A 56,497-nucleotide genomic window follows, 5' to 3' on the forward strand; every position below is an offset into this window, starting at 1 on the left:
CAAACGGGCGCTGGACGGCCACCCCCAACCGCTCGCCGCTCAACCCGATCCCGCCGCCGGGCCCGGGGATGATGCGGTGGTCAGCGAGGACTAGGCGTCCGACGCCGGGGGCGTCAGGTCAGGAGAGGCGTTCGCGACCGCCTCCAGCTCTTGTTCCAGGCGGTCGAAGCTCGCCTGACCTGGCGTGTGGCCGGCCACGAAGGCGTCGTCGATGATCGCGGCGGCCCGGCTGAGCGTCGGAAAGCCGAAGGTCCCTGCCGCACCGGCGATACTGTGGGCCAGGCGGCGCAGCTCGTCGGTGTTCTCGCTGTTCAGTAGGGCCCGAAGCCGCACCAGATCCTCCGCCGACCGGGCCCGAAAGCGCTCCCGCAGAGGAGCGAGGGGGTCGGTCACGGCTTTGCCCCGGCGAGGATGTCGCGGACCTGACCGGCCAGGGTCATGGGGTCGAACGGCTTGATGATCACCCCCACGGCCCCCAGACCGATGAAGCGCGCCTGTTCCTGGGCCTGGGCGCGGGCGGTCATGAAGATGACCGGGGTCGCCGCGTGGTCCTCCATTGCCCGGATTTGTTCCAGTGTCCCGGGACCGTCGAGGCCGGGCATCATGACGTCCAGCAGGATGGCGTCGGGCCGAAGTCCGGCCTTGAGGGTATCCAGCGCCGCCTGCCCCGAGGGACAGGAGGTCAGTTCGATCTCCGGGTCGATACCGAGCGCCAGCGCGGTGACCTCCCGGATGTCCGGCTCGTCATCGATATGCAGAATTCTCATCACTCAGCCCCACTGGTTTCGAGAGTTTTTCTGGCGTTGGTCAGGCGTCGCACGGTCCGCGCCAACCCGGCGAGAGAGGTGCGGGACTTGGTCAGGACGGCCTCGACCCGGTTGGCCAGGGCGGCGTCCATCTCCTGGGCGGAATAGACGATCACCGGGACCGTCAGGCCCGCGCCGTCGCCCAGATCGCTGAGCAGCTCCAGCCCCGACCCGTCGGGCAGGCCGAGGTCGAGGATGATGAGGTCCGGTCTGGTTTTCGCCAGCACGGCGCGGGCGGCGGCGAGGCTCTCGGCGGGCAGGATCTCGGCGGCGTCCGACAGGGCGGCAGCGGTCACTTCCAGGATGTCGCGGTCGTCGTCGACGTGCAGGACGACCGGGCGGGCGTCGCCGTTGCGCCGGTTGATGGCGGCGACGGCGGCGCGCAGGCGGGACTGGTCGACCGGCTTCTCCAGCCAGTCCAGCACCTCCAGCGAGCGGCCGCGCGCCTTGCCGTGGGCGGCGTCGCCGGAGACCACCACCACCGGCATGTCGGCGGCCCCGGGGGTGGCGCGGATTTCGCGGATCAGGCTGATGCCGTCGGCGTCCGGCAGCTGCAGGTCGATCAGGCAGGCGTCGTAATGAGCGGACCGGATGGCGACGAGGGCGTCGCGGGTCGAGCCGGCGATATCGGCGGCGAACCCGTCGCGTTCCAGCATCTCGCGCAGGATGTCGGCGGCGTCGGGATCGTCCTCGACGATCAGCAGGCGCGGACCGTCGTCCTCGGCGCTGGTCACCGGGATATCGGCCAGCGGCAGGTCCAGGTGGAAGGTCGCGCCTTCGCCCTCGGCGGATTCGAACCACAGCCGGCCGCCGTGGCGCTCGGCGATCTCGCGGGCGATGGCCAGGCCCAATCCGGTGCCCCCCTTGGCGCGGGTGTCGGAGCCGTCGGCCTGGGCGAATTTGGAGAAGATGCGCGCGCGGAAGCTCTCGGGGATACCGGGGCCCTGGTCGACGACGCTGAGGCGGGCGAGGCGAGTTTCACGATCAACGGTGACGGTCACCACCCCGCCTGCGGGCGAGAATTTCGAGGCGTTGGACAGAAGGTTGGTCACCACCTGGATCAGCCGGTCGGCGTCACCGCGCACGGGAGCCGCCTCGGCGTCGCCCAGGGCCACCACGACGCCGAGCTCACGCGCATAGCCCTGAACGCCCTCGATGGAGCGTTCGGCGATCTCGCGCAGGTCCAGCGGCGCCAGTTCGAGCCGCAGCTTGCCGGATTCGATCTTCTCGATGTCGAGAATGTCGTTGATCAGCCGGACCAGCCGCTGGCTGTTCGACTGGGCGATCTGGATCAGCCGCGCCGCCTTCTCGGGCAGGGGCCCCGCCGCGCCGCCGGACAGCAGGCCGAGCGAGCCGGCGATGGAGGTGAGGGGGGTGCGCAGTTCGTGGCTGACGGTCGAGACGAACTCGTCCTTCAGCTGTTCGATGCGGCGGCGTTCGGAGATGTCGCGCACCACGGCGACCACATGGGTTCCGGTCGGCAGTTGCATGGCGCCCAGGGCCACATCGACGGGGAAGGTTTCGCCCGAGCGGCGCGATCCCTCCATCTGGCGGATCAGCCCGCGCGTCAGGGCGCCTTGCGACGTGCCGAGCCGCTTGAGGAACTCGCCGTCGCCATCGGGGGCGATGTCGATCAGGAGGGAGACGTCACGTCGGGCCAGTTCGGCGGCGGAATAGCCGAACATCCGCTCGCCGGCGGCATTGACCGTCTCGATACTGCCCGAGGGGTTCAGGGTGATGATGGTGTCGATGGCGCTGTCGAAAATGACCTTCTGGCGCGCTGTGGTGGCCTGAAGGTCGGCCAGAATCAGCCGGCGGGCTGTCATGTAGCGGCGGGTCATCCAGGCGGTCGCCGAAATCACCGCCAGCAGCAGCAGGAACAGGCCCGCTACCAGCCATTCGGTGCGGATGCTGCGTTCGTCCGCGCGACGAGAGCGCGTGTCCAGGGCCGCGGCCTCGCGGTCGACCATCCGGCCGATGACGATGCGGACATTGTCCATCACCGCCTTGCCCTCATTGGTTCCGGTGCTGACCAGGGCGGCGGCCGTGACGCCCGAGCGGCGGCGATCGATGGCGCGCGCCAGAATGGTCATCTTCCGGTCGGCGAGGGCCTGCAGCCGGACGAAGTCCCCGGACTGATCCGCCTGGGAGCCCAGCAACTCGCCGAGCCGCGCCTCCTGATCCGCCAGCGAGGCGGTGGCGGTGGCATAGGGGTCCAGATAGGTCTCGTCGCCGGTCAGCACATAGCCGCGCACCGCGGTCTCGGCGTCCTGCAGCGACGAGAAGACGCGCTGGATCTGCAGGCGCGTCTCATAGGATTTGTTGACCTCCGCGCGCAGGGCGCGGCTGCTTTCGAATTCCCGAACCAGTTCAACGGCGACCAGCACGAGCAGGGCCGGGATCAGCACGGCTGCAATCAGGGCGAGCAGATTGTTGCGGTGCAACCAGGGTTGACGGGCAGGGGTCAAGGCGCCGTATCCTCGAAGCAATCAGTGTCCCCCGGCCGGAGTATCGAATTGAAAATCTGCGTCATCGAGGACGATCCGCTCATGCTGAGCCACCTGGAGGGGATGCTCACAACCGCGGGTCATGACGTCGTCACGGCCCTTGATGTCGATACAGGACTGACCCGGGCGGAAACGCAAGGGGCGGAAGCTGCCGTAGTAGACATACTGATGCCCGAACGGGACGGCCTGAATTTCATCATGGAAATTCGCAGAAAGCTTCCGGATATCCGGATCGTGGCCATCAGCGGCGGCGGGCGTCTGGGGGCCGGCTCGCTCCTCAAGATGGCGTCGGGCCTCGGCGCGGACGCAACCCTGGTGAAGCCTTTCTCGGCCAGCGATCTGGAGATCGCCCTGAACGGCTGACCGGAACGGGTTCGGCCTTGCATCCGCCGCGCCCCGGGTGTTGATCGGGGAGGCCTTGACCGACGCCGCCGCACCCGAACCGACACCGACGCCGCCTCCTGAACGGCCGCGCACCGGCTCGCTCGCGCCGCTGGCCCATCCGGTGTTCCGGGCAGTGTGGATCACCAGTCTGGCGTCGAATTTCGGCGGGCTGATCCAGTCGGTCGGCGCGTCCTGGATGATGACCTCCATGGGGTCGGCCCAGATGGTCGCCCTGGTCCAGGCCTCGACGACCCTGCCGATCATGCTGCTGTCGCTGCTGGCCGGCGCCATGGCCGACACCTCGGACCGGCGCCTCGTCATGCTCTGGGCGCAAGGTTTCATGCTGGTGGTCTCTATCGGGCTGGCGGCGGCGACCTGGCTGGGCTGGATCAATCCCTGGCTGCTGCTGCTCTTCACCTTCCTGATCGGCGTCGGCACGGCCTTCAACGGCCCGGCCTGGCAGGCCTCGGTCGGCGACATGGTGCCGCGCAGCGACCTGCCGGCGGCGGTGACGTTGAACTCGGTCGGCTTCAACATCGCCCGCAGTGTCGGACCGGCCATCGGCGGGATCATCGTGGCGGCGGCCGGGGCGGCGACCGCCTTCGCCGTCAACGCCGTCTCCTACGTCGGCCTCATCATCGTCATCGCCCGCTGGAGGCCCGAGCGCCCGCCCCAGACCCTGGCCCGCGAGGGACTGTGGCACGCCATGGGGGCGGGGGTGCGCTATGCGGCCATGTCGCCGCGCGTCTATGCGGTGCTGATCCGGGCGGCGGTCTTCGGCGTCGGGGCCATTTCGGTCCAGGCCCTGCTGCCGCTGGTGGCGCGCCATCTGGTCGGGGGCGGCCCCCTGACCTACGGCCTGCTGCTGGGCGCCTTCGGCATCGGCGCCGTGGTCGGAGCCTTCGGCGCCGGTCGGCTGCGCGCCCGCTTTTCCAACGAGGTGCTGAGCCGGATCACCTGCGCGGCCTTTGGTCTGTCGGCGGTCGTCGTGGGACTGAGCCCGTGGATGGCCCTGACCCTGCCAGCGCTGGCCCTGTCCGGGGCGGCCTGGGTCCTGACCCTGTCGGCCTTCAACGTCACGGTGCAGATGTCGGTGCCGCGCTGGGTCGTGGCGCGGGCGCTGGCCCTCTATCAGATGGCGGCCTTCGGCGGCATGGCTCTGGGCGCCTGGGTCTGGGGCGTGGTCGCCGACGGGCACGGCGTCGGCGTCGCCCTGATCGCCTCGGCGGTGGTGCAGGTCGTTTGCGTCCTCATCGGCCTGCGCCTGCCCCTGCCGACGGCGGGCGACCTCAACCTCGATCCGCTCAGCCGCTGGACCGAGCCGCGCATCGCCGTCGAGATCGAACCGCGCAGCGGGCCGGTGGTCATTTCCATCGAATACCGCATCGACGAGGACCGCATCCCCGAGTTCCTCGACGTCATGAACGAGCGCCGCCGGATCCGTCGCCGGGACGGGGCGCGGCACTGGACCCTGTTGCGCGACCTGGCCGATCCGTCCGTGTGGGTCGAGCGCTATCATACCCCGACCTGGGTCGATTACGTCCGCTACAACCAGCGCCTGACGCAGGCGGATGCAGCGATCTCCGAACGGATCGCCGAACTGCACACCGGGCTCGAACGGCCCGTGGTTCATCGCCTGATCGAGCGCTCGACCGGCCATTCGGTCGAGCACGGAGACGCGCCGCCGATCACCGAGGCCCTGACGGACGCGACCCGTTCGGCCTGACCGACGCAACTTCCCTAAGGGAAGCTTTTCTCCATACCGTTCATACCAAGGCGCTTCTGTGGCGCATTAACAGGCCTTGCTGTGCTGCAAAGTGCGCTGAAGTCACGAGTTTGAGCATGCTCTTGCTCCATACCGGTCTTTCGATATAGCCTCCACTCAGGGTCGTAACCCGACCCTGCAAAACGCACCGTCCAACAACGGATGGGCAGGGAGGGAAATCATGAAGCTGCAATACCGGATGAACGGCCGCGCCTCGGCGCTTGCCCTGATCGCTTCCGTCGGCATGTTCGGCCTGGCCGGCGCCGCAAACGCCCAGCAGGCGGAGCCCGAGGTCAACCGGGTCGAGGACGTCATCGTCACGGCCGCCAAACGCGAACAGAACCTGCAGGACGTGCCGATCGTGGTCACGGCCCTGAGCCAGGAGGCTCTGGAAGGGGCGGGGGTTCACGACATCAAGGATCTGCAGATCCTGACGCCGGGCCTGATCGTCACCTCCACCTCGAACGAGGCCATCACCACCGCCCGCGTGCGCGGCGTCGGCACGGTCGGCGACAACCCCGGGCTGGAAAGCTCGGTCCTGGTGACCATCGACGGCGTCTATCGCCCGCGCAACGGCGTCGGCTTCGGCGACCTCGGCAATCTGCAGCGCATCGAGGTGCTGAAAGGGCCGCAGGGGACCCTGTTCGGCAAGAACGCCTCGGCGGGCGTCATCAACATCATCACCGAGGCCCCCAGCTTCACCTTCGGCGCCGAGGCCGAACTGACTGGCGGCAACTACGGCCAACTGGGCGGCTCAGCCTATGTCACCGGTCCGATCATCGCCGACACCCTGGCCGGCAGCCTCTATTTCGCCGATCGCCAGCGCGACGGGTTCCTGGACGTGGTCACCACGCCTGGACCGCGCACCAACGATCAGGACGTCGACCAGAACTTCTACACCGTTCGTGGCCAGCTGCTGTGGCAGCCGTCCGACAAGCTCTCGGGCCGGTTCATCGCGGACTACACCAACCGCGACGAAAACTGCTGCTCGGCGACCCAGCTCTATGTCGGCTCCTCGGCCGTTTCGCGCGCCGTCCTGATCAATCAGGTGCGTCCGGGCTCGGTCGACACCACCGCCCATCCGTTCGACCGGATCGCCAGCGCCAACCGCGACACCACCCAGAAGATCGAGGACCAGGGCGTCTCGGCCGAGTTCAACTACGACCTGACGCCGGACATCACCCTGACGTCGATCACGGCGGGCCGCAGCTGGCGCACCGAGAACGGCCAGGATTCGGACTTCACCGGCGCAGACATCGCCTGGCGTCCCACCGACGGCACCAACTTCACCGAGATCAAACAGTTCTCGCAGGAGTTCCGGGCGGCGGGCACGGACGGGCCGGTCGACTGGCTGGTCGGCGCCTTCTACGCCAAGGAAGACCTGACGGCGGGATCGCAGCTGCTCTACGGCACGGACTATTACGCCTATGTCGCCGGCAAGCTGCTGGGCGGCGCCCCGGCCCTTCTGGGACTGACGCCGGCGACGATCTTCCAGGCCGGCAACGGCAGCCGCGACAGCTATGACCAGACGACCGAGAGCTGGGCCCTGTTCACCGACAACACCGTCCACATGACGGACAAGCTGTCCCTGAATCTCGGGGTGCGCTGGACGCTGGACGAGAAGGATCTGACCTCGGTCTATACGACCACGGGTTCGTCCTGCGATCAGGCCGAGGCCGCCTATCTGACCCTCGTCGGTCTGGCGGGGGCGGCGACGGCCGGCTCCATCGTCGGCACGCTTTGCCTGAACAACGAAAACAATGACTTCGACGCTCTGGGCGCCAACCACCAGACGCGCAGCGAGGACGCGGTTACCGGCACCCTGAAGCTGAAGTACGACCTCACCGACAACGCCATGATCTACGGCTCCTATTCGCGGGGCTTCAAGGCGGGCGGGTTCAACCTCGACCGCGAACAGGCCATCGTCATCACCGCGACAGGCCCGAACTTCACGGCCGATCCGGATACGGAGTTCCGGGGCGAGTATGTCGACTCGTTTGAACTCGGGACCAAGCTGCGCCTGTTCGACGGCTCCCTGCTGCTCAACGCGGCGGCCTTCCACCAGACGTTCGAGGACTTCCAGCTGAACACCTTCGTCGGCACGGCCTTCATCGTGGAGACCCTGCCGGAAGTGATCTCGAAGGGGGTCGACGCCGACTTCAACTGGGCGACGCCCCTCGACGGCCTGACCTTCCAGGGCGGCGTGACCTATGCCGAGACCACCATCTCGGAGTTCACGGCGTCGGATCTGCTGGTCGCCAGCCGCTTCAACAGCCTGCGTCGCCTGCCCGGCGCCCAGCTGTCCTTCGCGCCAAAGGTCTCGGTCTCGCTGGCCGGGAACTATGAGACGCCGATCGGCGCGGGCCTGATCTTCAAGACCAATGTGACGGCCAAATACCTGAGCGAATACAACACCGGCTCGGATCTGCACCCGTCCAAGCTTCAGGACGCCTATACCCTGGTCAACGCCCGAATCGGCATCGGTTCGGAGAGCGGCCGCTGGACGCTCGAAGCCTGGGCCCAGAACCTGACCGATCAGGATTACCTGCAGGTCGGCTTCAACGGCCCGTTCCAGGTCGACGAAAACAACGATGCGATCAGCGTCTACGACGCCTTCCTCGGGGCGCCGCGGACCTATGGTCTGACCCTACGGCTCACCTACTGATCCCGAGCCCACTGAAGCCGCCCCGGTCGCAAGGCCGGGGCGGTTTTTTTATGGATGGAGATTGTCAGGCTGCGAGCGAGATGAACCGCTTCAGGTGCGCCTGCGGGCTGCCCAGTTCGATCATCAGGGCCGTGGCGCGGCGGAAGTAGTGGCTCAGCGCCAGCTCGTCGGTCATGCCGATGCCGCCGTGGGTCTGGACCGCGTTCTGGGACACGAACTTCAGGGCCTTGGCCACGCCGACCTTGGCGGCGGAGACGGCGCGGGCGCGCTCGGCGGCAGGGGCGTCCAGCTTCAGCGTCGCCATCAGGGTCAGGGACACCGCCTGTTCGACGGCGATGAACATGTCGACCAGCCGGTGCTGCAGCACCTGGAACTCGCCGATGGCGCGGCCGAACTGCTTGCGCTGGCGGGCATAGTCCAGGGTCTGGCCATGCAGCTCGCGCAGGACGCCGACCGCCTCGGAGCACAGGGCGGCGACCGCCTCGTCCGTCACCGGCGCGATCAGGGCGTCATAGGCCTCGTTCACCGACCCCAGCAGGGCGTCGGCGGGCAGGACCAGACCTTCCAGATCGATCTCGGCGGCGTGGCGCTCGTCCACGGTCGGATAGCCGCGCACCGACAGGCCGGAGCCCGCGTTCGCGACGTCGATCAGGAACAGGCTCAGCCCCGCCGGGTCGCGCGGATCGGTCCCGGCGGTGCGGGCGCTGACGATCAGATGGCTGGCCCATGGCGCGGCCGAGACCACGGCCTTGGACCCCGTCAGCTTCCAGCCCTCGCCGGCGGGGGTGGCGGTGGTCGCGACCGACAGCAGTTCGTGGCGACCTTTCGCCTCGCCGTGGGCGAAGGCGACGATCGCGGCGCCCGCGACGATCTCCTCCAGAAGGGCGTCGGCGCGCGCGCCGCCGGCGCGCTTGAGCAGGGAAACCGACGTCAGGGCCGTCTCGAGGAACGGTTCGACCACCAGGGCCCGGCCAATGGCCTCCATCAGCACCATGGCCTCGACCGGCCCGCCGTCCAGACCGCCCGCGGCCTCGGGCGCCATGACGCCGACGACACCCAGCTCCTCGGCCAGGGCCTGCCAGACCTCGGGGCTCCAGCCCGCTTCGGAGGCGACGATCTTCTTGCGCGCTTCGAAGTCGTAGCGGGCCTTGAGGAAGCCGGAGACGGAATCGTTGAGCAGCGACTGCTCTTCGCTCAGGTCGAAATTCATCTCAGAGCCCCAGAACCATCTTGGCGATGATGTTGCGCTGGATCTCGTTCGAGCCGCCGAAGATCGAGACCTTGCGCATGTTGAAATAGGTCGGCGCGGCGCGACCGGCGTAGTCGGGGCCGACCGGCCCCACATTTCCCAGACCCCGCGCGTCGGGCAGGGCGTAGGAGCCGAGGGCCTGCACGGTCATCTCGGTCAGCCGCTGCTGGATCTCCGTGCCCTTGATCTTGAGCAGGGAGGACTCCGGTCCCGGCCCCTTGCCGGCGCTTTCGCGGGCCAGGGTGCGCAGCTCGCTGTATTCCAGCGCCAGCAGGTCGATCTCCAGATCCGCCAGCTCGGCCTCGAACACCGGGTCGTCCAAAACGCCTTCGGCCGCCGCCACCTTGCGCAGCTTCTCCAGACCGCGCTTGGCCCGGGCCACGCCCGCGATGCCGGTGCGTTCGTGGGCCAGCAGGAATTTGGCGCAGGTCCAGCCCTCATTCTCCTTGAAGATCCGGTTCTCGACAGGAACGCGCACGTCCTCCAGCCACACCTCATTGACCTCGTGCGAGCCGTCCAGGGTGATGATCGGCCGCACGGTGATGCCCGGGCTCTTCATGTCGATCAGCAGGAAACTGATGCCCGCCTGCTGCTTGGCGTCGGGATCTGTGCGGACGAGGAAGAAGCCCCAGTCGGCGAACTGTGCGAGCGTCGTCCAGGTCTTCTGGCCGTTGACCACGTAATGATCGCCATCCCGGACGGCGCGGGTCTTAAGGCTGGCGAGGTCGGAGCCGGCGCCCGGCTCGGAATAGCCCTGGCACCACCAGATGTCGCCCGCCAAGGTCGGCGGCAGCCAGCGCGCCTTCTGCTCGGGCGTGCCGAAGGTATAGATCACCGGCCCGACCATATTGATGCCGAACGGCAGGATCGGCACGGTGTCGGCGGCCGCCATTTCTTCCGACATCAGGAAGCGCTGGGTCTGGCTCAGGCCGGGACCGCCATATTCGACTGGCCAGGCCGGGGCGCTCCAGCCGCGTTTGGCGAGAATGCGATGCCAGGACAGGAAGTCCTGATCGTCCAGCTCGACGCCGGCGTCCTGTTTGGCGCGCAGCTCGGCCGGATATTCGGCGGCGATGAAGGCGCGGACCTCGTCGCGGAAGGCGAGGTCTTCGGGGGAGTAGTCGAGGTTCACGCGGAAGGCTCCGTCAGGACGAGGGCTTTGACGTCCGCCTTCACGATCTTGCCCGCCGCGTTGCGGGGCAGGGCGTGGGGCAGGATGAAGACGGTCACGGGGACCTTGAAGGCGGCGAGGCGTTCGGCGGCCAGGGCGCGCAGAGCTTCGGGCTCGACCGACTGGCCGGGGGCCAGCGACACCACCGCCACCGGCTCCTCGCCCAGCACCGGGTGCGGGCGGGCGATCAGGGCGGCCTCGGCGACAGCCGGGTGTTCGAACAGGATGTCCTCGACCTCCTGACAGTAGATGTTCTCGCCGCCGCGAATGATGATGTCCTTCTTGCGGTCGACGATGAAGCAGAAGCCTTCCTCGTCCAGCCGGGCCAGATCTCCGGTGTGGACCCAGCCGTCGACGAAGGTCTCGGCCGTGGCGTCGGGCCGGTTCCAGTAGCCCTTCACAACATTGGGGCCATAGGCCAGCAGCTCGCCGACCTCACCGACAGGCAGATCATTGCCGTCAGCGTCGATGACGCGCAGGTCGCTGACCGGCAGGGCGGGGCCACAGCTGTCGGGACGGTTCAGATAGTCCTCGCCGATATGGTGGGTGTGGGTCGCCGAGGTCTCGGTCATGCCCCAGCCCGAGCCGGGCAGGCCGGTGGTCTCGCGCGCGATCTCGCCGACCAGAGCGGTGGGGGCCGCCGCCCCGCCGTAGGTGACCGTCTCCAGCGAGGACAGGTCGTATTTGTCGCGGTCGGGATGCTGCAGCAGCTGGATGGCCACGGCGGGCACGCCGCCGATGGAGTTGATCTTCTCGCGCTCGATCAGCATCAGCCCCTCGGCCGCATCGAAGCGGCGCTGGCAGACCAGCTTCTGGCCGTTGATCAGGGCGGGCAGCAGCAGGGCGTTGCAGCCGGTGGTGTGGAAGAAGGGGATGGAGACCAGGCCCGACTTCTGCGGTCCCGTGGGGTCAGGCTGCGGCGGCGCCTCGCCCCGGCGCACGAAGGCGCGGCTGTAGGAGAAGAGGCCGGCGACCAGTCCGGTGCCGGCGTTGCGATGGGTGGCCAGGGCGCCCTTGGGCTTCCCCGTCGTGCCGGAGGTGTAGAAGATGGCCGACAGGTCCTCGGGGGCGAGGGCGACGGCGGGCATGTCGCCCGGCGGCAGGGCTGCCCAGTCGTTGGGTTCGCCGATGATCGTTTCCAGCCGCGTGATGCGGGCGTCCGAACTGCCGGGATCGCCCCGGCTGACCAGCACCTGCTCCAGATCGGGCAAGGCGTCGCGGTGGTCGGCGATCCGGGCCAGTCGCTCGATGTCGAAGATGGCGACCTTGGAGCCAGAATCCTGCAGGCCGAAAGCCAGTTCGGCGCCGCTCCACCAGGCGTTCAGCGGCACCACGATCGCCCCGATCAGGGAGGCGGCGAAGAAGGCGACCGGCCATTCCGGCAGGTTGCGCATGGCGATGGCGACCCGGTCGCCCTTCTGCACGCCACGCGCCTGAAGGTCGGCGGCGAGAGCCAGGCTGGCGCGGGCGAAGGCCTCGAACGTGACCCGCTCGTCCTCATAGACGATGAAGGTGCGCTCGCCGTGCATGCGCCCGGCCATGAAGGTGTGCATCAGGGTCGGCGGGCCGTTCTTCCAGATCTTCGTCGGGCGCCCGTCGATTTCGATCGTCCCGATCTCGAACGGCGACCCCGGCTGGGTCAGCGCGGCGTGGGCCTGGGCCAGCGACATGGCGGGCCATACAGGGGCCTCGGCTTTGGCGACCGCATCGGTCATGGCGTTCCTCATTCCGGTCGCCTGTTGCGACTCTGACTGGGTGCGTTCACAAGTGGATGTTTCCGTAACGGAAATCTCAAGCCAAACGCGCAAACCCGGTATAGGCTGGACCCTGCGCCATACTCAATCTTCTAATCAAGACCTGAATGACCCGAGCCGCCCCCCGCCAGACTGAACGCTATGAGGCGAAGCGCGACGCCATCCTCAATGCGGCGGCGCGGCTGTTCAATCGCAAGGGGCTGAAGGGCGCGACCCTGGCCGATGTGGCCGAGGCCGTCGGTCTGATCACCACCAGCGTGACCTACTACTACCGGCGCAAGGAGGACCTGGCGGCGGCCTGTCTGCTGCGCACTATCGACCTGCTGAACGGCCTCGTGGAGACGGCGAGCGTCGCCCCGACGCCGGAAGCGCGGGTCACGACCTTCCTCGACGCCTATTTCGAGGTGCTGGCCGAGATCGCCACGCACCGACGGCCCGAGCCGATCAATTTCTACGATATCCGCGCCCTGACCGGGCCGCAGGTGACGACGGTCAAGGAGGCCTTTAACGACCTGTTCCGCGCCATCCGCGCGCTGCTGCGGCCCGAGGCCGGATCGCCGTTCGACCGGCTGGAGGAGAACGCCCGGACCCATCTGTTCTTCTCCCAGATCCTGTGGGCCCGGACCTGGCTGCGACGCTATGACCCGGACGACTATCCGCGTGTGGCGAAGCGGATGGCGGCCCTGATCCTGGACGGGATGGCGGAGAACGGCGTCGTCTGGCGCGGCGCCGACGGGCCCGCCGTCGATCCCGATCCGCCCGTGGACGGCGAGATTTCGCAGGCCAGCTACCTCAAGGCGGTGACCCAGCTGGTCAACGACCAGGGCTATCACGGCGCCTCGGTCGACCGGATCGCGGCCAGGCTCAACGTGACCAAGGGCTCCTTCTACCACCACAACGACACCAAGGACGATCTGGTCGCCAGCTGCTTTGAGCGCAGCTTCGCCATCGTGCGCGGAGCCCAGAGGGAGGCCGTAGGCGAGACCGGCTGGGACCGGATCACCTCGGTCACCGACGCCCTGGCCCGGTTCCAGCTCAGCCCGAACGGGCCTCTGCTTCAGTATATGGCGCTCGCAGCCGCCCCCGGCGGCATCCGCGGCGACCTGCTGGCCGCCATGGATCGGCTGTCCAAGCATTTCGCGGGCGAGGTCTCGGACGGCATCGCCGACGGCTCGATCCGGCGCATCGACCCGGCCGTAGCCGCCCAGCTCATCACCGGCGCCGTCAACGCCGCCGCCGACCTGCCGCGCTGGATCAAGGGCAAGCAATATCCGGCGGCGATCGATCCGGACTGGGCTTCGCGCACCTTCGTCCGGCCCCTGTTCACGGGACTGTTGCGCGCCTGATCGTCCAGCCATGCTAGCGTGGGGCATGGATTCACGGATCGACCACGACCTGATCCTCGTCGGCGGCGGGCTGGCGGCCGGGCTGATCGCCTGGCGACTGGCGCTCGACCGGCCCGATCTGCGCGTGGCGGTGGTCGAGCGCGACGGCCGGATCGGCGGGCGCCACACCTGGTCCTTCTTCGACGGTGACGTCTCCGAGGCAGACCGCGACTGGCTGACGCCCGCGACCACCTATCGCTGGGATGCGGGCTATGACGTCTTCTTCCACGGCCTGAGCCGCAGCCTGCAGACACCGTACAACAGCCTGACCTCCGAACGACTGAATGAGGCTGTCGCGCCTCTGCTGGGTGATCGCCTCATCACCGGCGAAGCGGTCGAGGTCGGGCCGGATCATGTGACCCTCTCCGATGGCCAGGTCCTGACCGCGACCGGGATCATCGACGCACGCGGACCGTCCGCGACGCCGCATCTCGATCTCGGCTGGCAGGTCTTCCTCGGCCAAACGCTGAAACTGACCCAGCCGCACGGCCTGACCCGTCCGACCATCATGGACGCGACGGTGGGGCAGGGGGACGCCTATCGCTTCGTCTACCTTCTGCCGTTCGACGCCACGACGGTGCTGATCGAGGACACCTACTATGCCGACGCTCCGACCCTCGACCGCGACCTGATCCGGGCCCGGATCGACGCCTATGTCCGGTCGCGGGGCTGGGAGGTTGAGGCGGTCGTCGCGGAGGAGGAGGGCGTCCTGCCCATCGTTCTGGACGGCGACATCGACGGCTTCTGGGCCGAGGGCGAACCGGTCGCCCGCGTTGGACTGGCCGCCGCCCTGTTCCATCCGACCACTGGCTACTCCCTGCCGGACGCGGTCGCCACCGCGCGGATGATCGCGGACATGCCAGACCTGTCCTCTGCCGCCCTTCGCGCCGCGACCGAGGGGCGGTCGAAGACGCTGTGGGCCGAGCGGGCCTTTTACCGCCTGCTGGACCGGATGCTGTTCCGCGCGGCGGAGCCCGGCGAGCGCTGGAAGGTGCTGCGCCGCTTCTACGGCCTTAACGAAGGCATCGTGCGACGCTTCTACGCGGGGCGCAGCACGGCGCTGGACAAGGTGCGGCTTCTCGCGGGAAAACCGCCTGTGCCCGTCGTCAAAGCCCTCCATCAGTTGCGTGAGACCCGAAGCGGAGTCGCTGCATGAGGGACGTTGTTGCCAAACGCGCGGTGGTCATCGGGGCCGGTTTCGGCGGCTTGGCCCTGGCTATCCGGCTGCAGCGCGCGGGCATCCACACCACCCTTCTGGAGAAGCGCGACAAGCCCGGCGGCCGGGCCTACGTCTGGCATGAGGATGGCTTCACCTTCGACGCCGGCCCGACGGTCATCACCGATCCCGCCTGTCTGGAAGACCTGTTCGAGGGGACCGGCAGCCGCCTGTCCGACTATGTCGAACTCCTGCCGGTGAACCCCTTCTATCGGCTGTGCTGGGAGGACGGGGCGACCTTCGACTACGTCAACGACCAGGACGGGCTGGACCGCCAGATCAAGGCCTTCAACCCGGACGACGTCGAGGGCTACCGCCGCTTCCACGACTATTCCGAAGAGCTCTATCAGGAAGGCTATGTGAAGCTGGGCGCCGTCCCCTTCCAGTCCTTCTGGTCGATGATCAAGGCGGCGCCCGAGTTGGCCCGGCTGGAGAGCTGGAACAGCGTCCACGCCATGGTCGCCCGCTTCATCAAGGACCCGCACCTGCAGCAGGCCTTCAGCTTTCATACGCTGCTGGTCGGCGGCGATCCCTTCAAGACGAGTTCGGTCTACGCCCTGATCCATGCGCTGGAGCGGCGTGGCGGTGTCTGGTTCGCGAAAGGCGGCACGGGCGCCCTGATCGCCGGGCTGGCGCGCTTCTTCACCGACCTCGGCGGCGACCTGCGCCTCAACGCTCCGGTCGAGCGGATCGAGATGGAGAACGGCCGCGCCCGCGCCGTCACTCTGGAAGGCGGAGAGGTTGTGCCTGCCGACATGGTCGCTTCCAACGCCGACGTGGTCCACACCTATGACAAGCTTCTGGGCCACGTCCCGCGCGGCCGGACCAAGGCGAAGTCGCTGAAGTCCAAGCGCTTCTCCATGTCGCTGTTCGTGCTGCACTTCGGGCTGAAGACGCCCCAGCCGCAGTTGGCCCACCACACCATCTGCTTCGGCCCCCGCTACCGCGAGCTGATCACCGAGATCTTCAAGGGACCGGACCTGCCCGAGGACTTCTCCCTCTATCTGCACTCGCCCGTCGCCACCGACCCGTCGATGGCGCCCGAGGGGATGTCGGGCCACTATGTCCTGTCGCCCGTGCCGCATCTCGGCGCGGCCGACATCGACTGGGAGGTTCAGGGGCCGCTCTATCGCGAGAAGATCCTCGACTATCTGGAAGAGCGCTACATCCCGAACCTCAGGCGCGATCTGGTCACGACCCGCATCTTCACGCCCGGCGACTTCAAGGAGGAGCTGAACGCCCATCTGGGCAGCGCCTTCTCGCTGGAGCCGATCCTGACCCAGAGCGCCTGGTTCCGGACCCACAATCGCGACGACAAGGTGCCCAACCTCTATGTCGTCGGCGCCGGGACCCATCCGGGCGCAGGCATCCCGGGCGTCGTCGGCTCGGCCAAGGCGACAGCAGGCCTCATGCTGGAACAGGCGGGCCTCTCACGCGCTGGAGCAGGCGCATGACCGACGCCGTCCTCGCCGCCTCGAAAGACTCGATCGTCAAGGGATCGAAGAGCTTCCGCTCGGCCTCGCGCCTGTTCGATCCGGCGGTGCGCGAGGACGCCTGGCTGCTCTACGCCTGGTGCCGCCGCTGCGATGACGAGATCGACGGCCAGGACCACGGCTTCGGCCATGAGGAGCTGTCCGAGAAGGAGCAGCGCCGCCGCCTCAAGAGCCTCTATCGCCAGACCCGCGCGGCCCTGGCCGGCCAGCCGATGGACGACCAGACCTTCGCCGCCTTCCAGCGCGTGGCTCTGCGCCACCATCTGCCGGAGCGCTGGCCGCTGGACCTGCTCGACGGCTTCGCCATGGATGTGGAGCATCGGGAGTACCGGACGCTGGACGACGTCATGGCCTACTGCTGGCACGTCGCGGGCGTGGTCGGGGTGATGATGGCCCGGGTCATGGGGGTGTTCGACGCCCAGGTCCTGCGCCGCGCCCAGGATCTGGGTCTGGCCTTCCAGCTGACCAATATCTCGCGCGACGTGGTCGAGGATGCGGAGAACGGCCGCGTCTATCTGCCCGCCGACTGGCTGGTCGAGGCCGGGTTGGAGCCGACGCCCGAGGCCGTGGCCGATCCGAAGAACCGCGCGGCCGTCCACGCCGTCACCGCCCGGCTGCTGGCCGTCGCCGAACCCTATTACGACAGCGCCCGCGTGGGTCTGCGCGGCCTGCCGTTCCGGTCGTCGATGGCCATTGCGGCGGCGCGTGGCGTCTATCGTGAGATCGGCCGCAAGGTGATCCGCTCGGGCCCTGGCGTGTGGAAGAACCGCGTCTCGGTCGGCAAGCCGATGAAGCTCTGGCTGTTCGGGCGCAGCGTCCTGATCGCCGTCTGGACCCGGGCGCTGGACCGCGGCAAGGCCCCTCCGCCGCGCCCCGAGATGTGGACGCGGGTCTAGGCGTTACGCCGCTCGGCCCGCAGCCGCTTCAGTTCGGCGGCCAACGCCCTGGGATCGGGCGCTATCAGGAAGCCGAAAGACACCGCGCCGCCCTTCGACATCACGGCATGATGCAGGCGGTGCGCCTGAATGAGCCGGCGCAGATAGCCGCCCTTCGGCACCCAGCGGAACGGCCAGCGCTGGTGCACCAGCCCGTCGTGAAAGATCGCATAGGCGAGCCCGTAGAGGGTCACGCCGCTGGCCAGCGCATAGAGCAACCACGACTTTGTCAGCCACGCCGCGAGGAACAGGCCGAACCCGACCGCCGACCCGACTACCGCATAGAGGTCGTTCATCTCGAACAGGCCGGTGCGGGGCTGGTGATGGCTCTGGTGCCAGCCCCAGCCCCAGCCGTGCATGATCCAGCGGTGCGAGGCCCAGGCCACGCCCTCCATCGCCAGGAAGACGGCGACCACGATCAGGGTGAACCAGAGGGGGATCATCGGGTGATCCTACGCGTCGGCGCGCGGGTCTCCAACCATCCGTTCCCCTGATGAGCCGGGACCGCTAGGATGGTCCGATGAGCGATGACAGCCCAATCCTAGGCCGCAAGGACCAGCATCTCGACGTGGTTCTGTCCGGCGCCGGCCGTCACGCCAATGATGCGGGCTTCGATCGGGTGCGCTTCGTCCATGAGGCCCTGCCGGATCTGGATCACGCCAAGATCGATCTCGGCGCCGACTTCCTCGGCCGGCGGCTGAAGGCGCCCCTGCTGATCAGCGCCATGACCGGCGGTCCGGCCCGGGCCGAAGCGATCAACGCCCGTCTGGCCGAGGCCGCCCAGCATCTGGGCATCGCGCTCGCCGTCGGCTCCCAGCGCGCGGCGCTGGAGGGGGAGGGGGGAACCGGTGGTCTGGACGCTTCCCTTCGCGACCGGGCGCCTGACACGCCGATCCTGGCCAATATCGGCGCGGCCCAGCTGACGCGCGGCTTCGGCGTGGACGAGGCGCGGCGGGCCATGGCCATGATCGGCGCCGACGCCCTGATCGTGCATCTGAACCCGCTGCAGGAAGCCTGTCAGCCCGAGGGTGACCGCGACTGGTGGGGCGTGGGCGCGGCGCTCGAGGCCCTGATCCGCAAGCTCGATGCGCCCGTCGTGGTCAAGGAGACCGGCGCCGGCCTGTCCGCCGCCACCGCGCGCCGCCTGATCGACATGGGCGCGGCGGCCATCGACATCGCGGGCGCCGGCGGCGCAAACTGGGCCCTGATTGAGGGCGAGCGCGCCACCGACATGGCGGACAAGATTCACGCCTCGGCCTTCGCCGACTGGGGCATCCCCACCGCCCGCGCCATCGCCGAGGCCCGCGCCGCCTGTCCGGGCGCGGTAATCATCGGCTCGGGCGGCATTCGCGACGGCGTCGACGCCGCCAAGGCCATCCGCCTGGGCGCCGATGTCGTGGGTCAGGCCGCCAATGTGCTGGCCGCCGCGACGATTTCCACGGACGCCGTGGTCGCTCACTTCCAGACGGTCATCCGCCAGCTCCGCACCGCCTGTTTCGCGACGGGCTCGGCCAATCTGGCGGCGCTGAAGCGGGCGCCGCTGCAGGGCTAGGCCGACGGCAACAACGCGCCCGCGAACCGGCGATACCGTCCCGCCCGCACCCCATCCGTCGCCCGCTCGATGTCCGGCGCGAAATAGTGGTCGGAGCTGTATTCGGCGGCGGCTTCGCGGACGATGGCGAAGACCTGTTCCAGCGCCGCCGAGCTTTTTAGCGGGCGGTGGAACTCGATGCCCTGGGCGGCGGCCAGAAGCTCGATCCCGACCACGGTCGCGGCGTTCTCGGCCATCTCCAGCAGGCGCCGCGCGCCGTGGGTGGCCATGGAGACGTGGTCTTCCTGATTGGCGCTGGTCGGGACGGTGTCGACGCTGCACGGATGGCTCATCATCCGGTTCTCGGCGACGAGTGCGGCGGCCGTCACCTGGGCGATCATGAAGCCCGAGTTCAGCCCGCTCTCGCGCACCAGGAAGGCCGGCAGTTCGCTCATCTTCGGATCGACGAGGATGGAGGTCCGGCGCTCGGAGATGTTTCCGATCTCGCACAGGGCCATGGCGATCTGGTCGGCGGCGAAGGCCACCGGCTCGGCGTGGAAATTGCCGCCGGAGATGACGTCGCCGTCCTCAATGAAGACCAGCGGATTGTCGGTGACCGCATTGGCCTCGCGCGCCAGCATGGCGGCGGAGGCCGTCAGGACATCGAGGATCGCGCCCATCACCTGCGGCTGGCAGCGCAGGGAATAGGGGTCCTGCACCTTGCCGTCGTCTTCCAGATGACTTTCGCGGATGGCGCTGCCGGCCATCAGGGCGCGCAGGCGTTCGGCGACGGCGATCTGGCCGGGCTGGCCGCGCAAGGCATGGATGCGGGCATCAAACGGAGCGTCGGATCCCTTCAGCGCATCGACCGACAGGGCGCCGGCGGCGATCCCGGCGGCATAGACCGCCTCGGCGGCGAACAGGCCGGCCAGCGCCAGCGCCGTGGAGCACTGGGTGCCGTTCAGCAGGGCCAGACCCTCCTTGGGGCCCAGCGTCAGGGCCGTGCGGCCCGCCACGGCCAGCGCCGCCTCGGCGTCCAGCGTCCGGCCCTCATGCCGCGCCTCGCCGACGCCGATGAGGACGCAGGACATATGGGCCAGAGGCGCCAGGTCGCCCGAGGCGCCCACCGAGCCCTTGGACGGGACGCAGGGCAGGACGTCGGCGTTCACCAGCGCGATCAGGGTCTCCAGCGTCTCGCGCCGGATGCCCGAGGCGCCGCGCGACAGGGACGCGATCTTGAGCACCATCATCAGACGGGTCACCGCATCGGGCAGAAGGGCGCCGACGCCACAGGCGTGGCTCAGCACCAGATTGCGTTGCAGGGTCTCCAGATCGCCGGGCGCGATGGAGGTGTTGGCGAGCAGGCCGAAGCCCGTATTGACGCCATAGACGGTGCGGCCCTCGGCGACGATGGCGGCGACGGTCGCGGCGCTCTTCTCGACACAGGCCCAGGCCTCGGCGGTGAGTTCGACGGTGACCGGCGCGTCGAGGACGGCGCGGAGCTGGGGCAGGGTGAGGGGGGCGGCGCCGAGAACGAGGGTGGTCATGATCAGGCCTTCAGGCTCGGCAGGTTCAGTTCGTGTTCTTTCGCCGAGGCGCGGGCGATCTCATAGCCGGCGTCGGCGTGGCGCATGACGCCGGTCGCCGGGTCGTTCCACAACACTCGCTCCAGACGCTTCGCCGCCTCGGTCGTGCCGTCGGCGACGATGACCACGCCGGAGTGCTGGGAATAACCCATGCCCACCCCGCCGCCATGGTGGATCGAGACCCAGCTGGCCCCCGAGGCCGTGTTCAGCAGGGCGTTCAGCAGCGGCCAGTCGGACACGGCGTCCGAACCATCAATCATTGATTCCGTCTCGCGATTGGGGCTGGCGACCGAGCCGGAGTCGAGGTGATCCCGCCCGATCACGACCGGCGCCGACAGCTCGCCCGACGCCACCATCTCATTGAACATCAGACCGGCGCGATGGCGATCACCTAAACCAATCCAGCAGATACGGGCCGGAAGTCCTTGAAAAGCGATACGTTCCTGCGCCATGCCCAGCCAGCGATGCAGACCAGCGTTGTCCGGGAATAGCCGCTTCATGGCCTCGTCGGTCTTGCGGATATCCTCTGGATCGCCGCTCAGCGCCGCCCAGCGGAACGGGCCGACGCCGCGGCAGAACAGCGGGCGGATATAGGCAGGCACGAAGCCGGGGAAGTCGAAGGCGTTGGCCAGTCCTTCGTCGAAGGCGACCTGACGGATGTTGTTGCCGTAGTCCACCACAGGGATGCCCGCCGCCTGAAAATCGAGCATGGCCTGAACGTGGGTGACGATGGAGGTCTTGGCCGCCGCCTCGACCGCCGCCGGGTCGGACTGGCGTCTGTCTTCCCACTCCGCGACCGTCCAGCCGCTGGGCAGATAGCCGTTGACCAGGTCGTGGGCGCTGGTCTGGTCGGTGACCAGATCGGGCCGCACGCCGCGCTTCACCAATTCGGGCAGGACGTCGGCGGCATTGGCCAGAAGGCCGACCGAGACAGGCTTGCCCGTGCGGCCTGCCTCCTCGATCAGGGCCAGGGCCTCGTCCAGGGTTTCGGCCATGACGTCGAGGTAGCGGGTCTCCAGACGCTTCTCGATCCGGCTGCGCTGGCATTCGACGGCCAGGCATGAGGCGCCGGCCATGGTCGCGGCCAGGGTCTGGGCGCCGCCCATGCCGCCGAGGCCGGCGGTCAGGATCCACTTGCCCGACCAGTCGCCCTCGTAGTGCTGGCGGCCGGCCTCCATGAAGGTCTCATAGGTGCCCTGAACGATGCCCTGGGTGCCGATGTAGATCCAGGACCCTGCGGTCATCTGGCCGTACATCATCAGCCCCTTGCGATCGAGTTCGTTGAAATGCTCCCAGGTCGCCCATTTGGGCACCAGGTTGGAGTTGGCGATCAGGACGCGCGGCGCGTCCTCATGGGTGCGGAAGACGCCGACCGGCTTGCCCGACTGGACCAGCAGGGTCTGGTCGGCCTCCAGCGTCTGAAGCTCGGCGACGATGCGGTCGAAACTGGCCCAGTCGCGCGCCGCCTTGCCGATGCCGCCATAGACGACCAGGTCGTCGGGCCGTTCGGCCACCTCGGGATCGAGGTTGTTCATCATCATCCGCATCGCCGCCTCGGCGACCCAGGTCTTGGCCGTCTTCTCGGAACCGCGCGGGCTGCGCACGACGCGGGCGTTGGGAGTCTTCTCGGTCATGGCGTCCGTCAGGCTTTGGCGAAATCGATGCAGGCGGTCAGGACGGCGCGCAGCGTCGCGCGCATCCGTTCCGCCCGGGCGGGTTCATAGGGGGAGGGCCAGTTGGTCTCGTCGACGGGACCAGTGGGATCGACCATGTAGCCGCGGTCGGCCAGCTCCATCTGGATGGCGTGGACGCCGGACGCCGGCTGCCCGTAGTGGCGCGTGGTCCAGCCGCCCTTGAAGCGGCCGTTGACGACATGGCTCTGGCCCGAGACGGCGCAGGCGGCCTCGACGGCCTGGGTCAGGGCGCCGTCGCAGGTCGCGCCGCCGTTGTCGCCGATGTTGAACTGCGGCAGCTCGCCGTCGAACAGGCGCGGCACGACCGAGCGGATCGAATGGGCGTCATAGAGGACGACGGGGCCGTTGGCCCTCAGCCGGTCGATCTGGCCCTGCAGGGCGGCGTGATAGGGATCGAAGAAGGCGGCGCGGCGGGCGTCGATCTCGGCCTGATCCGGTTCCTGACCCGCCAGATACAGCGGCTCGCCGTCGAAGGTCTCGGTCGGGCACAGGCCCGTAGTGGTCATGCCGGGATAGAGGGAGGCGCCGGACGGGTCACGGTTCACGTCAATGACGCTCCGTGAGATCCCGGTCCGCACGAAGCTCGCATCGAGCTCCACCGCGAAGTCATACAGCCGGTCCACCCACCAGTCGGCGTCCTTGCGCGCGAGCCAGGGCGAGGTCATCCGCGCCTCGATCTCCGCCGGGATCGCCGTGCCGGTATGGGGAAAGCCGATAATCAGGGGCGAGGCGCCCTCGCGGATCGTGAGCCAGTCCTGCATGTCTTCGGCCTCCCTCGCGATTCCGTTTGGGTGTGGTATGTCTATACATAATGTTCGAGTCTGATCGGGATTGTCCAGTGCCGTCCATGCCGTCTGAAGGTCGCAGCCTGTGGTTCGAACAGGCCCTGCTGGGGGACACCTGGGCGTCCGACGTCCGGATCACCGTCGCGGACGGCCTGATCGCCTCCATTGAAGCCGGCGTCGCCCGGGCCGCCTCTGATCAGGGCGGCGGGGTCGCCATCCCCGGCGTCGCCAATGTTCACAGCCACGCCTTCCAGCGCGCCATGGCCGGCCTGACCGAGGGGCGGGGTCCGGAAGGGGGCGAGTACGACGACTTCTGGAGCTGGCGACAGCTGATGTACCGCTTCCTCGACCGGGGCGGGCCGGAGGAGATCGAGGCGATCACCGCCCTGGCCTTCGCCGAGATGCTGGAGGGCGGCTTCACCCGCGTCGCCGAGTTCCACTATCTGCACAACGATCCGATGGGCCGGCCCTATGCCGATCCGGCCGAGCTGACGGGGCGGATCGTGGCGGCGGCGCAGGCGACGGGCGTCGGCCTCACCCTGCTGCCGGTCTTCTACGCCCACGCCGGCTTCGGCGGTCAGCCGCCGTCGCAGGGCCAGCGCCGCTTCATCACCGATTTGGACGGTTTCGCCGATCTGGTCGCGCGGGGACGCACCCTGACGGCCGACCTGCCGGACGCCGTCGTCGGCGTCGCCCCCCACAGCCTGCGCGCCGTCTCGCCCGAGGAATTGGCCGCCATGCCCGCTCTCGCGGGTGACGGGCCGATCCACATCCACGTCGCCGAACAGACGCAGGAGGTCGACGACTGCCTCGCCTGGTCGGGCGCCCGGCCGGTCGAATGGCTGCTGGCCAATGCGCCGGTCGACCCGCGCTGGTGCCTGATCCACGCGACCCACGTCACCCCCGCCGAATGGGGCGAGGTCGCGCGGCGCGGCGCCGTCGTCGGCCTGTGCCCGGTCACCGAGGCCAACCTCGGCGACGGCGTCTTCCCCGCCTCGGCCTATGTCCAGCAAGGCGGGCGGTTCGGCATCGGCACCGACTCCAACGTCCGCATCGGCCTGGCCGGCGAGCTGCGCATGCTGGAGTACAGCCAGCGTCTGTCCCTGCGGAAGCGAGCCGTCATGGCCGACGGGACCCGCACCACCGGCCGCGCCCTGTTCGACCGCGCCCTGTCCGGGGGTCAGCAGGCGACGGGGGCCAAGGGCGGTCTCGTGGTCGGACAGCCCGCCGACATCGTCGGCCTCGACACGAGTGGCATCGCCTTCGAGGGCCGCTCGGGCGACGCTATCATCGACAGCTGGATTTTCGCTGCCGACCGGAACGCGATCCGCTCCGTCTGGCGGCGTGGCGAACAGGTCGTGGCCGACGGCCGCCACGTGGCGCGCGACGCGATCGAATCCCGCTACCGCAAGGCGCTCACCACTGTTCTGGGACGCGACGCATGAGCGAGCCCGCCACCCTTCACCGCCGCATCTACGCCGAGCTGGAAGGCCGCATCCTGTCCGGCGACTGGGCGCCCGGCGCGCGCATCCCCTTCGAGCACGAGCTGACGACCCAGTACGGCTGTTCGCGCATGACGGTGAACAAGGCCATCTCCGAGCTCGCGGGCCGGGGTCTGGTCACGCGCCGTCGCCGCGCCGGGACCTTCGTCGCCCAGCCCCGCGCCCATGCCGCCATTCTGGCCATCCCCGACCTCGGCGCCGAGATCGCGGAGCGCGGCCAGGCCTACGCCTTCCGCCTGCTGGAGCGCCTCGAGCGCGAGCCCCGCAACCGCGAGGAGCGGGAGCTGGCCGCCGGCGGCGTCCTGCTGGAGCTGGCCGGCCTGCATTTGGCCGACGACACGCCTTTCGCGCTCGAGCGCCGCCTCATCGCCCTGGCCGTCGTGCCCGAGGCGGCGGTCGCCGACTTCTCTCTCATGCCGCCGGGCGCCTGGCTGCTGGATAGTGCGCCCTGGACCGAGGCCGAGCACCGCATCTCCGCCGTCGGGGCCGCGGGCGGCGACGCCCGGCTGCTGGGCCTCAAGCCCGGGACCGCCTGCCTGTGCGTGGATCGCCGTACCTGGCGGGACGGGCAGGGGGTGACCCAGGTCCGCCAGACCTTCCCCGGCGACCGTTACGACCTGGTCGCCCGCTTCTCGCCCGCGCGCGGAGACCGCCCGTGAAGGCCGACCTTCTGATCACCGACTGCCACGTCGCCACCATGGCCGACGGCGGCGCGGCCTACGGTGCTATCGAGGACGCCGCGATCCTGATCCGCGACGGCGCGATTGTCTGGATCGCTCCGCGCGCGGACCTGCCCGAGCATGAAGCGAGCGAAACCCACGTCCTCGACGGGCGCTGGGTCACGCCCGGCCTGATCGACTGCCACACCCACCTCGTCTTCGGCGGCGACCGCTCGGGTGAGTTCGAACAGCGTCTGGAGGGCGCGACCTATGAGGAGATCGCCCGCGCCGGCGGCGGCATCGTCTCCTCGGTCAAGGCCACCCGCGCGGCTTCGGAGGAAGGCCTCTACGCCTCGGCCCTCAGCCGCCTCGAAGGCCTCAAGGCGACGGGGGTCACCACCGTCGAGATCAAGTCCGGCTATGGCCTCGACCGCGACAGCGAGCTGAAGATGCTGCGCGTCGCCCGCCGTATCGGCCGTGAGGCCGGGGTCCGCGTCCGCACCTCCTATCTGGGCCTCCACGCCGTCCCGCCCGAGTTCCGGGGCTCGGACGAGAGCCGCGCGGCCTATGTTGACCTCGCCATCGACGACATCCTGCCCGCCGCCCATGCCGAGGGTCTGGTCGACGCCGTCGACGCCTATTGCGAGCCCATCGCCTTCTCGCGCGATGAGGTCTCGCGCCTGTTCGACAAGGCGAAGGCGCTCGGCCTGCCGGTCAAGCTGCATGCCGACCAGCTGTCGGACGGCGGCGGCGCGGAGCTGGCGGCGCGTCACCACGCCCTGTCCGCCGACCATATCGAACACGCGACCGAGGCCGGGATCGCCGCCATGGGGCAGGCGGGGGTGGTCGCCGTCCTGTTACCCGGCGCCTACCTCATGCTGCGCGAGACCACGCCGCCGCCGATCGCGCTCCTCCGCAAACACGGCGTGGCCATGGCCGTGGCCACCGACTGCAACCCCGGCACCTCGCCCGTCGCCTCCATGACGGCGGCGATCACCCTGGCCTGCGTCCAATTCCGTATGACCCCGGAAGAAGCCCTGGCCGGCGCCACCCGCCATGCGGCCCGGGCGCTGGGCCTGTCCGACCAGATCGGAACCCTCGCGCCCGGCCTGCGCGCCGACCTCGCCGTCTGGGACATCACCCGCCCTGCGGAACTGGCCTACTGGCTCGGCAAGCCCTTGCTTTCGCGGCGCTATATGGACGGGTTAAGGGTTGAAACCTAAGGCCGTATCTGGGTTATGAACTAATCCAGGGTTCGCCTTCTGGTTGGAGTGCTAGATCGGCCCCGCGCCGGATGCGGGCCGACTGCTACGCCGGGACGCCTTCGTGCTCGAGATCAAGGGGCGCGAGCAGGAGTGCGCTGCTGGCGTCGCGGGGCGTTCAGCTGATCGGCGCGGGGCTTCACTGTCGCTCTGCGGCAGTCGGTCCAGCCGGTGCGATTACTTCACCAGCCGGACCGGATCTTCATTGCTGCGAATGATCTTCCAGCGTTACCCGCTGCTGGATGAGTGGCTGAAAGACCGCCGGGCATGTCGCGACGGTTCCCACAAGGCCTCGCGCAAGCCATTGCTGGACGTTGCCGAGTGCGCGAGCGCTGAAGTCTTCAAGTTCATCATGGAACTGAATGACTTCGAGCAGGCACAAGGCCTCCATGGAGCTGTGGGGCTGATACGCACCCAGCCAGGCTTCGATCTTGACGCGCTTCTCGTAGAGAACATCCATGGCCCGTTCGTGCGCCAGATCGTTGGGGAAGCCGGACGGGTCAAGGTAAGCCTTACTAAGTTCAAGCCACTCCGCGAACTCGACTTCAAACTGGCGCTGTGCTGCTGCGAGGCTCATTCCCATAGGCGCGATCCTTCGGATATGCGGATGGGAGCGTATGGCTGCCAAACCGCTGGTGAGGCTCTTCCTGACAACCATAGGTGAATACGAGTCGGTAGCGCTGTCTACTGTACGAAATCGTACGATCAGCCCGAAAATGCAGCGTTTTCTGGCAAGAAGATGGCTTTGATTACAATGGTTTCGTTCTCTGGAGCGCCGCATCGGTCCCGGTGGGGGATGTTTTGCAACCTATAGGGGTTATGGCGGCGCGCGGATGTCGCAGTGCCACTCCCTTCCCGTCACCCGCTTCCCTCCGCCTGCGACGCGCGCTAGGCCTCGGGGTCCAACGAGGGCCGCCGATGACCACGAGCACCACCGACGTCGTCATCCTGGGCGGGGGCCACAACGGGCTGGTTTGCGCCTTCTACCTGGCGCGGGCGGGGCTGAAGGTGACGGTGCTGGAGCGCCGCGCCGTGGTCGGCGGAGCGGCGGTGACCGAAGAGTTCCACCCCGGCTTCCGCAACTCCACGGCCAGCTACACGGTCAGCCTGCTGAACCCCCGGGTCATCGCCGACATGGATCTGGCGCGGCACGGGCTGACCGTGGCTGAGCGCAAGGTCTCCAACTTCCTGCCGCTGGACGACGGCCAGTATCTGCTGGCCGGGGAGGGGCGGACGCAGGCCGAGGTGGCGCGGTTCTCGGCCCGGGACGCGGAGCGGCTGCCCGAGTACGAGCGGCGGCTGGAGGTCGTGGCGGCGGTGCTGCGCGACTGGATCCTCAAGGCGCCCCCGAACATGACCACGGATGGCTGGCTGGCCGCCCTGCCGGAGCTGGCGAGCGCCGCCGGCCTGGGGCGGCAGGCGGCGGGGCTGGACGTGCAGGGGCGGCGCGACCTGCTGGACCTGTTCGCCAGGTCGGCCGGCGACTGGCTGGACGGCTGGTTCGAGAGCGAGCCGATCAAGGCCCTGTTCGGCTTCGACAGCATCGTGGGCAACTACGCCAGCCCCTATACGCCGGGCTCGGCCTACGTCCTGCTGCACCACGTCTTCGGCGAGGTGAACGGCAGGAAGGGCGTCTGGGGCCATGCTCTCGGCGGCATGGGGGCGATCACCCAGGCCATGGCCGCCGCCTGCGCCGAACAGGGCGTCGAGGTGCGGCTGGAGACGCCCGTCGCCGAGGTCCTGACCCAAAAGGGCCGGGCCGTAGGAGCCGTGACAGAGGCGGGCGACGTGGTTCGGGCCCGGGCGGTGATCTCCAACCTCCACCCCCGGCTGCTGTTCGACCGGCTGGTCGATCCGGCGGTGGTCCCGGCGGACTTCGCGGAGCGGATGCGAGGCTATGCCTCGGGCTCGGGCACCTTCCGCATGAACGTGGCGCTGTCCGAGCTGCCCTCGTTCAGCAGCCTTCCCGGTCAGGGGGACCACCTCACTGCCGGGATCATCATGGCTCCCAGTCTGGCCTATATGGACAGGGCCCATGCCGAGGCGCGGCTGCACGGCTGGTCGCAGAACCCCATCATCGAGATGCTGATCCCCTCGACGCTGGACGACAGCCTGGCCCCGCCGGGGAAGCACGTCGCCAGCCTGTTCTGCCAGCATGTGGCGCCGGACCTGGCCGACGAGCATCGCGAGACGGTAGCCGACCTGATGATCGAGACGGTCGACCGCCATGCCCCGGGCTTCAAGGCCTCGGTGTTGGGCCAGCTGGCCCTGGGGCCGCGCGATCTGGAGCGGCGCTTCGGCCTCATCGGAGGCGACATCTTCCACGGGCGGCTGACGCTGGACCAGTTGTTCAGCGCCCGGCCGGTGCTGGGTCACGCCGACCACCGGATGCCGGTTCCGGGCCTCTACCTCTGCGGCTCGGGCGCACATCCCGGCGGCGGGGTGACCGGGGCGCCCGGGCACAACGCCGCCAGGGCGGTGCTCAGAGACCTTAAGCGCTGACCCCGAGCACCTTCATCAGGGCCTGCTGTACGGCGTCCTCGGTGAAGGGCTTCTGGATGGTGGGATGGCCACGCCATTCCTCGGGCAGGCCGCCCTCGCCGTAGCCGGTCGAGAAGACGAAGGGCACGCCCCGTTCCTTCAGGGCGGCGGCGACGGGGAAGACCTCCTTGCCCGCCACATTGACGTCCAGCAGGGCGCCGTCGAAGGCCGAGCCCTCGCCGATCACCGACAGGGCCTCGTCGATGGTCGAGACGGGACCCAGAGTGGCGCACCCCATGTCCTCCAGAATGGTCTCCAGCAGCATGGCGACGAGGGACTCGTCCTCCACCACCAGAATGGTCCGGCCTTCCAGTGCTTGGGTCATCAGTCGTGTCCTCTGTCGAGCGGGATCGAGAGTTCCGCGCGGAAGCCGGCGGGGTCGTAGTCGAGTCGGGCCTCGCCGCCAAGGTCGTGGCGGACGTTGCGTTCGATGAGCCGGCTGCCGAAGCCCCGGCGGGAAGGGGCGGCGACGGGCGGGCCGTCCAACTCGCGCCATTCGATGGTCAGGCGGCGGTCAGTCTGGTCGGCGACCGACCAGTCGACCATGACCCGGCCGTCCGGGTTGGACAGGGCGCCGTACTTGGCGGCGTTGGTCGCCAGCTCGTGGAAGATCATGCCCAGAGACAGGGCTGCGGCGGGGCCCAGGGCCACCGGCGGGCCGTTGGCGAGCAGCCGCAAGGGGTCGTGGGCCTCGGTCTCGTGCCTCAGGATGTCGGCGAGGTCGGCGCCTTCCCAGTGGCTGCGGGTCAGCAGGTCGTGGGTGTGCGACAGGGCCATCAGCCGCGACTGGAAGCTCTCGGCGAAGGTCTTCGGGTCGTCATGGGACCGGGCCGTCTGCATGGCGATGGACTGGACGGTGGCCAGGGTGTTCTTCACCCGGTGGTTCAGCTCGTCGATCATCAGCTTCTGGCGCTGGGCGGCCCGGACGCTGTCGGTGACCTCGTGGCCCTGAACGAAGATGCCGGTGATCCGGCCGTCGGCGTCGCGGATCGGCTGGTAGATGAAGTTCAGGTAGACGGTGGTGAGCGGGCCGTTGGGCGCGTGCTGGAGCTGGACCTGGCTCTCCTTGCCCTCGAACGGCTCGCCCGTGGCGTAGACGTCGTCCAGCAGCTCGAAGTAGCCCTGACCCTGAAGCTCGGGCAGGGCGGCGCGGATGTCCAGGCCGGTGACGGTGCGGTGGCCGACCAGCTGGGCATAGGCCGGGTTGACCATCTCGAAGACGTGGTCGGGGCCGTTCAGGACGGCGACGAAGCCCGGCGCCTGCATGAACATGTCGATCAGGCGGCTGCGCTCGACCGAGAGCCGCTGGTTGTCCTCCTGCACCCGCCGGGCGCGTTCCAGGACACTGCCGCCGATGATGGCCTCAAGGGCGCTGACGGGCTCCTCGACCGCAGCCTCGGCCCGTTGGCGCAGCAGCTCCAACTCGGTCACGTCGGTGGTGTGCTGGAGGACGTAGAGCACCTCTCCGGCGGCGTTCTTGAGCGGAGTGTGGGTGGCGCTCCAGAAGCGCTCCTGATGGGTCACCACGCCCGAGGCGTCGCGCACGGGCACCGAAAAGCGGACGAGGGCGACATGGTCCGGCGTGCCGGTGGCCAGCACCCGCTCCATTGACGAGCGAACGATGCGGACGCTCTCCAGACCCTCGTCGCCGGGTCCGGCGTCGAAGGTCTCGAAGACCAGCCTGCCGATTGTGGCCTCGCGGGTCGTGTCGAGGGCGGCCAGATAGGCCTCGTTGACCCCGGCGTAGCGGAGGTCCGGGGTGACGAGCATGTAGGGGTTGGGCGAGGCGTCAAACGCCGTCGCCAGATCGACCCCCAGGTCGCCGGACTTCACCAGTTCTTTCAACGCCGTCCCCGCTACTCGCGCGCTCAACGCATAGTGTAGCAATCGGTTTCATCGGCCTGTCACCTTTCTTTCTCCCGGCGAGGTTTGAGGCTTGCGGCCGGTGTCGGCTAGGGTGGGGCCATGTCCCTGACCGTCCTTCTCGGCGCCGCCCTTCTGATGACCACACCGATGCAGGATCCGCCGACCCCGACTCCGCCCCAGCCCACGGTGATGATCGGCCGGGGCGCGCTGATCGGGCGTGAGGCCGACCGGGGCGGGGTCGCGGTCGAGAGCTTCAAGAACGTGCCCTATGCCCGGCCGCCGGTCGGGCCGCTGCGCTGGCGGCCGCCGGTTCCCGCCGAGACCTGGACCGGGCCGCGCGACGCGGGCCAGGTCGGGGCCATCTGCATCCAGCCACCGGCCAATGGCGACAACGGCGTCGGGCCCCTGCCGATGAGCGAGGACTGCCTGACGCTGAACGTCTGGACGCCCAAGGAACGGGATCATCCGTTGCCGGTCATGGTCTGGGTTCATGGCGGAGGCTACATCAACGGCTCGGGCACGGCGGCCCTGTACGACGGGACCAGCCTCGCCAGCCGGGGCGCGGTGGTGGTGACCCTGAACTACCGGCTCGGGCGGCTGGGCTTCTTCGATCATCCGGCCCTGGCGGCCGAACGGCCTGCGGGCGAGGCTGCCGGCAACTACGGCGTCATGGACATGATCCTGGCGCTTCAGTGGGTCCGGGATCACGTCGCGGCCTTTGGCGGAGACCCGGCGCAGGTCACGATCTTCGGCGAGTCGGCCGGGGGCGTGGCGGTGAGCCAGCTGATGGTCGCCGAACAGGCGCGGGGCCTGTTCTCCAAGGCCATCATCGAGTCGGGTCTGGGGCGTCAGCAGGGTGTCGCTCTGGAGGACGTCGCCGACGCCGAGGCCAGCGGCCAGACGCCGCGTTCGACCCGGGCGCGCGGCGCGGCGTGGGCGGAGCAGGCAGGTGTGGCTCCGATCGCCGAGGCCCTGCGCGCCGTGCCCGCCGAGCGGCTGCTGGAGCCCGCGCCGAGCTTCTATGGCGGCGACCTGATCCTGAACGATGGCATTGTAATCAAAGAGGATATCGAGACGGCCTTCGCCGCGGGACGCGAAGCGCCCGTGCCCCTGATCATCGGCACCAACTCGGCCGAGTTCTGGTGGATGAAGCCCTCGGATCTGACCCCCTATGGCGAGATCGACGACGCCCTGACGCCTGAGGAGAAGGCCGCCTTCCTGACCGGATACGGCGGGCAGGAGGGCTATGACGCCCACGTCCTGAGCGACCTGGTGTTCAACGAACCGGCCCGGCATCTGGCCCGGTTGCACGCCGCCAACGGCCACCCGACCTTCCTCTACCGCTTCGACGTGGTCTCGGCGGCGATGAACGAGCCGCACGCGGGGGCGACCCATGCCTCGGAGCGCCAGTACGTCTTCGACACCCTGAGCGCCTCGCCCTGGGCCACGGACGACCGCGACCAGAGGGCGGCGGACCTGATGAGCGGCTACTGGCTCCAGTTCGCGCGCGAGGGAAATCCCAATGGCGAGGGCCGGCTGCGCTGGCCCGACCTGCGGCCCGAACCCGACCAGTTGCTGGAGTTCACCAACGACGGGCCGGTGATCAAGCCGGTCCCCGAGGCGCGGCGGCTGGACCTGATCGAGCAGCTGTACGGGCGTCGCAAGGCGCGCTGACGGGTGGGCTTTGCACTCGAAAAAAGGCGGGTGCAAAACGTGCAATTTTGAAGGCGTGCGGTGAGATTTCTTGCGCAAGGCGCTGAATTTCAACGTCCGGTATCGCGATAAGGATTTGCACTCCGAGTGCAACGACGGTGCAAGCTGCAACCTGCCTCCGCGCGATTTCGCCGATAATGTCAAAGACCCGACGAGAGCCTAACACGGCGGAGAGACGTGCTGAGCCGAAACGGTCCCGGCGTCGAAAGACATCGGGATTTCAAGGGAACGGCACCTGGTCTGGCGCCAGGTCAGGGTGCGCGGGGTGAGGGCTTTCGCGGCCGAGAAATTCCCGCAATGATGGCGCCGGGGGGAGAGCAATCATGATCCATCGTATTCCGCTTCTCGCGGCCGCTGTGCTGTCGATGGGCTTTCAGCAGGCCGGGCCACCGGCCGAGCCGCTGAGGACGATATCGAGCGAGGTGGTCATCACGCCGGACTGGGAGCTCGCGCCCAGGCTCGCCTATCCCGCTCTCGCGGCCTCCCACGATATCGAGTCCGGCCGGGTGGTGCTGCGCTGCGACCTGACGGACCGGCGACTGAAGCATTGCGAACCGGTCTCCGAAGAGCCGAAGGGGGAAGGGTTCGGGGAGGCCGCGGTGGCGGGCATCAGCCTAGGGGTGATCACGGAAGACTGGGCGAGCAAGCATGAGACCGGTTCGGCGGTCTTCCTTCCGGTGTATTTCCGCCTCTACTGACCACACGGGCGGCTATAGCCGCTGACAGGCGAGCCCGCCCGGCGGCGAGGCGAAGGGCGAGGGCATGACCCTCACCCTCCCTGTGTTCGCGGGGCTGCTGCTTCTCCTGAGGGAGAAGGGAAGACCTAGCCGTTCGACTTCTTCCTGGGCTTCGGCTTGCCCTTGGCGTCCTTGGGAGCCCAGGGACGGTCGCCGCCCTGCGGCTTGACCTTGGGCTTGCCCTTCCACGGCTTCTCGCCGGGCGCGGCGGCCGGGTGGGCGTCAGACGACGGGGCCCAGGCGGCCTTGGGCGCCGACGGGTCCTTCTTGACCCACGGCTTCTTCGCCGGAGCGTCGCCTGAACGTTCGGCGAAGGCGGGCTTGTCGCGCTTCACCCAAGGCTTCTTCTCGCCCGCGGGAGCGCCGTCTTCGCGCTTGACCCAAGGCTTCTTCTCACCGGCCGGCGCGTCGTCGCGTTTGACCCAGGGCTTCTTCTCGCCGCCTTCGCGATCCTTCCAGGCGGGCTTGTCTCCACGCGGGGCTCCGCCTTCGGACTTCTTCGCCCAAGGCTTCTTCTCGGGGCGGTCGCCGCCGTCGAAAGGCTTCTTGTCCCAGCGGCTGGCGGGCTTTTCCTTCGGACCGGGGGCGACGGCGTCGTTGACGGTCACGCCGTCTTCCAGACCCGAGGCGATGGCCGCGCGGAACTTGGCTTCGGCCGCCTTGGTGATCTCGAACTTGGTCTCGCGGTCGAAGATCTTGATCGAGCCGATGTCGCCCTTGGTCACATGGCCCAGACGGCAGAGCGTCGGCAGCAGCCACTTGGGATCGGCGTTCTTGTCGCGGCCGATGTTGATGCGGAACCAGGTCATGTCGCCGCCACGGGCGAAGTCGGTGAGCGGGCCGTCGCGCTGGCCGCGGTCGTTCACGCCGGTGGCCTGGGCGCGCTTCATGCGGTCGTCGTCATAGACGTCTTCCGGCGAGGGTAGCTTCTGGCGGTAGAGGCGGATCAGGGAGGCCGCGATCTGTTCGGCGGAGGTGCGTTCCAGCAGCAGCTTGCCGAGCTCCAGCGCTTCCGCGTCGTCGACGGGGGCGGTCAGGGCGGGATCGGCCAGCAGGCGCTCGCGGTCCTTCTCGAGGATCATCTCGGCCGAGGGCGGACCTTCCCATTCGGCGGTGATCCCGGCCGACTGGAGCATCAGCTCGACCTTACGGCGACGGGTGTAGGAGACCATCATCACCGAGACGCCCTTCTTGCCCGCGCGGCCGGTGCGGCCCGAACGGTGGAGAAGAGTGGCCTTGTTGACCGGGATCTCGGCGTGGATGACCAGGCCCAGGTCGGGCAGGTCGAGGCCGCGGGCGGCGACGTCGGTGGCGACGCAGACGCGGGCGTGGCCGTCGCGCAGGGCCTGAAGCGCCTCGGAGCGGGCGGCCTGGGTCAGTTCGCCCGACAGGCCGACGACGGCGAAGCCGCGTTCACGCAGGGAGGCGGTCAGGTGCTTCACCCGCTCGCGGGTGTTGGCGAAGACCAGGGCGCCGGGGGCCTCGAAGTAACGCAGGACGTTGACGACGCCGAGCTCGACCTCGTTCGGGGCGATCCGGATGGCCTTGTATTCGATGTCGGCGTGCGAGCCGGCGCCGGCGACGGTGTCGATGCGGATGGCGTCGCGCTGATAGGTGCGGGCCAGCTGGACAATGTCGCGGGCCAGGGTCGCCGAGAACAGCAGGGTGCGGCGCTCGGCCGGGGCGCTGTCGAGGATGAAGGTCAGGTCTTCGGCGAAGCCCATGTCCAGCATCTCGTCGGCCTCATCGAGGACGACGGCCTTGAGGCCCGAGAGGTCGAGCGCGCCGCGCTCCAGATGGTCCTTAAGGCGGCCGGGAGTGCCGACGACGATGGCGGCGCCGCGTTCCAGAACCCGGCGCTCGGCGCGGGGGTCCATGCCGCCGACGCAGGTGGCGATGCGGGCGCCGGCCTTGGAATAGAGCCACTCCAGCTCTTTCGAGACCTGCAGGGCCAGTTCGCGGGTCGGGGCGATGATCAGGGCGGCGGGGGCGCCGTTGTCCTCGATGCGGTCGGCGTCGCCGAGCAGGGTCGAGGCGAGGGCCAGGCCGAAGGCGACGGTCTTGCCCGAGCCGGTCTGGGCGGAGACCAGCAGGTCGCGGCCAGATTCGGACTCCAGCACGGCGGCCTGGACGGGGGTGGGCTCGGCATAGCCGCGTTCGGAAAGGGCGAGGTCGAGCGCGGGATGGCTGGCGGGGAAGGGCATGAATTGTCTCGTACGGCGCTTCGGGTCGAAACGCGAGCAGACGCCGGGTTTTGGGGCGCGGATGTGGGGAGCGAGGCGCGCGCCTGAATCTCAGGGTAGGGCGGTCACTTGCGAAGGGGCGGCCCTTTGCGCCCGGAACAAGGCCGAATGGTGGTGATACGCGAAAGAGTCAGCGACGAGTTGCCCATACAGCAAAGCAAAAAATCGTCCAAAAATAGAAAACTCTCATTTCTACAACGAATAATTGCATAATCACAACCCGATGTTATCTTCGTGCGGGGTGGTTGCATGAGCCAGGCGACGCGCGTTCATCTCGGGGCCTCTTCGCTGGAACTTCTGGCGCGCTCCGATACGGCCGAGTTCATCCACCCGAGCTGGATGCATCTGGGCGACCCTCCCAACTATGAGGCGCGGTCCGATACGGGGACGCTGAAGTCGCGCGCCCGAGCCTGGGCGAAACGCCTGCTGCGGCGCGGCGGGGTTGCGGCGGAAGGCGATCCGGCGCTCTACGCCCGGACGAATTTCAGGCCGTGGATGTTCACCAAGGGCGACCGGCTGCCGTTTGAGGACAGCTCCATCGGCTTCATCTACTCCGAGCATGTTTTCGAGCATTTCCGCTACGACATCCTCACGGATCTGCTGGCGGAGTCCCTGAGGGTGCTGAAGCCCGGCGGGGTGATCCGGACGGTGGTGCCCGACGCGGACTACCGCACCTATGAGAAGCCCGAGATGAGCGGCTATCCCAATCCGTCGATGGCCTTCTCCCACCCGAACAAGCACAAGATCCGCTGGAACAACTATCTGCTGGCCCAGACCCTGAAGTTCGTGGGGCTTGAGCCGAAATCCCTGGTCTGGTGCGACGAGGACGGGCGCTTCATCGCGGAGAACCCGGCGGAGGCCTATCGGGGGCGCAAGGTCGCCGATGCGGAAATGGTCGACACCCTTCGCTATGTGCAGCGCAAGAAGTCCCTGATCGTGGATGGTCTGAAAGTCGCCTGAGCCCGCTTCCGCCGGAGACGTCAGGTTTCGACGGCTGACCGCAGGGCGGTGCGGGGTGATGACAACCCGAGATGACAGCGTCACTGTGCGCGGGTCTTCCGGGGGGATTTCGATGTTCAGAACCGTTCTGATGGCCACGACCGCTCTGGCGGTGCTGGCGGGCTCGGCCGTCGCTCAGCAGGCCTTGCCGTCGGGCAGGGTCCTGGCGGGCGCGCTGGAGGCGGGCGATGCGAAGCTGCAGAGCGGCGAGTTCTACGACAGCTGGGCCTTCGAAGGCCGGGCCGGAGAGCGGATCAGCCTGCGCATGTCGTCCGGCGCCTTTGACCCCTATCTGATCCTGAACGGGCCGAACGGCTTCTCGCAGGAGAACGACGACGCCGCCACCGGGGTGACGGACGCCGGTCTGGAGGTGACGCTGCCGACGACCGGGACCTATCGGTTGCAGACGACCAGCTTCCAGGCGGGCGAGGCGGGCGACTACCGGCTGATGCTGGCCAGGGGCGGGGCGCGCGCCGACGTGGGACCGGCGCAGAACGTCATCCCGCCGCCGATCGCGATTTCGACCACGCCGGTGCTGCAGGCGGGGCGGACGGGTAACGGCGAGCTGCGGCGCGGCGACACCACCCTGTCGAGCGGGGAGTATAGCGACACCTGGACCTTCCAGGGACAACGCGGGCGGACCTATACGATCACGCTCGAGTCCGGCGACTTCGATCCGTATCTGGTGGTGCGCGGGCCGGGCGGTTTGAGCGAGGACAATGACGATGACGCCTCGCGGCGCGGGTCCTCCAACAGCCGGGTGAGCTTCACCGCCCCCGCCGACGGCGAAGTCCGGGTCACGGCGACCAGCTATCAGTCGGGCGAGACGGGGCGGTATGCGATCGCCCTGGTCGAAGGCGGGCAGACGACGCAGGCGAGCAGCGGCGGACGGCAGGCGGTCAACGGCGCGGCGGTGCTGAACCGTGGGCCGTCGCGTCAGACTGCGCAGGCCCAGGCGCCGGTCGTGGTTCCGGCCGATGCGGCGCCGATCGGCGTGGGCCAGAGCCGTGACGGACGGCTGGGGCAGGGGGCGGAGACCCTGTCGAGCGGGGAGTTCGTGAACCGCTTCACCCTGAACGGGCGGCAGGGGCAGTCGCTGGACCTGCGGCTCAGCTCGACCGAGTTCGACCCCTATCTGCAGATCACCGGCCCCGGCGGCTTCTCGGCCTTCAACGACGATGACGCCGGGCGCGAGGGCAGCCACGACAGCCGGCTGATCGTGACCCTGCCGGCCGACGGCGCCTATGTGATCGGGGCGACCAGCTATCAGTCGGGCGAGAGTGGGCGCTATCGGCTGTCGGTCGCCGACGGCTCGAACGCCCCGCCGCCCCGGCCGACCCAGAGCGCGACGCGGCCGACCACGGGCGGCAGCGGCCTGATGCACATCGGCGATACGGTCTCGGGCGAGCTGCAGGGCGGGGACGAGACCCTGCAGACCGGGGAATATGTCGACACCTATCGCTTCCAGGGGACGCGCGGTCAGCGGGTGGCGGTGGAGCTGACGTCTTCGGCCTTCGACGCCTATACGATCCTGCGGACGCCGTCGGGACGGCAGATCGACAATGACGACGGCGAGGACGGGACCAACAGCCGCCTCGATACCGTGCTGGGTGAGAACGGCGAGTATGAGGTTCAGGTGACCTCGTTCAATGCGGGCGAGACCGGCTCATATCGCTTCAGCGTGACGCCCAGCCAGGGCACGCCGCGTCAGGCGGCGGTTCAGGGCGGCCCGCGGGTGTTCGCGGTCATGGTCGGGGTCTCCGACTACGCCGGGGCGGCCAATAACCTCGAGTACACCGATGACGATGCGGCCAAGCTGGCTGACACCCTGAGGCGCGAGGGGGTGCTGAACCCCGCCAGCGTCACCCTGACCAATGCCGAGGCGACGGTGGAGGGCGTGCGTCAGGCCTTCCAGCGGGTCGCCGCCCAGGCCGGGCCGGACGACATGTTCCTGTTCTTCTTCTCGGGCCACGGCAACCAGAGCGACGCCGATCCGTCGGCGATCAGCGCGACCGAGCCGGACGGGCGCAGCGAGGCCATCGTGCTGCGTGACGGCGAAATCTCCGATGCCGAGATGGCACGCCTGTTCGGCAGCTTGCGGACCCGGCTGTCGCTGCTGGTGCTGGACAGCTGCTTCTCGGGCGGGTTTGCGCGGAACGTTGTCGACCGGCCGGGCGTCATGGGCCTGTTCAGCTCCGAGGAGGACCTGACCAGCGCGGTGGCCGACAAGTTCGAGGCGGGCGGCTATCTGGTCCACTTCCTGAGGACCGGCCTGGCGGGCGATGCTGACGGCGACGGCGACCAGATGGTCACAGCGGGCGAGCTGGCCACCTATCTGCGCCGCCAGTTCTCGAGTCAGGCTGAGGGCGTCGAAGCCCAGACGACCGAGGGGCAGCGCAACTACCAGAACCTGGTCATCGACCGGGGCGGGGTGCAGATCGATGATGTCGTGCTGAGGCTGGGGTCTGGCGGCAGCGCGCGCGGCGGCCAGACCCCAGCCTGGAGCCGGAATTGAAGCGGGCGACGGGATCGAAATCCCGCCGCCCGTTCATACGCTTACGCTACGCTACTGGATGCCTCAGTGGAACTCGTTCGGGTTCGTGCTGTAGGCCTGAACGGGCTGACCGTTGACGTAGGCGGTCTGGCCCGAAGCGGTGTCGGAGTAGGTCGCCGTGGCCTCGTAACGCGAGCCCTCGACGGCGTGGGCCGAATATTGCGAGCCGGTGGCGGCGCCGACAGCAGCCGGCGAGGCCACGGTGCAGCAGTCGTCTTCCGGATGCGGCTGGGCCGGGGTGTAGTGGATCTCCGGCGGAGCCACGGTCACTTCCGACGGACGCACGCGGACATTGGGCGCTTCCAGATAGATCTGGGCGGGCGCGACATTGACCGGCGGGGCGTCGACATAGACGGGCGGACCCTGGATGTAGACCAGCTGCGGCGGGACGTTGACCGGCGGCGAGGCCACGCGGACGCCCTGCGAGCGCAGGGTGACCGGGCGCGGCGCCTGGGGCTGGCCGTAGAAGGGCTGGACGTGGACCGGGACCTCGCAGTCGCAGTCCGGACCCGGATAGGGCTGAGGATAGGGCTGGGGCTGCGGGACGGGCGCGCAGGATCCGCCGCCGTTGCCGTAGCGGTTGGGATAGCCGTTACCGGGATAGCCGCCGCAGGGGTTGGGCTGGGGAACCGGCACGGGACCGCAGGCGCCGCCGCCGTAGCCATTGCCGTAACCGCCCTGATAGCCGCCCGGGTAGGAACCGCCGTAGGGGCCGCATGAGGGAACCGGGGCCGGGGCCGGAGCGGGGGCGCAGGAGTAGCAGCCCTGACCGCCGCCGTTATAGCTGGTGGTGCTGGAGTAGCTGGAGCTCTGGGTATAGGCGACCGAGCCTTGCGTGCGGCTCAGGGTGCGGCCGAAGCCGGAGACCGAATAGCCGAAGGGCTGGCTGGGACCCGCGACGCAGCCGCAGTTGTCCGAGATCTGGACGCCGCCGCCATAGCCGGGACCGGCCGGATAGAAGCCGTCATCGACGTAGGAATAGCCGCCACCGCCGCCGCCGCCCTGAATGGAGCCGTAGCCGCTGTAGGAATGGGCGTTGATCAGGCTGCGCCCGCCGCCGCCATAGGCGTTCGAATTGGCGTTGGCGTTTGCGTTCGCATTGACGTTCACGTTGACGTTGGAATTGAAGTTCCCGTTGAACGAGCCGCCGCGTCCGCCGCCATGATGGCCGCCGCCGCCGCCGCCGCCGCCGCCGCCGCCGCCGTGGCTTCCGCCGCCACCGCCCGAGCCGCCGCACGTGCCGCAGCCGGACGAACCGCCGCCGCCCGAATAGCCGCCGCCGCCGTGGCCGCCGCCATTGCCGCCAGCTCCGTTGCCTGCCCAGGCCGCGCCGGCCGAGGCCAGGGTTGCGGCGATCGCGATGATGATGACCCGTTTCACAGTGGTCGCTCCAATCTGTCTGAACCGGACTAGAGCAAGAGGTGCGCCGAGTGGGGGGCTTGCACCGCACGCGGACAAACCGAAGGCACCTTTACGCCCCGCGGGCGAGCCCGACGGCTGTTTTCACTGACGAAGTTTTCGAAGCTTGGCCGTAAGCGCGGGAAACGGTCGCCCGCCGGGGGAAATGTAAAATCGCGCCCGGAGCGCACCGCTCAGGCGAAAACGGACGTCGGGCTCAAACCCAGTGAGGGCCTGGGTTTGCGAGGCGATGGGGTGGGGAAGGGATGGTGGATGCTGCAGGGATTGAACCTGCGACCCCCTCGGTGTGAACGAGGTGCTCTCCCGCTGAGCTAAGCATCCGTACCGGAGTGTCGGGGCTGAATCGGGCCTCGACCGGGGAGGCGGCGATGTAGCCCGGCCCCCGCCAAAGCGCAAGCGTCAGATGCCGCTCGCCTTGACCAATTCGGGAGCATCCGTCTCGGGATCGCCCGGGAGCCAGGCCACATGGCCGTCGTAGATGTCCCGATTCAGCACACCTTCCTCGCGGGCGACCAGAACCGGGACAAGCATCTGGCCGGTGACGTTGGTGGCGGTGCGCATCATGTCGATGATCCGGTCGATGGCCACGATATAGCCGATCCCCTCAAGCGGAAGGCCGGCGGTGGACAGGGTCAGGGTCAGCATGACGATGGAGGTGCCGGGCACGCCGGCGGTGCCCAGCGAGCCGAGGACGGCTGTCAGGCCGATCAGGACGTACTGGGTCAGCGTCAGGTCGATCTTGAAATACTGGGCGATGAAGATGGAGGCGATGGCCGGATAGATGGCGCCGCAGCCGTCCATCTTGACGTTGGCGCCCAGGGGCACGGCGAAGGCGGCATAGGCCTGGGGCACGCCGAGGCGCTCGACCGTCTGGCGCAGGGTGATGGGCAGGGTGCCGAGCGAGGAGGAGGTGGCGAAGGCCGTCTGCTGGGCCGCGAAGGCGCCGCGGAAGAAGGAGGTCACCTTGAGCCCGTGCAGCTTCAGCAGGCCCGAATAGACCACGAGGATGTGGAACAGGCAGGCGGCGTAGATGGCGACGATGAACTTGACCAGCGGCAGCAGGGCCTCCCAGCCGTAGCCGCCGACGACCGAGCCGATCAGGCCGAAGACGCCGATGGGGGTCAACTGGATCACCCAGCGGGTGATGCGGAAGATGATGGCGGCGCCCTCGTCGACCAGACGGCGGGCGTTGGCGGCGCGATCGCCGAGCGCGACCAGGGCCACGCCCACCAGCGCCGAGAAGAAGATGATCTGCAGCACCTTGCCGTCGCTGAGCGCCTTGAACGGATTGGTGGGCACGACGCCGAGCAGGACCTCGAGCGGGGTCGGGATGACCCGCTCCTTGACCTCGCCCAGCGGCAGGTTCGACAGGCCGACGCCGGGATTGATCAGGTGGCCGAACAGGAAGCCGACCAGAACCGCCAGAAGAGAAGTGATGGCGAACCAGACGATGGTGCGCACGCCCAGCCGCACGGCCCCTGTCCCTTCGCCGAGCTTGGCGATGGAGGAGGCGATGGTGAACAGCACCAGCGGCGCGACCACCATGCGGATCAGGTTCAGATAGAGGTCGCCGATCGGCTGCAGCCAGGTCTCGGCATTCTCCCTCAAAATCAGGCCCGCGACGATGCCGAGGCCGAAGCCGACGGCGGTGCGGATCCACAGGGGAATGGCGAAGAAGCGGGCAAGCATCGGCGAACGGCTTTCGAGGGAAGGTTCGCGAATGTGCGGGGTGCGGCGGATGATCGCAACCGTGGAAGTGGCGAAAGGATCGGCGGACGGGTTTAGAAAAATTCGCCCGCCGAACCCTGTGCGGTCAGTGCGCCCCGTCGTTCAGGATGGAGAACACCTTCGCATACTCCCCACGGCCCTCGGCGCCGGAGAGGAATTTGACCCGTTCGACCAGGACCTCGTCGTCTCCGCGTTCGAACAAGGCGAGGCTTTCAGAGGTGAAGTCGGCGAGCGGCATGGAGTTGGGGTTCTCGGCATGGCCGGGCATCAGGTCGGTGGCGACGGCGGGCGGGGCCCATTCGACGACACGGACCGAAGTGCCCTTGAGCTGGTGGCGCAGGGACTGGCTCCAGGAGTGGATGGCGGCCTTGGTGGCGTTGTAGGTCGGGGTCGCCGTCAGGGGCACGAAGGCGAGGCCCGAGGAGACGGTCACGACCGTGGCGGTCGGCTGCTTCAGCAGATGCCGCAGCAGGGCCGCCGTCAGCCGGATCGTGCCCAGCAGGTTGATGGCGATAGTCTCGTCCACGATCGACAGGTCGAAGGCGCCGCCCGACAGGGTCTCGGGCTTCATGATGCCAGCATTGTTGATGACGACATTGAGGGCGGGGTGGTCGGCGATCACTTTCGCGGCGACGGTCTTGATGGCCTCCGGATCGGCGACGTCGAGGACGACGAAGGCCATGCCCGGGTTGGCGGCGACGACTTCCTGCAGCGGACCGGCGCGGCGGCCCGCGATGATGACCTTGGCGCCCTTCGCATGCAGGGCCTCGGCGAAGGCGCGGCCGATGCCGGTGCCGCCGCCGGTGATCAGGACGGTGTCTTGTGCGGTGTTCATGGGGGGATCTCCGTGTCTGGAAAAGCGACGTCCGGCGATGTATGACCATCACTCTCCATTGGAAAGTAGGCACCGAAACGTTCGGTACTTACCGAAAGGAAAGTCATGACCGCCACGGCCTTCAAACCGCGTCCGATCGTGGACGGCCGCGTCGAATATCCGCCGGTCGATCCGCGTATCGAGGCGCTGGTGACCGAGGTCATCGGCCGGGTGGCGGACAAATGGACGATGATCGTGCTGGATGTCCTGGCCGAGAACGGCGAGCTGCGCTTCACCCGCATCGGCGAACTTTCCGAGGGCATCAGCCAGAAGATGCTGACCCAGACCCTGCGCGCCATGGAGCGCGACGGTCTGGTGGTGCGCACGGTCCACCCGGTGGTGCCGCCCAAGGTCGAATACCGCCTGACCGACATGGGCTTCAGCCTGGCGGAGGCCTTCTGTGGGGTCTGGACCTGGGCCGGCGAGCATCTGGAGCGGATCGAGACGGCGCGGGTGAGGTTCGATGAGGCGAAGGTAGGGTAGGCGGCGTTCCGGCTTGCTCTGCAAACATTGGTTTGCGAAACTTCTCCTTCGGGGGACGGATATGGCGCAGCACACCAAGACGGGACGGATCGCGGCCGGGATCGTCGCCGCCACGGCGTGGCTGGGGCTCGGCCTCTATCTGGCGGCGGAGATCGCCAGCCAGAAGGGAAACTGGCTCGGCGCCCTGTGGGTCAATGCCGGTTTCCTGACTGACCTGACCAATCTGTGTCTGGCGGTCGTCATGACGGGCGTGGCCCTGGGTATCGCGCGGCTGGCGACGCCCAAGCTGGTCGGTTGGGTGGTGACGGCGATCCTGACGGTCGGGATCGGCTTCTGGCTGATCGGCGGGCGGCTGGTGATCGGCAAGTCGGATCTGTCCGACATCCTGCTGCACGGGGCGACGCCGCTGCTGGCGCTGGTGTTCTGGGTCGTGTTCGCCGTTCGGGGCGGGGTGAGGTGGACCAGCGTACTGCCCTGGCTGATCTGGCCCGCCTTCTACTGGACCTATGCCCTGATCCGGGGCGGGCTCACGGGCGAATACGCCTATGGCTTCCTGAACTGGGCGAAGCAGGGCGTGTGGAGCGTCGGCATCACGATCGGGGCGCTGATCGCCCTCTATGCCGTGTGCGGACTGATGGTGGTCGGGATCGACAAGCTTCTGTCGCGCAGGCGCTGAGTTAGAGCCCCGCCAGAGCCCGCGACACATAGAGATCCGTCAGCAGCCCATCGATCGCCTCTTCGAGATCCTCGAAATGGTCGATGAGGACGTCGCCGCCCAGCTCTTCCGGCGGGGTCTGGGTATAGCCGAAGGTGACGACGATACAGGGCATCTCCGCGTCGCGGGCGGCGCCGGTGTCGGGCGAGGCGTCGCCGACCATGATGGCCATGGACGGATCGCCGCCGGCTAGCAGGACGGCCTCCTTAAGGTGGGCGCCCGAGGGCTTTTTCGCACTCACCTTGTCGGGGCCGACGATGGCGGCGAAATGCCGGGTCAGGTCCAGCTTGCCCAGCAGGAGTTCGGACAGGTCGGTGCGCTTGTTGGTGGCGACGACCAGTCTGGCGCCGCGCTCGGCCAGTTGCTCCAGCGTCTCGACCACACCCTCGAACGGGTGGGACTCGTCGGCGATATGCTCGACATAGTCGGCGATGAAGGCGTCGAAGAGGGCGTCCTGGCTGGCTTCCTCCCACGAGGCGCCCGCCGCGACGAAGCCGTGCTCCAGCAGGGCCCGGGCGCCGCCGCCGATCAGCTGGCGCGCGCTCTCCATGGGCACGGGCGGGTGGCCTTCGCGCACCAGCAGCCGGTTCAGCGTGCCGACCAGATCCCCTTGCGTCTCCACCAGGGTGCCGTCCAGATCGAAGGCGATCGTCCAGCCTTCAAGGTCGCGGTCGGGGTTCATGTCAGTCTGCTCGCGCTATGAAATCGCCGACGGCCTGTCGCCAGGCCTCGGGCTGGTCGAACTGGGCCATATGGCCGGCGTCGGCAAGCGTGACGAGCGAACCTTTTTGCAGACGCGGCAGGAGGGCGCGTTTGGTCGCGGGCGTGACGAGGTCGTACTGGCCGCCCAGCAACAGGGTCGGAACGGTGATCCGGTTCAGCAGCGGCTCCTGGTCGAAGTCCTTGAGAAAGCCGGTCATGCGCGGAATGCCGTCGCCCATGGCGGCCGCCGCCAGGGCGTCGCCGCGATCCACAGGCACGTCGCGCATATAGGCGGGCGCATAGGCCGGGGACCGGGTCCGGTTCAGATGGGTCGCCATGAAGGCCCCGAAGGCGGCGCCGATAGCGTCGGGGCTGTCTTCGGGCGTCGGGGCGCTGATCAGCCGGCCCTGACCGTCGGGCATGGCGGCAAGTAACTCGTCCATGCTGGCGGCCCAGCCTCGCGCCGACAGGGGCGTCCCCTGCAGGATGACGCTGCGGATGCCTGACAACTGGCCAGCGGCGTGGTTGGCGACGAGGATGCCGCCCCAGCTGTGCCCCAGCAGGTGAACCTGCTGCAGATCCAGGGCGAGGCGGATGGCGTCGATCTCCGACGCATAGCGGTCGATGGTCCAGTTGGAGGGATCGCCGGGCGCCGACGACCGGCCGCTGTCGAGCTGGTCGTAAAGGACGATCGCCCGGTCAGCGGCGAGGGGCAGGGCCGGGAACATCTGCCAACAGGCGCCGCCCGGACCGCCGTGGACCAGCAGCAGTGGCGTCTTGCCCGATTTCAGGTCGCCATTGATCCGGACGTAGACCTCGCCGCCCGGAACCGGCACGCGGCGCTCCTCATCGGGGCGGGGCACGGCGGGATCATCGGCGGCGAAGGCGGGAAGGGCGGGCAGGGCCGCCGTCGCGGCGGCCGTGGCCAGGAAGGATCGTCTCGAAACCCGCATGTCCGTCCTCGTGATTGCTGGTGGAGGATGCCGGTTTTCGCCGCCCGCGCCACCCTGTAGAGATCAATAGAAATTCGCCGGAACGACTCATGACCACCCATCCTCGCGCCGCCATCATTCTCGCCGCCGGCCAGGGCACGCGGATGAAGTCGCCGTTGCCCAAGGTGCTGCACCCGGTCGGGCATCGCGCCATGCTGGACCACGCCATCGATGCGGCGGAGGCCCTGGGCTGCGAGCGGATCGTGGTGGTGGTGGGGTCGCATTCGCCGGAAGTGCGGGCCCATGTCGTGAAGCGGCTGGGCGAGGACGCCATCGCGGTGCAGGACCCGCCGCTGGGCACCGGCCACGCCGTGCGCGCCGCCGAGGCCGTGCTGGGCGACTTCGTGGGACAGGTGGTGGTCACCTATGGCGACGTGCCCCTGCTGAAGGCCGCCGACATCGAGCCGGTGTTCCGGAACCACGACGGCGTCACCGTCATCGGCTTTGAGGCGCGCGATCCCGGCGCCTATGGCCGGCTGGTCATGGACGGCGATGTCCTGACCGCCATCACCGAGGCCAAGGAGGCGTCGGCGGAGGTTCTGGCCATCACCACCTGCAACTCGGGCGTCATGGCGGCGCCGGTGGGGCTGCTATTCTCCCTGCTGGCCGAGGTCACCAACGAGAACGCCAAGGGCGAATACTATCTGACCGACGTGGTCGAACTGGCGCGGAAGCGCGGGGCGCCGACGCGAGCCGTGTTCGCGGGCGAGGATCAGGTCATGGGGGTGAATGCGCAAGCCGAGCTGGCCCAGGCCGAGGCCCTGTTCCAGACCGTGCAGCGCGAGGCTTTTCTGGCCGCCGGGGTGACCATGAGCGCGCCCGAGACCGTCCACTTCGCCTGGGACACCGAGGTCGGGGCGGGCACGACCATCGAGCCCTTCGTCATCTTCGGACCGGGCGCGAAGATCGCCGAACGCGTCCGTATCCGCGGCTTCAGCCATATCGAGGGGGCGACGGTGGCCTCCGGCGCCGAGGTCGGTCCCTATGCGCGGCTGCGTCCGGGCGCGGCTCTGGGCGAGGACGTTAAGGTCGGAAACTTCGTCGAGGTGAAGAATGTCGCCATGGCGAAGGGCGCCAAGGCCAATCACCTGAGCTATCTCGGCGACGGCTCGGTGGGGGCGGGCGCGAACATCGGCGCGGGCACGATCTTCTGCAACTACGACGGCTTCAACAAGGCGAAGACGGTGGTGGGCGAGGGGGCCTTCGTCGGCTCCAACTCGGCCCTCGTCGCGCCGGTGACCATCGGTGCGGGCGCCATCGTCGGCTCGGGCTCGGTGATCGTCGAGGACGTCCCCGCCGACGCCCTGTCGCTGGCGCGCGGGCGTCAGGTGAACAAGGACGGGGCAGGCGCGGCCTTCCGCGAGAAGGCCGCGGCGATCAAGGCGGCCAAGAAGAAGGCCTAGCCGACCCGCGTATAGCCTGCCGGCGTCTTCACGCAGGTCGCGACCAGCGGGTGTTCGACGAAGGTCGGCGGCGGGGCATTGGACGCCTTGTCGGTCACCGTGGTCTTGCATTTCCCGGCGGCGAAGGTCTGGACCAGCGTGTAGCTATGCCCGGCCTCGGGGACGAAGCTGATGACATTGACGCACTGGGTGTTGGTGTAGAGGCCGCCCGGACCGACCGGGAAGATGTCCGCCAGCAGATGCACCCGCTCACCGCCTCCCAGACGGAAAGACTTGGATCCGACGGTCATCGGATCATAGGACGAGATACGCAGCGCCTGGGCGCAGTCCGGGCCGCTGGCCCAGGACACCATCTCGCCCGTGCCGAACCGGCTCAGTTCCGGGTCGCGCTGATAGTCTATGCTGGCGGTGGTCGGCGACTCGGCGGGCTGGACGAACATCGTCTCGCAGGCGGTCAGGCCGAGGCCCAGTCCGGCGATCACCAGTGCGGCCTTGAGGCGCGCGGTCGTCTGGGTGGTGTGGTTGTACTTTCCCATCGCTCTCTCCCCCGATAAAGCGCGGGGAGCCAGCCACGAATCCTTCCCCGCCGCAAGCGAGTTCCCGATGTCCGATCTGCAGAAGCAACGCGCCGGTGAGGCGGCGGCCGAACGGGTCGAGGCCGGGATGGTCGTGGGGCTGGGCACGGGCTCGACGGCGGCCTGGTTCGTCAAGGCGCTGGCGGCACGGGGTCTGAAGGACCTGCGCTGTGTCCCGACGTCCGAGAAGACCGCCGATCTGGCGCGCGAACTGGGCCTGCCTCTGGTCTCGCTGGAGGATGTGTCGAAGATCGACCTGACCGTGGACGGCGCTGACGAGGTCGGGCCGGGCCTGGCCCTCATCAAGGGCGGCGGCGCGGCCCTGCTGCGCGAGAAGCTGGTCTGGGAAGCGTCGAAGAGCTGCATCGTCATCGCCGACGCGGCCAAGGTCGTGCCGGTGCTGGGAACCTTCCCCCTGCCGATCGAGGTCGTGGCCTTCGGGCACAAGACGACCGGCAACCGCATCGCCGACGTCCTGCTGGACCACGAGATCATCATGCCCGCCCGCGCCCGCACGGCGGACCGCGGGCTGGTCCGCACCGACGGCGGTAATCTGATCTATGACGCCAAATGCGGGGCGATCCACGATCCAGTGCGTCTGGCCGACGACCTGAAGCTGATCACCGGCGTGGTCGAACACGGCCTGTTCCTCGATCTGGCGGATGAGGCGATTATCGGCTTGGATTCCGGCGTCGACATCCTACTTCCGTAACCCCGCACCGTTCCGCTTCGAAAGCTGACCCATGGCCGACTACGACTACGACCTCTTCGTCATCGGGGCGGGCTCCGGCGGGGTGCGGGCGGCGCGGCTGACGGCGCTGGGCGGCAAGCGGGTGGCCATCGCGGAAGAGTTCCGGGTCGGCGGCACCTGCGTGATCCGCGGCTGCGTGCCCAAGAAGTTCATGGTCATGGCCAGTGACTTCGCTCACGATTTCAAGATCGCCGAGGGCTATGGCTGGACCATCGACGCGAAGTTCGACTGGCCGAAATTCCTCGAGGCCAAGGACGTCGAGATCGCGCGTCTGTCGGGCATCTACGCGGCCAACCTCGGCAAGGCCGGGGTCGATCTGGTCAACGGTCGGGCCGTCCTGACCGACGCCCATACGGTCAAGGTCACCAAGCGCGATGGCTCGGACGGCGGCACCTTCACCGCCGAGCGGATCCTGATCGCCACGGGCGGCCGGCCCTGGGTTCCGGAGACGATGACGGGGATCGAGCACGTCATCACCTCGGAAGAGGCCTTCCACCTGCCGGAACTGCCCAAGCGCATCCTGATCGCGGGCGGCGGCTATATCGCGGTGGAGTTCGCGGGCATCTTCGCGGGCCTCGGCGTCGAGACGACGCTCGTCTATCGCGGGCCGAACATCCTGCGCGGCTTCGACGACGACGTGCGCGCCCATCTGGCCGGCGAGATCGAGAAGCGCGGCATCAAGGTCATCCTCGGCTGCCAGCATTCCAGCATCGAGAAGACCGAAACCGGGCTGGTGAACCATCTCGAGAACGGCATGACGATCGAGACCGACGTGGTCATGTTCGCCACCGGCCGCATTCCCTACGTCAAGGATCTGGGCCTCGAGAAGGCCGGTGTCGAACTGAGCGACAACGGCGCGATCAAGGTCGATGAGCTGTCGAAGACGACGGCCGACAACATCTGGGCCATCGGCGATGTGACCGACCGGATGAACCTGACGCCGGTCGCCATCCGCGAGGCGGTGGCCTTCCACCAGACGGTCTACAAGAACAATCCGCAGCATTTCGACTATGAGGCGGTGGCGACGGCGGTCTTCTCCCAGCCGCCGGTCGGGGTGGTGGGCCTGTCGGAGAATGAGGCGCGCCATACCTGCAAGGGCGAGGTCGACGTCTATCTGACGCGCTTCCGGCCGATGAAATACGCTTTCACCGGCTCGGATGAGCGGGTGCTGATGAAGCTGGTCGTCGACGCCGACAGCCAGCGCGTGGTCGGCGTCCACATCGTCGGACCCGAGGCGCCGGAGATGATCCAGCTGGCCGCCATCGCCGTGAAGGCCGGCCTGACCAAGGCCCAGTGGGACGCCACCTGCGCCGTCCATCCGACCATGGCCGAGGAACTGGTCACCCTCAAGGACAAGCAGACCCCGGCGTCGATGTCGGCGGGCTGAGAGCGACAAAGAAACGCATCTTTGGGGCGAACGCGACGGCAGCTGGGCCGTTAGGCCAGGCGAGACCGCGTCGGGCGGTCGTCGAAGGATGTCCCATGTCGTTTCGCCTGAAGCCGGCCGTCGCGCTGGCCGCCGTCTCGCTCGCCGTCCTCGCTCTCGCCGCCTGCGGGCGGTCCGACACCGCGGAGGCCCCGACAGGGTCGGATACGAAGGCTACGACGGCGGCGGCTCCGGCCAGCTTCGATCTGTCGGGCGTGCCGGTCTCTACCGCACCTCTGACGACGGCGCCCTATTTCACCGCGCCCGCCGGATATCGGGTCGAGGCCCAGGGCGCGCTCCAGAAGACCCGCTTCCCGATCTGGCTGGGCAGCGGCTTCCAGACCGTGGACGGCGATGTGCACTGGATGCGGATCTCTGCCGAGCCCGGCAAGACCCTGTCGCGGACGGAGGTCCAGGCGGCCTTCGACGGGATGTTGCGCGACGCCGGCGGCGTGATGATCGCCTCGGGGCGAATTCCGCAGTCTGCTGCCGATACCTTGCCGGAAGAGACCCGTCAGGACCTGCTCGACGCGCTGGGCGACTTCACCAACAGCCCGACGACGACCTGGGTCGTTCGTCGCGCCGACAAGACCATCTGGGTCCATGCCGTGGTCTCGATCGAGGTCGCTTATCTGAGCACGGTTGATGCGCCGCCGTTCGTCGAGACGCCCCCCAGCTAAGCTGCGAGGCGTTTGTAGAGGTCATTCATTGTCCATCCGCCGCCTTCGGACTATGTACGCGGCATGAGTACCCGTTGGACCCCAGAGAGCTGGAGATCGAAGCCCGTCGCGCACATGCCGACGGACTATCCGGACGCGCGCGCACTGACCGCCGTCGAAGACGAACTGCGCGCGATGCCGCCGCTCGTGTTTGCCGGCGAGGCCCGCACCCTTACGTCCAAGCTCGCCCAGGTCGAAAAGGGCGAGGCCTTCCTGCTGCAGGGCGGCGACTGCGCCGAGAGCTTCAAGGAGTTCTCGACCGACAATATCCGCGACACCTTCCGCCTGATCCTGCAGATGGCCGTGGTCCTGACCTTCGCCGGCCGCAAGCCGGTGGTGAAGGTCGGCCGTATCGCCGGCCAATTCGCCAAGCCGCGCTCGTCCCCGGTCGAGGAAATCGGCGGGGTCGAGCTGCCGTCCTATCGCGGCGACAACATCAACGGTTCGGGCTTCACGCTTGAGGAGCGGCTTCCTGATCCACAGCGGCTGATCAAGGCCTATAACCAGTCGGCCTCGACGCTGAACCTGCTGCGCGCCTTCGCCAGCGGGGGCTATGCCGACCTGTACAACATCCACCGCTGGACCCTGGGCTTCGCCGACAACGGCGCGGGCGCCCAGTACCGCGAGCTGGCCGACAAGATCACCGAGGCCCTGGCCTTCATGGAAGCCGTCGGCGTCACCCCGGACACCCACCCGGACCTGAGCCGCGTCGAGGTCTTCACCTCGCACGAAGCCCTGCTGCTGAACGTCGAGAGCGCCCTGACGCGTCTGGACGGCGGTTCGGGCGACTGGTTCGACACCTCGGCCCATATGCTGTGGATCGGCGAGCGCACCCGTCAGCTGGACGGCGCCCACGTCGAGTTCATGCGTGGGATCAAGAACCCGATCGGCGTGAAGTGCGGCCCGACCATGGAGCCGGACGACCTGCTGCCCCTGCTGGACAAGCTGAACCCCGACAACATCTCGGGCCGGATGACGGTCATCGGCCGCTTCGGTCACGACAAGGTCGGCAAGCGCCTGCCCAACCTGATGAAGGCGGTCAAGGACAGCGGCCACAAGGTCATCTGGTCGATCGACCCGATGCACGGCAACACCCTGAAGGCCGACAACGGCTACAAGACCCGGCCCTTCGACCGGATCATGACCGAGGTCCGCACCTTCATCGATGTCGCCGAGGCCGAGGGCGTTCATCCCGGCGGCGTTCACCTGGAAATGACCGGCCAGAACGTCACCGAATGCATCGGCGGAGCGACCGCCGTGACCGAGGACGATCTGTCGAGCCGCTATCACACCCACTGCGACCCGCGCCTGAACGCCGACCAGGCGCTGGAGCTGGCCTTCCTGGTGGCCGAGCGGCTCAAGGTCGGGCGTCTGAACCAGTCGCGCGCGGCCTGACTTCGATCAGGCGCTGAAGGCCTTCGCGAAGAGCGGGGCGGCCCTTGCGATGGCGGCCTCCGCCTCGGCGCGGTCGGCCGTCTCGTTGTCGAGGCCATAGCCGAACATGTCGCCGCCGCGCAGGGCCTGAACCCCGATGCCATCGGGCCGGGAAACGAGGCCCACGCCGTTGTAGTAGAGGCTGTACCGCACCTCCGGCTGGGGCGGCAACCAGGCCATCTGGCCGCGCACCGGGACGATGCTCTCGTCGCCGAACAGGGCCCGCGCGCCGTAACCTGTGCAGTTGACGATCACCGGCTCTTTCAGGGTCGCGAGATCGGCCGGGGTGTTGAAGACGCGCTGCTCGATCCGTCCGCCCTCGGCGATGAAGTCGGCCATCAGCCTGTGGCCCAGCTCGGCAATGTTGAACTGCATGTTCGAGGTCTGGCGCGCGGAGGCGACCGGAAAGGGATGCTGGTCCGGCGTCAGGGCGTGCGAACGGGGCGTGATGTCGCGCAGGCGCCCCTCATAGTCGGCGAAGCGGATGACGCCGGGTTCGGACGGCGGGGTCGAGGCGGTGACGGTCGGATCCGGTGACGGCGGCGCGGGCGGACCGGAGAGCTCGGTCGGCGCCGTGTCGGACAGGATGTAGCGGTCGAGGAAGGCCACGGGGTCGCCCGGCTGGCCGACATAGGTCTGGTGCATGGCCCAGGAGGCGCGGGCCATCTGCTCCCACAGGGCGGGGAAGGCGGCGTCGACCCTGTTCTCGTCGGCGATGCGCGAGGAGGGCGTCCAGGTCCCCGTGGCCCGGGCCGAGCGGGTCTGGGGCAGGCGGTCCGCGGCGTAGATGGTGACCTTCGCTCCCGCGCGCTGAAGCGTGGTGGCGGCGGTCAGGCCGAGGGCTCCGCAGCCGATGACGGCGATGTCGGTCGTTCCCCCCGCCATGGCGAGCTCGCGGACGATCTGGGCCGAGCCCCACGACAGGGACCAGCCCGAGCCGCCGTGGCCGTAGTTGTGCACCACCCGCTTTTCGCCGATCCGCTCGGCCTCGATGCGCGGTCCGGCGGCGCGGAACGGACGCAGGCAGACGGTCATGCGGGTGATCCGGTCGGCCCTGAGGTTCATCGGGGCGAGCGGCGGAATGACAAAGCGAGGTGTCGTGGTGAGCAGGCCGGCAGCGGGCGTGGGGGCGGAAGCAGCCCCGGTGACGCATCCGGCCAGGCTGCTCGCGCCCAGTCCCCCAAGGCCCATGAGGACCAGACGACGGCTCTTCAGCATGGCGTCCGTCATCCGCTGTTCCCCCGGCGCTTTGGCGATGATCGAGGCTTAGCGGGATTGTCGGGGCTTGTCCCGCGCGCCCGGGCGCCGCAAATGCACTGACTTGTGGACGCGTTGCGGACACGGCCGGGTGGTCAGAGGCCCGGAAGTTACGGCGAGATCGAAGATGACCGAACAAGACGCGACCCGCCCGATCGAAGACGACCGCAACGCCCGGGTGGCGTTTCAGGGCGCGCCCGGCGCCTTCAGCCACGAAGCCTGCGTCGCCCTGCGTCCGTGGGACGAGGCTGTGCCCTTCGAGACCTTCGCCGAGGCGCTGGCGGCGGTGCAGAGCGGTGATTGTGACATGGCACTGATCCCGATCGAGAACTCGACCATCGGGGCGGTGGAGCCGGCGGCGACCCTGGTGCGCGAGTCGGGTTTCGAGACCCTGGCCGACGTCTGGCGGCCGATCCGCCACTGCCTGATGGCCGTCGAGGGCGCGCGGATGGCGGACATCCGCACCATCGAAAGCCACCCCATCGCGCTGGACCAGTGCCGCCAGACCCTGTCGCAGATCAATGCGAAGATCGTGGTCGCCTTCGATACCGCCGGCGCCGCCCGCGATGTCGCCGAGGCCGGGGACCGCAGCCGCGCGGCGCTCGCCCCCATGGCTGCGGCAGAGATTTATGGGCTGTCGATTCTGCGTCACGACCTGCAGGATTCCGCCGATAACCGGACGCGTTTTGTCCTGCTGGGGGTGCAAAAGGGTTGACGGCGCACGATCGTTGCGTGTCTTAAGACCCTACGGACCGCTCTGGTCCGCGATTGGACCCTCCCATGTCCCCGCTGCGCGCTTCTGTTCTGACCCTTTCGACCCGTTCGCGCGCGGTTGCCGGCTTTTATTTTAGCGGCTCCTATTACGGCTTTCGATACGCCGGCTGAGGCCTCGAGCGCTCTTCGCTCCTGACAGCCTCACCGGCGACCGCTCGGACCCCGAGCGGCTGCGCGCGCCTGTTGGCGTTCCCCCATCGAAATTCCCGTATTTGCGAAAGCCCTTCTTAAATGACCGTCTCCACCCTGAATCCGAATCCCAATCTCAAGCAGGTCTGGCCCGCTGACATGAACCCTGCCGACATGACGCCCGAACAGATGGCCCTCGCCGCCCTGCGTCACGAGATCGACCTGATCGACGACCAACTGCTGGAGCTGTTCGAGCGCCGTCTCGCCATCGCCGCCAGCGTCGGCAAGGCGAAGGACGCCCCGCACGGCCCGCACACCAAGCTGCGCCCCGACCGTGAACAGACCGTGCTGGGCCGCGTGCTCAGCCAGTGCCAGCCCGAGAACGCCGAGGCCGTCGCCGGTCTGTGGCGCGAGATCGTCGGTTGGGGTCTGGCCCGTCAGGGCACGCTGCAGGTCCAGGTCTGGGCTCCCAACGACCCGACCCGCGCCTTCGACGGCGCGCGCCAGCGCTTCGGCATGGCCGCCGACATCCGCATGGTCCGCGACCCGCAGGCCGCGCTCGCCTTCGCCGCCGAGGGTCACGGCGTCGCCGTCCTGGCCGTCAACACCGATGACGCCTGGTGGGTGGGCCTGCGCCGCGAATGGTCCAGCCTGTCGGTGTTCGACGGCTTCGGCCTGGGCGGCGGTCAGCCGACCGCGCTCGCCGTCGGCAAGATCGATCCGCCGGCCCTGCCGACCGGCCGCCGCGTGGTGGTCGCCGCCGGCGGCGATGCGGGTGACGGCGGCGGCGCGCGCCGCTGGGGCCTGGCCACCGACCACGGCTGGACCCTGGCCCTGACCGACGCCGATCTGGCGCCGGGCGAGGTCGAGGGCTGCGTCGGCGCGATTGGCTGAGGCCTTGACGCGACCATAGGCAGGGACGAGCGTTCCCGGACAGGCGGCTTTCGCCGTCGCGTTCGGGAACCGTCCATGCGTCAACACCTTGCTCTCGGCGCCCTGATGCTGGGTCTGGCCGCCTGTGGTCAGCCCGCCGACCCTCCTGCCACATCCGACGCCCAGTCCGCGCCTCTGGACGCGACCGCGGCATCGCCGGCCGTGGCGTATCCGACCGGCTTCAGCGTGACCTCGCCCGCTGCGGGCGCCGCGACGACCAGCCCGCTGACGGTGACGGGCGTCGCGCCCAATGACTGGTATTTCGAGGCGGTCTTCGACGCCGTCCTGCTGGACGCCCAGGGCAATCTGCTGACCCAGGCGCCTGCCCAGGCCCAGACGGACTGGACGAAGCCTGGCCCGGTGCCGTTCAAGGCGGTGCTCAGCTATGCCGTCGATGCGACCCAGACGGGGACGGTGGTCCTGACCGAGGATCAGACCGGCAAGGGCGAGGACGGCGACGACGCTCCGCTGCGCGAGGTGCGGATTCCGGTTACCCTGACCGCGAGCAACTAGACCGGCATATTGTCGATCAGCCGCGTCTTGCCGATGACGGCGGCGACGAGGATGCGGGCGGGGCCATCCACGACGCCGTCGGCGAAGACGGACAGGTCGTCGGCGCGGCGCACGGCGACATAGTCGACGCGGTCGAACCCGGCCTTGAGGATGGCGCCATAGGCGTCACGCTCGACGGCGGCGAGGGGGCGTCTGGCGGCGGCCTGATCGGCGGCCTGACGCAGGATGATGTTCAACTGGCGCGCCACGGCCAGTTCGGCCTCGGAAAGGTAGGCGTTGCGCGAGGACAGGGCCAGGCCGTGGTCGTCGCGCAGGGTCGGGCTGCCCACGATTTCGGTCGGAATGTCGAGGTCGGCGGCCATGCGGCGCACCACCATCAGCTGTTGCCAGTCCTTCTCGCCGAAGACGGCGACGTCGGCCTGGACCTGATTGAGCAGTTTGGAGACGACCACGGCGACGCCGCCGAACATGGCCGGGCGGAACTCGCCCTCCAGTCCCTGGGACGGGCCGCCCTTCGCCGCGTCTCCGACCGTGACCGTGGTGACGAAGCCGGCGGGATACATCTCGGCGGCCGTTGGCGCGAACATGAGCGCGCCGCCGGCGGCGGTCAGAAGCTCGGCGTCGCGGGCCTCCTGACGCGGATAGGTGCCCAGGTCCTCATGCGCCGC

General features: G+C 68.5%; 48 protein-coding genes and 1 tRNA gene (1 of these 49 cut by a window edge). 26 read left to right on the top strand and 23 right to left on the bottom strand.

The genetic code is table 11. The annotated features are described in order from the left end of the window. Positions 1 to 90: 90 nt before the first annotated feature. The 3 genes from AC07U0_RS16150 to AC07U0_RS16160 are packed head-to-tail and all read right to left on the bottom strand — an operon-like array spanning position 91 to position 3,274. On the bottom strand, positions 91 to 393 hold the full coding sequence (locus AC07U0_RS16150; protein ID WP_494721000.1) for an Hpt domain-containing protein: 303 nt from the start codon (positions 391 to 393) through the stop codon (positions 91 to 93). Continuing rightward, entirely contained in the window at positions 390 to 767 is a 378-nt protein-coding gene (locus tag AC07U0_RS16155; RefSeq protein WP_494721001.1) for a response regulator, read from the bottom strand. Before AC07U0_RS16155 ends, AC07U0_RS16150 begins: the two co-directional genes overlap by 4 nt. After that, entirely contained in the window at positions 767 to 3,274 is a 2,508-nt protein-coding gene (locus tag AC07U0_RS16160; RefSeq protein ID WP_494721002.1) for a response regulator, read from the bottom strand. The genes AC07U0_RS16155 and AC07U0_RS16160 overlap by 1 nt, the downstream gene beginning before the upstream one ends. Positions 3,275 to 3,322: 48 nt before the next feature. Here AC07U0_RS16160 and AC07U0_RS16165 point away from each other — a divergent pair, with 48 nt between their 5' ends. The 3 genes from AC07U0_RS16165 (at position 3,323) to AC07U0_RS16175 (ending at position 8,127) form a co-directional block, all read left to right on the top strand. Continuing rightward, complete coding sequence (locus AC07U0_RS16165) at positions 3,323 to 3,676, top strand: response regulator (RefSeq protein ID WP_494721003.1); 354 nt, start codon at positions 3,323 to 3,325, stop codon at positions 3,674 to 3,676. A gap of 55 nt (positions 3,677 to 3,731) precedes the next feature. Next, positions 3,732 to 5,423: an MFS transporter gene (locus tag AC07U0_RS16170; RefSeq protein WP_494721004.1), complete on the top strand. Its 1,692-nt coding sequence runs from the start codon at positions 3,732 to 3,734 to the stop codon at positions 5,421 to 5,423. 220 nt (positions 5,424 to 5,643) lie between these two features. Continuing rightward, on the top strand, positions 5,644 to 8,127 hold the full coding sequence (locus AC07U0_RS16175; protein ID WP_494721005.1) for a TonB-dependent receptor: 2,484 nt from the start codon (positions 5,644 to 5,646) through the stop codon (positions 8,125 to 8,127). Between the two features lie 64 nt (positions 8,128 to 8,191). On the opposite strand, the gene AC07U0_RS16180 is transcribed toward AC07U0_RS16175, so the two are convergent. The 3 genes from AC07U0_RS16180 to AC07U0_RS16190 are packed head-to-tail and all read right to left on the bottom strand — an operon-like array spanning position 8,192 to position 12,262. Beyond that, positions 8,192 to 9,337 carry an acyl-CoA dehydrogenase family protein gene (locus tag AC07U0_RS16180; protein ID WP_494721006.1) on the bottom strand — a complete coding sequence of 382 codons (1,146 nt, stop codon included), beginning with the start codon at positions 9,335 to 9,337 and terminating at the stop codon, positions 8,192 to 8,194. Position 9,338: 1 nt separating this feature from the next. After that, complete coding sequence (locus tag AC07U0_RS16185) at positions 9,339 to 10,508, bottom strand: acyl-CoA dehydrogenase family protein (RefSeq protein ID WP_494721007.1); 1,170 nt, start codon at positions 10,506 to 10,508, stop codon at positions 9,339 to 9,341. After that, the gene (locus tag AC07U0_RS16190; RefSeq protein WP_494721008.1) at positions 10,505 to 12,262 is read right to left on the bottom strand and encodes a class I adenylate-forming enzyme family protein; all 1,758 of its coding nucleotides are present in this window, start codon (positions 12,260 to 12,262) and stop codon (positions 10,505 to 10,507) included. Before AC07U0_RS16190 ends, AC07U0_RS16185 begins: the two co-directional genes overlap by 4 nt. Positions 12,263 to 12,408: 146 nt before the next feature. Here AC07U0_RS16190 and AC07U0_RS16195 point away from each other — a divergent pair, with 146 nt between their 5' ends. Genes AC07U0_RS16195 through AC07U0_RS16210 form a run of 4 tightly spaced genes read left to right on the top strand, consistent with a single transcriptional unit; the run spans position 12,409 to position 17,291 of the window. Further along, complete coding sequence (locus AC07U0_RS16195; protein WP_494721009.1) at positions 12,409 to 13,647, top strand: TetR/AcrR family transcriptional regulator; 1,239 nt, start codon at positions 12,409 to 12,411, stop codon at positions 13,645 to 13,647. A 25-nt stretch (positions 13,648 to 13,672) separates the two neighbouring features. Beyond that, positions 13,673 to 14,842, top strand: coding sequence for a lycopene beta-cyclase CrtY (gene crtY / locus AC07U0_RS16200; RefSeq protein WP_494721010.1), 1,170 nt, complete (start codon positions 13,673 to 13,675; stop codon positions 14,840 to 14,842). Then, positions 14,839 to 16,356 (top strand): phytoene desaturase, encoded by a 1,518-nt coding sequence (locus AC07U0_RS16205; protein ID WP_494721011.1) that lies wholly within the window; start codon positions 14,839 to 14,841, stop codon positions 16,354 to 16,356. The genes crtY and AC07U0_RS16205 overlap by 4 nt, the downstream gene beginning before the upstream one ends. Further along, entirely contained in the window at positions 16,353 to 17,291 is a 939-nt protein-coding gene (locus AC07U0_RS16210) for a phytoene/squalene synthase family protein (RefSeq protein WP_494721012.1), read from the top strand. The genes AC07U0_RS16205 and AC07U0_RS16210 overlap by 4 nt, the downstream gene beginning before the upstream one ends. On the opposite strand, the gene AC07U0_RS16215 is transcribed toward AC07U0_RS16210, so the two are convergent. Next, the gene (locus AC07U0_RS16215) at positions 17,288 to 17,773 is read right to left on the bottom strand and encodes a sterol desaturase family protein (protein WP_494721013.1); all 486 of its coding nucleotides are present in this window, start codon (positions 17,771 to 17,773) and stop codon (positions 17,288 to 17,290) included. The genes AC07U0_RS16210 and AC07U0_RS16215 overlap by 4 nt on opposite strands. Before the next feature lie 77 nt (positions 17,774 to 17,850). Here AC07U0_RS16215 and fni point away from each other — a divergent pair, with 77 nt between their 5' ends. Next, a complete protein-coding gene (gene fni / locus AC07U0_RS16220; RefSeq protein ID WP_494721014.1) occupies positions 17,851 to 18,882 on the top strand; it encodes a type 2 isopentenyl-diphosphate Delta-isomerase in 1,032 nt (343 codons plus the stop codon). On the opposite strand, the gene hutH is transcribed toward fni, so the two are convergent. From hutH to hutG, 3 genes are read right to left on the bottom strand one after another with little or no spacing between them, the layout of a single operon-like run. Further along, complete coding sequence (gene hutH, locus AC07U0_RS16225) at positions 18,879 to 20,408, bottom strand: histidine ammonia-lyase (protein WP_494721015.1); 1,530 nt, start codon at positions 20,406 to 20,408, stop codon at positions 18,879 to 18,881. The genes fni and hutH overlap by 4 nt on opposite strands. 2 nt (positions 20,409 to 20,410) lie before the next feature. Next, positions 20,411 to 22,081: a urocanate hydratase gene (hutU, locus tag AC07U0_RS16230; protein ID WP_494721016.1), complete on the bottom strand. Its 1,671-nt coding sequence runs from the start codon at positions 22,079 to 22,081 to the stop codon at positions 20,411 to 20,413. A gap of 8 nt (positions 22,082 to 22,089) precedes the next feature. Beyond that, on the bottom strand, positions 22,090 to 22,902 hold the full coding sequence (gene hutG / locus AC07U0_RS16235; RefSeq protein ID WP_494721017.1) for an N-formylglutamate deformylase: 813 nt from the start codon (positions 22,900 to 22,902) through the stop codon (positions 22,090 to 22,092). An 86-nt stretch (positions 22,903 to 22,988) separates the two neighbouring features. Between hutG and AC07U0_RS16240 the strand changes: the two genes are divergently transcribed. The 3 genes from AC07U0_RS16240 to hutI are packed head-to-tail and all read left to right on the top strand — an operon-like array spanning position 22,989 to position 26,310. Further along, positions 22,989 to 24,371, top strand: a complete 1,383-nt coding sequence (locus tag AC07U0_RS16240) for a formimidoylglutamate deiminase (protein ID WP_494721018.1) — start codon at positions 22,989 to 22,991, stop codon at positions 24,369 to 24,371. Continuing rightward, positions 24,368 to 25,087, top strand: coding sequence for a histidine utilization transcriptional repressor HutC (gene hutC / locus AC07U0_RS16245; protein ID WP_494721019.1), 720 nt, complete (start codon positions 24,368 to 24,370; stop codon positions 25,085 to 25,087). The genes AC07U0_RS16240 and hutC overlap by 4 nt, the downstream gene beginning before the upstream one ends. Then, complete coding sequence (hutI, locus tag AC07U0_RS16250) at positions 25,084 to 26,310, top strand: imidazolonepropionase (protein WP_494721020.1); 1,227 nt, start codon at positions 25,084 to 25,086, stop codon at positions 26,308 to 26,310. The genes hutC and hutI overlap by 4 nt, the downstream gene beginning before the upstream one ends. Positions 26,311 to 26,551: 241 nt before the next feature. On the opposite strand, the gene AC07U0_RS16255 is transcribed toward hutI, so the two are convergent. Then, positions 26,552 to 26,932, bottom strand: a complete 381-nt coding sequence (locus AC07U0_RS16255; protein ID WP_494721021.1) for a hypothetical protein — start codon at positions 26,930 to 26,932, stop codon at positions 26,552 to 26,554. Positions 26,933 to 27,267: 335 nt separating this feature from the next. Here AC07U0_RS16255 and AC07U0_RS16260 point away from each other — a divergent pair, with 335 nt between their 5' ends. Further along, a complete protein-coding gene (locus AC07U0_RS16260; RefSeq protein ID WP_494721022.1) occupies positions 27,268 to 28,851 on the top strand; it encodes a phytoene desaturase family protein in 1,584 nt (527 codons plus the stop codon). On the opposite strand, the gene AC07U0_RS16265 is transcribed toward AC07U0_RS16260, so the two are convergent. Then, positions 28,841 to 29,215, bottom strand: coding sequence for a response regulator (locus AC07U0_RS16265; protein WP_494721023.1), 375 nt, complete (start codon positions 29,213 to 29,215; stop codon positions 28,841 to 28,843). The two genes, AC07U0_RS16260 and AC07U0_RS16265, sit on opposite strands and share 11 nt — an antisense overlap. After that, a complete protein-coding gene (locus AC07U0_RS16270) occupies positions 29,215 to 30,723 on the bottom strand; it encodes a sensor histidine kinase (protein WP_494721024.1) in 1,509 nt (502 codons plus the stop codon). Before AC07U0_RS16270 ends, AC07U0_RS16265 begins: the two co-directional genes overlap by 1 nt. 132 nt (positions 30,724 to 30,855) lie before the next feature. Here AC07U0_RS16270 and AC07U0_RS16275 point away from each other — a divergent pair, with 132 nt between their 5' ends. Both AC07U0_RS16275 and AC07U0_RS16280 read left to right on the top strand, forming a co-directional pair. Further along, positions 30,856 to 32,430, top strand: a complete 1,575-nt coding sequence (locus AC07U0_RS16275; RefSeq protein ID WP_494721025.1) for a carboxylesterase/lipase family protein — start codon at positions 30,856 to 30,858, stop codon at positions 32,428 to 32,430. A 362-nt stretch (positions 32,431 to 32,792) separates the two neighbouring features. Continuing rightward, positions 32,793 to 33,167 (top strand): hypothetical protein, encoded by a 375-nt coding sequence (locus AC07U0_RS16280; protein ID WP_494721026.1) that lies wholly within the window; start codon positions 32,793 to 32,795, stop codon positions 33,165 to 33,167. Positions 33,168 to 33,292: 125 nt separating this feature from the next. Here AC07U0_RS16280 and AC07U0_RS16285 read toward each other — a convergent pair whose 3' ends face one another. Further along, positions 33,293 to 35,410 (bottom strand): DEAD/DEAH box helicase, encoded by a 2,118-nt coding sequence (locus AC07U0_RS16285; protein WP_494721027.1) that lies wholly within the window; start codon positions 35,408 to 35,410, stop codon positions 33,293 to 33,295. A 288-nt stretch (positions 35,411 to 35,698) separates the two neighbouring features. On the opposite strand from AC07U0_RS16285, the gene AC07U0_RS16290 reads away from it, so the two are divergent. After that, positions 35,699 to 36,409: a class I SAM-dependent methyltransferase gene (locus AC07U0_RS16290; protein WP_494721028.1), complete on the top strand. Its 711-nt coding sequence runs from the start codon at positions 35,699 to 35,701 to the stop codon at positions 36,407 to 36,409. Between the two features lie 112 nt (positions 36,410 to 36,521). After that, the gene (locus tag AC07U0_RS16295; protein ID WP_494721029.1) at positions 36,522 to 38,963 is read left to right on the top strand and encodes a pre-peptidase C-terminal domain-containing protein; all 2,442 of its coding nucleotides are present in this window, start codon (positions 36,522 to 36,524) and stop codon (positions 38,961 to 38,963) included. A 63-nt stretch (positions 38,964 to 39,026) separates the two neighbouring features. On the opposite strand, the gene AC07U0_RS16300 is transcribed toward AC07U0_RS16295, so the two are convergent. The 4 genes from AC07U0_RS16300 to AC07U0_RS16315 all read right to left on the bottom strand — a co-directional run bounded on the left by AC07U0_RS16300 (position 39,027) and on the right by AC07U0_RS16315 (position 42,984). Further along, positions 39,027 to 40,382, bottom strand: coding sequence for a hypothetical protein (locus tag AC07U0_RS16300; protein ID WP_494721030.1), 1,356 nt, complete (start codon positions 40,380 to 40,382; stop codon positions 39,027 to 39,029). 285 nt (positions 40,383 to 40,667) lie between these two features. Then, positions 40,668 to 40,742, bottom strand: a tRNA-Val gene (locus AC07U0_RS16305). A 78-nt stretch (positions 40,743 to 40,820) separates the two neighbouring features. Next, the gene (locus AC07U0_RS16310; RefSeq protein WP_494721031.1) at positions 40,821 to 42,110 is read right to left on the bottom strand and encodes a dicarboxylate/amino acid:cation symporter; all 1,290 of its coding nucleotides are present in this window, start codon (positions 42,108 to 42,110) and stop codon (positions 40,821 to 40,823) included. 124 nt (positions 42,111 to 42,234) lie between these two features. Next, on the bottom strand, positions 42,235 to 42,984 hold the full coding sequence (locus tag AC07U0_RS16315; protein ID WP_494721032.1) for an SDR family oxidoreductase: 750 nt from the start codon (positions 42,982 to 42,984) through the stop codon (positions 42,235 to 42,237). A 105-nt stretch (positions 42,985 to 43,089) separates the two neighbouring features. On the opposite strand from AC07U0_RS16315, the gene AC07U0_RS16320 reads away from it, so the two are divergent. Both AC07U0_RS16320 and AC07U0_RS16325 read left to right on the top strand, forming a co-directional pair. Beyond that, positions 43,090 to 43,506 (top strand): winged helix-turn-helix transcriptional regulator, encoded by a 417-nt coding sequence (locus tag AC07U0_RS16320; RefSeq protein ID WP_494721033.1) that lies wholly within the window; start codon positions 43,090 to 43,092, stop codon positions 43,504 to 43,506. Positions 43,507 to 43,567: 61 nt separating this feature from the next. Further along, positions 43,568 to 44,182 (top strand): Pr6Pr family membrane protein, encoded by a 615-nt coding sequence (locus tag AC07U0_RS16325; RefSeq protein WP_494721034.1) that lies wholly within the window; start codon positions 43,568 to 43,570, stop codon positions 44,180 to 44,182. Between the two features lies 1 nt (position 44,183). Here the strand turns inward: AC07U0_RS16325 and AC07U0_RS16330 are convergent, their stop codons facing one another. Both AC07U0_RS16330 and AC07U0_RS16335 read right to left on the bottom strand, forming a co-directional pair. Then, the gene (locus AC07U0_RS16330) at positions 44,184 to 44,903 is read right to left on the bottom strand and encodes an HAD-IA family hydrolase (RefSeq protein ID WP_494721035.1); all 720 of its coding nucleotides are present in this window, start codon (positions 44,901 to 44,903) and stop codon (positions 44,184 to 44,186) included. A 1-nt stretch (position 44,904) separates the two neighbouring features. Further along, positions 44,905 to 45,876, bottom strand: coding sequence for an alpha/beta fold hydrolase (locus AC07U0_RS16335; protein WP_494721036.1), 972 nt, complete (start codon positions 45,874 to 45,876; stop codon positions 44,905 to 44,907). Between the two features lie 89 nt (positions 45,877 to 45,965). Between AC07U0_RS16335 and glmU the strand changes: the two genes are divergently transcribed. Beyond that, positions 45,966 to 47,318, top strand: coding sequence for a bifunctional UDP-N-acetylglucosamine diphosphorylase/glucosamine-1-phosphate N-acetyltransferase GlmU (gene glmU, locus AC07U0_RS16340; protein ID WP_494721037.1), 1,353 nt, complete (start codon positions 45,966 to 45,968; stop codon positions 47,316 to 47,318). On the opposite strand, the gene AC07U0_RS16345 is transcribed toward glmU, so the two are convergent. Next, positions 47,315 to 47,854 (bottom strand): hypothetical protein, encoded by a 540-nt coding sequence (locus AC07U0_RS16345; protein WP_494721038.1) that lies wholly within the window; start codon positions 47,852 to 47,854, stop codon positions 47,315 to 47,317. The two genes, glmU and AC07U0_RS16345, sit on opposite strands and share 4 nt — an antisense overlap. Before the next feature lie 67 nt (positions 47,855 to 47,921). On the opposite strand from AC07U0_RS16345, the gene rpiA reads away from it, so the two are divergent. The 4 genes from rpiA to AC07U0_RS16365 all read left to right on the top strand — a co-directional run bounded on the left by rpiA (position 47,922) and on the right by AC07U0_RS16365 (position 52,184). Continuing rightward, positions 47,922 to 48,605, top strand: coding sequence for a ribose-5-phosphate isomerase RpiA (gene rpiA, locus AC07U0_RS16350; protein ID WP_494721039.1), 684 nt, complete (start codon positions 47,922 to 47,924; stop codon positions 48,603 to 48,605). Between the two features lie 31 nt (positions 48,606 to 48,636). After that, a complete protein-coding gene (gene gor, locus AC07U0_RS16355; protein WP_494721040.1) occupies positions 48,637 to 50,031 on the top strand; it encodes a glutathione-disulfide reductase in 1,395 nt (464 codons plus the stop codon). A gap of 95 nt (positions 50,032 to 50,126) precedes the next feature. Further along, on the top strand, positions 50,127 to 50,750 hold the full coding sequence (locus AC07U0_RS16360) for a hypothetical protein (RefSeq protein WP_494721041.1): 624 nt from the start codon (positions 50,127 to 50,129) through the stop codon (positions 50,748 to 50,750). Between the two features lie 63 nt (positions 50,751 to 50,813). Then, positions 50,814 to 52,184 carry a class II 3-deoxy-7-phosphoheptulonate synthase gene (locus tag AC07U0_RS16365; RefSeq protein WP_494721042.1) on the top strand — a complete coding sequence of 457 codons (1,371 nt, stop codon included), beginning with the start codon at positions 50,814 to 50,816 and terminating at the stop codon, positions 52,182 to 52,184. Positions 52,185 to 52,190: 6 nt separating this feature from the next. Here AC07U0_RS16365 and AC07U0_RS16370 read toward each other — a convergent pair whose 3' ends face one another. Further along, the gene (locus AC07U0_RS16370; protein ID WP_494721043.1) at positions 52,191 to 53,453 is read right to left on the bottom strand and encodes an FAD-dependent oxidoreductase; all 1,263 of its coding nucleotides are present in this window, start codon (positions 53,451 to 53,453) and stop codon (positions 52,191 to 52,193) included. Between the two features lie 154 nt (positions 53,454 to 53,607). Between AC07U0_RS16370 and AC07U0_RS16375 the strand changes: the two genes are divergently transcribed. The 3 genes from AC07U0_RS16375 to AC07U0_RS16385 all read left to right on the top strand — a co-directional run bounded on the left by AC07U0_RS16375 (position 53,608) and on the right by AC07U0_RS16385 (position 55,829). Further along, positions 53,608 to 54,195, top strand: a complete 588-nt coding sequence (locus AC07U0_RS16375) for a prephenate dehydratase domain-containing protein (RefSeq protein WP_494721044.1) — start codon at positions 53,608 to 53,610, stop codon at positions 54,193 to 54,195. 290 nt (positions 54,196 to 54,485) lie between these two features. Then, positions 54,486 to 55,277, top strand: coding sequence for a chorismate mutase (locus AC07U0_RS16380; protein ID WP_494721045.1), 792 nt, complete (start codon positions 54,486 to 54,488; stop codon positions 55,275 to 55,277). 75 nt (positions 55,278 to 55,352) lie between these two features. Further along, on the top strand, positions 55,353 to 55,829 hold the full coding sequence (locus tag AC07U0_RS16385) for a Gmad2 immunoglobulin-like domain-containing protein (protein ID WP_494721046.1): 477 nt from the start codon (positions 55,353 to 55,355) through the stop codon (positions 55,827 to 55,829). Here AC07U0_RS16385 and panC read toward each other — a convergent pair. Continuing rightward, positions 55,826 to 56,497, bottom strand: partial view of a pantoate--beta-alanine ligase gene (gene panC, locus AC07U0_RS16390; protein ID WP_494721187.1) — the 3' portion only. It continues 186 nt past the right edge of the window; 672 of the gene's 858 nt are visible here — the last part of the coding sequence; the start codon falls outside the window, past its right edge; its stop codon occupies positions 55,826 to 55,828. The two genes, AC07U0_RS16385 and panC, sit on opposite strands and share 4 nt — an antisense overlap.

The sequence above is a fragment of the Brevundimonas sp. GW821-FHT02A10 genome, from assembly GCF_059422025.1.

What these genes read in the sequence shown, in the direction of transcription:
- crtY (WP_494721010.1), top strand. Translation starts at nt 13,673, where the DNA reads ATGGATTCACGGATCGACCACGACCTGATCCTCGTCGGCGGCGGGCTG.
- hutG (WP_494721017.1), bottom strand. Translation starts at nt 22,902, where the DNA reads ATGCAGGACTGGCTCACGATCCGCGAGGGCGCCTCGCCCCTGATTATC.
- AC07U0_RS16240 (WP_494721018.1), top strand. Translation starts at nt 22,989, where the DNA reads ATGCCGTCTGAAGGTCGCAGCCTGTGGTTCGAACAGGCCCTGCTGGGG.
- AC07U0_RS16295 (WP_494721029.1), top strand. Translation starts at nt 36,522, where the DNA reads ATGTTCAGAACCGTTCTGATGGCCACGACCGCTCTGGCGGTGCTGGCG.
- AC07U0_RS16330 (WP_494721035.1), bottom strand. Translation starts at nt 44,903, where the DNA reads ATGAACCCCGACCGCGACCTTGAAGGCTGGACGATCGCCTTCGATCTG.
- AC07U0_RS16175 (WP_494721005.1), top strand. Translation starts at nt 5,644, where the DNA reads ATGAAGCTGCAATACCGGATGAACGGCCGCGCCTCGGCGCTTGCCCTG.
- AC07U0_RS16190 (WP_494721008.1), bottom strand. Translation starts at nt 12,262, where the DNA reads ATGACCGATGCGGTCGCCAAAGCCGAGGCCCCTGTATGGCCCGCCATG.
- rpiA (WP_494721039.1), top strand. Translation starts at nt 47,922, where the DNA reads ATGTCCGATCTGCAGAAGCAACGCGCCGGTGAGGCGGCGGCCGAACGG.
- hutH (WP_494721015.1), bottom strand. Translation starts at nt 20,408, where the DNA reads ATGACCACCCTCGTTCTCGGCGCCGCCCCCCTCACCCTGCCCCAGCTC.
- AC07U0_RS16210 (WP_494721012.1), top strand. Translation starts at nt 16,353, where the DNA reads ATGACCGACGCCGTCCTCGCCGCCTCGAAAGACTCGATCGTCAAGGGA.
- AC07U0_RS16365 (WP_494721042.1), top strand. Translation starts at nt 50,814, where the DNA reads ATGAGTACCCGTTGGACCCCAGAGAGCTGGAGATCGAAGCCCGTCGCG.
- AC07U0_RS16215 (WP_494721013.1), bottom strand. Translation starts at nt 17,773, where the DNA reads ATGATCCCCCTCTGGTTCACCCTGATCGTGGTCGCCGTCTTCCTGGCG.
- AC07U0_RS16180 (WP_494721006.1), bottom strand. Translation starts at nt 9,337, where the DNA reads ATGAATTTCGACCTGAGCGAAGAGCAGTCGCTGCTCAACGATTCCGTC.
- AC07U0_RS16265 (WP_494721023.1), bottom strand. Translation starts at nt 29,215, where the DNA reads ATGACCCAAGCACTGGAAGGCCGGACCATTCTGGTGGTGGAGGACGAG.
- AC07U0_RS16325 (WP_494721034.1), top strand. Translation starts at nt 43,568, where the DNA reads ATGGCGCAGCACACCAAGACGGGACGGATCGCGGCCGGGATCGTCGCC.
- AC07U0_RS16195 (WP_494721009.1), top strand. Translation starts at nt 12,409, where the DNA reads ATGACCCGAGCCGCCCCCCGCCAGACTGAACGCTATGAGGCGAAGCGC.
- hutU (WP_494721016.1), bottom strand. Translation starts at nt 22,081, where the DNA reads ATGACCGAGAAGACTCCCAACGCCCGCGTCGTGCGCAGCCCGCGCGGT.
- AC07U0_RS16360 (WP_494721041.1), top strand. Translation starts at nt 50,127, where the DNA reads ATGTCGTTTCGCCTGAAGCCGGCCGTCGCGCTGGCCGCCGTCTCGCTC.
- AC07U0_RS16380 (WP_494721045.1), top strand. Translation starts at nt 54,486, where the DNA reads ATGACCGTCTCCACCCTGAATCCGAATCCCAATCTCAAGCAGGTCTGG.
- AC07U0_RS16315 (WP_494721032.1), bottom strand. Translation starts at nt 42,984, where the DNA reads ATGAACACCGCACAAGACACCGTCCTGATCACCGGCGGCGGCACCGGC.
- AC07U0_RS16285 (WP_494721027.1), bottom strand. Translation starts at nt 35,410, where the DNA reads ATGCCCTTCCCCGCCAGCCATCCCGCGCTCGACCTCGCCCTTTCCGAA.
- AC07U0_RS16280 (WP_494721026.1), top strand. Translation starts at nt 32,793, where the DNA reads ATGATCCATCGTATTCCGCTTCTCGCGGCCGCTGTGCTGTCGATGGGC.
- fni (WP_494721014.1), top strand. Translation starts at nt 17,851, where the DNA reads ATGAGCGATGACAGCCCAATCCTAGGCCGCAAGGACCAGCATCTCGAC.
- AC07U0_RS16260 (WP_494721022.1), top strand. Translation starts at nt 27,268, where the DNA reads ATGACCACGAGCACCACCGACGTCGTCATCCTGGGCGGGGGCCACAAC.
- AC07U0_RS16205 (WP_494721011.1), top strand. Translation starts at nt 14,839, where the DNA reads ATGAGGGACGTTGTTGCCAAACGCGCGGTGGTCATCGGGGCCGGTTTC.
- AC07U0_RS16320 (WP_494721033.1), top strand. Translation starts at nt 43,090, where the DNA reads ATGACCGCCACGGCCTTCAAACCGCGTCCGATCGTGGACGGCCGCGTC.
- hutC (WP_494721019.1), top strand. Translation starts at nt 24,368, where the DNA reads ATGAGCGAGCCCGCCACCCTTCACCGCCGCATCTACGCCGAGCTGGAA.
- AC07U0_RS16375 (WP_494721044.1), top strand. Translation starts at nt 53,608, where the DNA reads ATGACCGAACAAGACGCGACCCGCCCGATCGAAGACGACCGCAACGCC.
- AC07U0_RS16335 (WP_494721036.1), bottom strand. Translation starts at nt 45,876, where the DNA reads ATGCGGGTTTCGAGACGATCCTTCCTGGCCACGGCCGCCGCGACGGCG.
- AC07U0_RS16290 (WP_494721028.1), top strand. Translation starts at nt 35,699, where the DNA reads ATGAGCCAGGCGACGCGCGTTCATCTCGGGGCCTCTTCGCTGGAACTT.
- AC07U0_RS16385 (WP_494721046.1), top strand. Translation starts at nt 55,353, where the DNA reads ATGCGTCAACACCTTGCTCTCGGCGCCCTGATGCTGGGTCTGGCCGCC.
- AC07U0_RS16155 (WP_494721001.1), bottom strand. Translation starts at nt 767, where the DNA reads ATGAGAATTCTGCATATCGATGACGAGCCGGACATCCGGGAGGTCACC.
- AC07U0_RS16310 (WP_494721031.1), bottom strand. Translation starts at nt 42,110, where the DNA reads ATGCTTGCCCGCTTCTTCGCCATTCCCCTGTGGATCCGCACCGCCGTC.
- glmU (WP_494721037.1), top strand. Translation starts at nt 45,966, where the DNA reads ATGACCACCCATCCTCGCGCCGCCATCATTCTCGCCGCCGGCCAGGGC.
- AC07U0_RS16275 (WP_494721025.1), top strand. Translation starts at nt 30,856, where the DNA reads ATGTCCCTGACCGTCCTTCTCGGCGCCGCCCTTCTGATGACCACACCG.
- AC07U0_RS16370 (WP_494721043.1), bottom strand. Translation starts at nt 53,453, where the DNA reads ATGACGGACGCCATGCTGAAGAGCCGTCGTCTGGTCCTCATGGGCCTT.
- AC07U0_RS16255 (WP_494721021.1), bottom strand. Translation starts at nt 26,932, where the DNA reads ATGGGAATGAGCCTCGCAGCAGCACAGCGCCAGTTTGAAGTCGAGTTC.
- gor (WP_494721040.1), top strand. Translation starts at nt 48,637, where the DNA reads ATGGCCGACTACGACTACGACCTCTTCGTCATCGGGGCGGGCTCCGGC.
- AC07U0_RS16345 (WP_494721038.1), bottom strand. Translation starts at nt 47,854, where the DNA reads ATGGGAAAGTACAACCACACCACCCAGACGACCGCGCGCCTCAAGGCC.